The organism is Aggregatibacter segnis ATCC 33393 (assembly GCF_000185305.1).
GTDB lineage: Bacteria > Pseudomonadota > Gammaproteobacteria > Enterobacterales > Pasteurellaceae > Aggregatibacter > Aggregatibacter segnis.
Map to the genome: position 1 here is coordinate 854,258 of NZ_GL622200.1, position 57,671 is coordinate 911,928.

At 41.3% G+C, this 57,671-nt stretch carries 49 protein-coding genes and 2 pseudogenes (2 of these 51 running past the window's edge); 21 read left to right on the plus strand and 30 right to left on the minus strand.

Annotated elements, in window-relative coordinates:
* The 3 genes in view from HMPREF9064_RS05360 to msrB are tightly spaced (at most 15 nt apart) and all read right to left on the minus strand, a layout consistent with a single transcriptional unit that may run on beyond the window.
* Positions 1–319, minus strand: the 5' portion of a protein-coding gene (locus HMPREF9064_RS05360; protein ID WP_006717975.1) for a redoxin family protein. 164 nt of this gene lie to the left of the window's left edge; the window shows 319 of its 483 coding nt (coding positions 1–319); the start codon lies at positions 317–319; its stop codon lies off the left edge, out of view.
* Between the two features lie 15 nt (positions 320–334).
* Positions 335–976 carry a cytochrome c biogenesis protein CcdA gene (locus tag HMPREF9064_RS05355; protein ID WP_006717977.1) on the minus strand — a complete coding sequence of 214 codons (642 nt, stop codon included), beginning with the start codon at positions 974–976 and terminating at the stop codon, positions 335–337.
* A gap of 3 nt (positions 977–979) precedes the next feature.
* On the minus strand, positions 980–2,050 hold the full coding sequence (msrB, locus tag HMPREF9064_RS05350) for a peptide-methionine (R)-S-oxide reductase MsrB (protein ID WP_006717980.1): 1,071 nt from the start codon (positions 2,048–2,050) through the stop codon (positions 980–982).
* 211 nt (positions 2,051–2,261) lie between these two features.
* Here msrB and can point away from each other — a divergent pair, with 211 nt between their 5' ends.
* On the plus strand, positions 2,262–2,954 hold the full coding sequence (can, locus tag HMPREF9064_RS05345; protein ID WP_032997846.1) for a carbonate dehydratase: 693 nt from the start codon (positions 2,262–2,264) through the stop codon (positions 2,952–2,954).
* Positions 2,955–3,048: 94 nt separating this feature from the next.
* Here the strand turns inward: can and dolP are convergent, their stop codons facing one another.
* The 4 genes from dolP to HMPREF9064_RS05325 all read right to left on the minus strand — a co-directional run bounded on the left by dolP (position 3,049) and on the right by HMPREF9064_RS05325 (position 6,379).
* Positions 3,049–3,636: a division/outer membrane stress-associated lipid-binding lipoprotein gene (dolP, locus tag HMPREF9064_RS05340; RefSeq protein WP_032997848.1), complete on the minus strand. Its 588-nt coding sequence runs from the start codon at positions 3,634–3,636 to the stop codon at positions 3,049–3,051.
* A gap of 65 nt (positions 3,637–3,701) precedes the next feature.
* The gene (locus tag HMPREF9064_RS05335) at positions 3,702–4,286 is read right to left on the minus strand and encodes a D-sedoheptulose-7-phosphate isomerase (protein WP_032997851.1); all 585 of its coding nucleotides are present in this window, start codon (positions 4,284–4,286) and stop codon (positions 3,702–3,704) included.
* Between the two features lie 5 nt (positions 4,287–4,291).
* The gene (locus HMPREF9064_RS05330) at positions 4,292–4,651 is read right to left on the minus strand and encodes a YraN family protein (RefSeq protein WP_006717984.1); all 360 of its coding nucleotides are present in this window, start codon (positions 4,649–4,651) and stop codon (positions 4,292–4,294) included.
* A gap of 9 nt (positions 4,652–4,660) precedes the next feature.
* Positions 4,661–6,379, minus strand: a complete 1,719-nt coding sequence (locus HMPREF9064_RS05325) for a penicillin-binding protein activator (RefSeq protein ID WP_006717985.1) — start codon at positions 6,377–6,379, stop codon at positions 4,661–4,663.
* A gap of 76 nt (positions 6,380–6,455) precedes the next feature.
* On the opposite strand from HMPREF9064_RS05325, the gene rsmI reads away from it, so the two are divergent.
* A complete protein-coding gene (rsmI, locus tag HMPREF9064_RS05320; RefSeq protein WP_006717986.1) occupies positions 6,456–7,304 on the plus strand; it encodes a 16S rRNA (cytidine(1402)-2'-O)-methyltransferase in 849 nt (282 codons plus the stop codon).
* A 130-nt stretch (positions 7,305–7,434) separates the two neighbouring features.
* Here rsmI and glpK read toward each other — a convergent pair whose 3' ends face one another.
* Positions 7,435–8,934 (minus strand): glycerol kinase GlpK, encoded by a 1,500-nt coding sequence (glpK, locus tag HMPREF9064_RS05315; RefSeq protein ID WP_006717987.1) that lies wholly within the window; start codon positions 8,932–8,934, stop codon positions 7,435–7,437.
* Between the two features lie 34 nt (positions 8,935–8,968).
* A complete protein-coding gene (locus tag HMPREF9064_RS05310) occupies positions 8,969–9,763 on the minus strand; it encodes an MIP/aquaporin family protein (RefSeq protein ID WP_006717988.1) in 795 nt (264 codons plus the stop codon).
* Positions 9,764–10,081: 318 nt separating this feature from the next.
* Between HMPREF9064_RS05310 and HMPREF9064_RS05305 the strand changes: the two genes are divergently transcribed.
* Together HMPREF9064_RS05305 and HMPREF9064_RS05300 are read left to right on the plus strand one after the other, a co-directional pair.
* Positions 10,082–11,671 (plus strand): glycerol-3-phosphate dehydrogenase/oxidase, encoded by a 1,590-nt coding sequence (locus HMPREF9064_RS05305; RefSeq protein ID WP_006717989.1) that lies wholly within the window; start codon positions 10,082–10,084, stop codon positions 11,669–11,671.
* A 250-nt stretch (positions 11,672–11,921) separates the two neighbouring features.
* Positions 11,922–13,259 carry an NAD(P)/FAD-dependent oxidoreductase gene (locus HMPREF9064_RS05300; protein ID WP_006717990.1) on the plus strand — a complete coding sequence of 446 codons (1,338 nt, stop codon included), beginning with the start codon at positions 11,922–11,924 and terminating at the stop codon, positions 13,257–13,259.
* A gap of 90 nt (positions 13,260–13,349) precedes the next feature.
* On the opposite strand, the pseudogene HMPREF9064_RS05295 reads toward HMPREF9064_RS05300, so the two are convergent.
* The 3 genes and pseudogenes from HMPREF9064_RS05295 to HMPREF9064_RS05285 form a co-directional block, all read right to left on the minus strand.
* Positions 13,350–13,832 (minus strand): annotated as a pseudogene (locus HMPREF9064_RS05295) (NAD(P)H-dependent oxidoreductase); the annotation flags it as partial.
* Positions 13,833–13,954: 122 nt separating this feature from the next.
* Positions 13,955–14,437, minus strand: coding sequence for a hypothetical protein (locus HMPREF9064_RS05290; protein WP_032997852.1), 483 nt, complete (start codon positions 14,435–14,437; stop codon positions 13,955–13,957).
* Positions 14,438–14,465: 28 nt separating this feature from the next.
* The gene (locus HMPREF9064_RS05285; RefSeq protein ID WP_006717993.1) at positions 14,466–15,557 is read right to left on the minus strand and encodes an IS1595 family transposase; all 1,092 of its coding nucleotides are present in this window, start codon (positions 15,555–15,557) and stop codon (positions 14,466–14,468) included.
* Between the two features lie 249 nt (positions 15,558–15,806).
* On the opposite strand from HMPREF9064_RS05285, the gene HMPREF9064_RS09895 reads away from it, so the two are divergent.
* Positions 15,807–15,983: a hypothetical protein gene (locus HMPREF9064_RS09895; protein WP_006717994.1), complete on the plus strand. Its 177-nt coding sequence runs from the start codon at positions 15,807–15,809 to the stop codon at positions 15,981–15,983.
* A gap of 86 nt (positions 15,984–16,069) precedes the next feature.
* On the opposite strand, the gene HMPREF9064_RS05280 is transcribed toward HMPREF9064_RS09895, so the two are convergent.
* From HMPREF9064_RS05280 to HMPREF9064_RS05265, 4 genes are all read right to left on the minus strand, one after another.
* Entirely contained in the window at positions 16,070–16,858 is a 789-nt protein-coding gene (locus tag HMPREF9064_RS05280) for a hypothetical protein (RefSeq protein ID WP_006717995.1), read from the minus strand.
* On the minus strand, positions 16,839–18,269 hold the full coding sequence (locus tag HMPREF9064_RS05275) for a restriction endonuclease subunit S (RefSeq protein WP_155811785.1): 1,431 nt from the start codon (positions 18,267–18,269) through the stop codon (positions 16,839–16,841). The genes HMPREF9064_RS05280 and HMPREF9064_RS05275 overlap by 20 nt, the downstream gene beginning before the upstream one ends.
* 29 nt (positions 18,270–18,298) lie before the next feature.
* A complete protein-coding gene (locus HMPREF9064_RS05270; RefSeq protein ID WP_006717999.1) occupies positions 18,299–20,320 on the minus strand; it encodes an N-6 DNA methylase in 2,022 nt (673 codons plus the stop codon).
* Between the two features lie 139 nt (positions 20,321–20,459).
* The gene (locus HMPREF9064_RS05265; RefSeq protein WP_006718001.1) at positions 20,460–20,795 is read right to left on the minus strand and encodes a helix-turn-helix domain-containing protein; all 336 of its coding nucleotides are present in this window, start codon (positions 20,793–20,795) and stop codon (positions 20,460–20,462) included.
* Between the two features lie 105 nt (positions 20,796–20,900).
* Here HMPREF9064_RS05265 and HMPREF9064_RS05260 point away from each other — a divergent pair, with 105 nt between their 5' ends.
* Together HMPREF9064_RS05260 and HMPREF9064_RS05255 are read left to right on the plus strand one after the other, a co-directional pair.
* Positions 20,901–21,935 carry an IS1595 family transposase gene (locus tag HMPREF9064_RS05260; RefSeq protein ID WP_032997854.1) on the plus strand — a complete coding sequence of 345 codons (1,035 nt, stop codon included), beginning with the start codon at positions 20,901–20,903 and terminating at the stop codon, positions 21,933–21,935.
* On the plus strand, positions 21,935–22,372 hold the full coding sequence (locus tag HMPREF9064_RS05255) for a hypothetical protein (protein ID WP_006718004.1): 438 nt from the start codon (positions 21,935–21,937) through the stop codon (positions 22,370–22,372). Before HMPREF9064_RS05260 ends, HMPREF9064_RS05255 begins: the two co-directional genes overlap by 1 nt.
* Before the next feature lie 28 nt (positions 22,373–22,400).
* Here the strand turns inward: HMPREF9064_RS05255 and HMPREF9064_RS05250 are convergent, their stop codons facing one another.
* Together HMPREF9064_RS05250 and HMPREF9064_RS09765 are read right to left on the minus strand one after the other, a co-directional pair.
* Positions 22,401–22,898, minus strand: a complete 498-nt coding sequence (locus HMPREF9064_RS05250) for a hypothetical protein (protein ID WP_032997855.1) — start codon at positions 22,896–22,898, stop codon at positions 22,401–22,403.
* 83 nt (positions 22,899–22,981) lie between these two features.
* A pseudogene (locus tag HMPREF9064_RS09765) lies at positions 22,982–23,104 on the minus strand (FMN-dependent NADH-azoreductase); the annotation flags it as partial.
* 202 nt (positions 23,105–23,306) lie between these two features.
* Here HMPREF9064_RS09765 and sohB point away from each other — a divergent pair.
* A complete protein-coding gene (gene sohB / locus HMPREF9064_RS05245) occupies positions 23,307–24,365 on the plus strand; it encodes a protease SohB (RefSeq protein ID WP_006718010.1) in 1,059 nt (352 codons plus the stop codon).
* A 59-nt stretch (positions 24,366–24,424) separates the two neighbouring features.
* Here the strand turns inward: sohB and HMPREF9064_RS05240 are convergent, their stop codons facing one another.
* Positions 24,425–25,300, minus strand: a complete 876-nt coding sequence (locus tag HMPREF9064_RS05240) for a fructosamine kinase family protein (protein ID WP_006718012.1) — start codon at positions 25,298–25,300, stop codon at positions 24,425–24,427.
* Positions 25,301–25,539: 239 nt separating this feature from the next.
* Here HMPREF9064_RS05240 and thrS point away from each other — a divergent pair, with 239 nt between their 5' ends.
* Positions 25,540–27,471 carry a threonine--tRNA ligase gene (gene thrS, locus HMPREF9064_RS05235; RefSeq protein ID WP_006718014.1) on the plus strand — a complete coding sequence of 644 codons (1,932 nt, stop codon included), beginning with the start codon at positions 25,540–25,542 and terminating at the stop codon, positions 27,469–27,471.
* A 104-nt stretch (positions 27,472–27,575) separates the two neighbouring features.
* On the opposite strand, the gene HMPREF9064_RS05230 is transcribed toward thrS, so the two are convergent.
* Entirely contained in the window at positions 27,576–28,355 is a 780-nt protein-coding gene (locus HMPREF9064_RS05230; protein WP_006718016.1) for a ferredoxin--NADP reductase, read from the minus strand.
* 349 nt (positions 28,356–28,704) lie between these two features.
* Here HMPREF9064_RS05230 and infC point away from each other — a divergent pair, with 349 nt between their 5' ends.
* From infC to rplT, 3 genes are all read left to right on the plus strand, one after another.
* Complete coding sequence (gene infC / locus HMPREF9064_RS05225) at positions 28,705–29,202, plus strand: translation initiation factor IF-3 (protein ID WP_442542257.1); 498 nt, start codon at positions 28,705–28,707, stop codon at positions 29,200–29,202.
* A 207-nt stretch (positions 29,203–29,409) separates the two neighbouring features.
* A complete protein-coding gene (rpmI, locus tag HMPREF9064_RS05220) occupies positions 29,410–29,607 on the plus strand; it encodes a 50S ribosomal protein L35 (RefSeq protein WP_005542274.1) in 198 nt (65 codons plus the stop codon).
* Between the two features lie 55 nt (positions 29,608–29,662).
* Entirely contained in the window at positions 29,663–30,016 is a 354-nt protein-coding gene (rplT, locus tag HMPREF9064_RS05215; protein ID WP_005596075.1) for a 50S ribosomal protein L20, read from the plus strand.
* Between the two features lie 388 nt (positions 30,017–30,404).
* Here rplT and dxs read toward each other — a convergent pair whose 3' ends face one another.
* The 4 genes from dxs to HMPREF9064_RS05195 form a co-directional block, all read right to left on the minus strand.
* Complete coding sequence (gene dxs, locus HMPREF9064_RS05210; RefSeq protein ID WP_006718085.1) at positions 30,405–32,261, minus strand: 1-deoxy-D-xylulose-5-phosphate synthase; 1,857 nt, start codon at positions 32,259–32,261, stop codon at positions 30,405–30,407.
* Positions 32,262–32,344: 83 nt separating this feature from the next.
* Positions 32,345–33,235, minus strand: coding sequence for a (2E,6E)-farnesyl diphosphate synthase (gene ispA / locus HMPREF9064_RS05205; RefSeq protein WP_006718086.1), 891 nt, complete (start codon positions 33,233–33,235; stop codon positions 32,345–32,347).
* A 10-nt stretch (positions 33,236–33,245) separates the two neighbouring features.
* Entirely contained in the window at positions 33,246–33,491 is a 246-nt protein-coding gene (gene xseB, locus HMPREF9064_RS05200) for an exodeoxyribonuclease VII small subunit (RefSeq protein WP_006718087.1), read from the minus strand.
* Positions 33,492–33,629: 138 nt separating this feature from the next.
* Positions 33,630–34,580 (minus strand): alpha/beta hydrolase, encoded by a 951-nt coding sequence (locus HMPREF9064_RS05195; RefSeq protein ID WP_006718088.1) that lies wholly within the window; start codon positions 34,578–34,580, stop codon positions 33,630–33,632.
* A gap of 196 nt (positions 34,581–34,776) precedes the next feature.
* Here HMPREF9064_RS05195 and accD point away from each other — a divergent pair, with 196 nt between their 5' ends.
* Both accD and folC read left to right on the plus strand, forming a co-directional pair.
* Complete coding sequence (accD, locus tag HMPREF9064_RS05190; protein ID WP_032997856.1) at positions 34,777–35,664, plus strand: acetyl-CoA carboxylase, carboxyltransferase subunit beta; 888 nt, start codon at positions 34,777–34,779, stop codon at positions 35,662–35,664.
* A 2-nt stretch (positions 35,665–35,666) separates the two neighbouring features.
* Positions 35,667–37,013 carry a bifunctional tetrahydrofolate synthase/dihydrofolate synthase gene (gene folC, locus HMPREF9064_RS05185; protein WP_006718090.1) on the plus strand — a complete coding sequence of 449 codons (1,347 nt, stop codon included), beginning with the start codon at positions 35,667–35,669 and terminating at the stop codon, positions 37,011–37,013.
* Between the two features lie 58 nt (positions 37,014–37,071).
* Here folC and HMPREF9064_RS05180 read toward each other — a convergent pair whose 3' ends face one another.
* The 3 genes from HMPREF9064_RS05180 to HMPREF9064_RS05170 are packed head-to-tail and all read right to left on the minus strand — an operon-like array spanning position 37,072 to position 40,151.
* Complete coding sequence (locus HMPREF9064_RS05180; protein ID WP_006718091.1) at positions 37,072–37,713, minus strand: histidine phosphatase family protein; 642 nt, start codon at positions 37,711–37,713, stop codon at positions 37,072–37,074.
* Between the two features lie 58 nt (positions 37,714–37,771).
* Positions 37,772–39,229: a cardiolipin synthase gene (gene cls, locus HMPREF9064_RS05175; RefSeq protein ID WP_006718092.1), complete on the minus strand. Its 1,458-nt coding sequence runs from the start codon at positions 39,227–39,229 to the stop codon at positions 37,772–37,774.
* 13 nt (positions 39,230–39,242) lie between these two features.
* A complete protein-coding gene (locus HMPREF9064_RS05170) occupies positions 39,243–40,151 on the minus strand; it encodes a LysO family transporter (protein ID WP_006718093.1) in 909 nt (302 codons plus the stop codon).
* Between the two features lie 139 nt (positions 40,152–40,290).
* On the opposite strand from HMPREF9064_RS05170, the gene HMPREF9064_RS05165 reads away from it, so the two are divergent.
* From HMPREF9064_RS05165 to HMPREF9064_RS05150, 4 genes are all read left to right on the plus strand, one after another.
* The gene (locus HMPREF9064_RS05165) at positions 40,291–40,971 is read left to right on the plus strand and encodes a TIGR01621 family pseudouridine synthase (protein ID WP_006718094.1); all 681 of its coding nucleotides are present in this window, start codon (positions 40,291–40,293) and stop codon (positions 40,969–40,971) included.
* A 44-nt stretch (positions 40,972–41,015) separates the two neighbouring features.
* Complete coding sequence (locus tag HMPREF9064_RS05160; RefSeq protein ID WP_006718095.1) at positions 41,016–41,897, plus strand: DMT family transporter; 882 nt, start codon at positions 41,016–41,018, stop codon at positions 41,895–41,897.
* Positions 41,898–41,970: 73 nt separating this feature from the next.
* On the plus strand, positions 41,971–42,294 hold the full coding sequence (locus HMPREF9064_RS05155) for a zinc ribbon domain-containing protein YjdM (protein ID WP_032997857.1): 324 nt from the start codon (positions 41,971–41,973) through the stop codon (positions 42,292–42,294).
* 116 nt (positions 42,295–42,410) lie between these two features.
* A complete protein-coding gene (locus HMPREF9064_RS05150; protein WP_006718097.1) occupies positions 42,411–43,952 on the plus strand; it encodes a subtype B tannase in 1,542 nt (513 codons plus the stop codon).
* A 162-nt stretch (positions 43,953–44,114) separates the two neighbouring features.
* Here HMPREF9064_RS05150 and tdeA read toward each other — a convergent pair whose 3' ends face one another.
* From tdeA to HMPREF9064_RS05135, 3 genes are all read right to left on the minus strand, one after another.
* On the minus strand, positions 44,115–45,485 hold the full coding sequence (gene tdeA, locus HMPREF9064_RS05145) for a toxin/drug exporter TdeA (protein ID WP_006718098.1): 1,371 nt from the start codon (positions 45,483–45,485) through the stop codon (positions 44,115–44,117).
* Between the two features lie 87 nt (positions 45,486–45,572).
* Positions 45,573–47,504: a MacB family efflux pump subunit gene (locus HMPREF9064_RS05140; RefSeq protein ID WP_006718099.1), complete on the minus strand. Its 1,932-nt coding sequence runs from the start codon at positions 47,502–47,504 to the stop codon at positions 45,573–45,575.
* A gap of 19 nt (positions 47,505–47,523) precedes the next feature.
* Positions 47,524–48,699, minus strand: coding sequence for an efflux RND transporter periplasmic adaptor subunit (locus tag HMPREF9064_RS05135; protein WP_006718100.1), 1,176 nt, complete (start codon positions 48,697–48,699; stop codon positions 47,524–47,526).
* Between the two features lie 267 nt (positions 48,700–48,966).
* Between HMPREF9064_RS05135 and glnS the strand changes: the two genes are divergently transcribed.
* From glnS to HMPREF9064_RS05120, 3 genes are all read left to right on the plus strand, one after another.
* The gene (gene glnS, locus HMPREF9064_RS05130) at positions 48,967–50,637 is read left to right on the plus strand and encodes a glutamine--tRNA ligase (protein ID WP_006718101.1); all 1,671 of its coding nucleotides are present in this window, start codon (positions 48,967–48,969) and stop codon (positions 50,635–50,637) included.
* Positions 50,638–50,772: 135 nt separating this feature from the next.
* Positions 50,773–52,530: a ShlB/FhaC/HecB family hemolysin secretion/activation protein gene (locus tag HMPREF9064_RS05125; RefSeq protein WP_006718103.1), complete on the plus strand. Its 1,758-nt coding sequence runs from the start codon at positions 50,773–50,775 to the stop codon at positions 52,528–52,530.
* Between the two features lie 42 nt (positions 52,531–52,572).
* Positions 52,573–57,671 carry the 5' portion of a two-partner secretion domain-containing protein gene (locus tag HMPREF9064_RS05120; protein ID WP_006718105.1) on the plus strand. 1,639 nt of this gene lie beyond the right edge of the window, so the window shows 5,099 of its 6,738 coding nt (coding positions 1–5,099); it begins with the start codon at positions 52,573–52,575; its stop codon lies beyond the right edge, outside the window.

Here is a 57,671-nt window from a genome sequence, read left to right on the forward strand (position 1 = left end):
AATCTAACCCTTTGTACCACTCAATAAAATCTTGGGTTTCCTTTTCGCCTTTGGCTCCCGGTGAAACGATCGTGATCACATCAAAGTTTTTGTTTTGATCGGCACTGAGTTCGTTAATTTCCGCCAAACCGGCAAGACAAATCGGACACCAAGACGCCCATGTTTTGACGTAAACCGGTTTACCTTTGGTAGTAACTTTTTCGAGTGTGACCACGTTATTATTTAAGTCCTTAAATTGAACGTCTTTCAATGTGTTTTCTCCTTCTGCAAAGCTATTTATGCTGAATGCCATTAATAATAATGCAATAATTTTTTTCATAGTTGATACTTCCTTTTACTGTAAGTTATTGGTAATGAGTAAAACGCCCATGACGATAATTAATAATCCGCCGACAATTTTGAATTTACCTAAATGCTTATTCAGTGCTTTGGTACGTTTAAGCAGTTCTTGGGAAAACAAGGAGAACAGCACGAATGGCGTCGCCAAGCCGAATACATAAACCATCATCATCGCCGCACCGTATAATGCAGATCCTTCGTCGCCGGAAAGCGCCAACACGGAAGCTAAAATCGGACCGATACAAGGTGTCCAGCCAAGACTAAATGTCAATCCGAGGAAAAATGCTTCAAAGGAGGCACTTTTGCCTTCGGTTTTCACTTCTACCACTTTGGTTCTTTCTAAGAAATTCAACTTGATAATACCTAATTGGTGAATCCCTAAAATAATGACGATAATACCGGCAATGATTCTGACGTTATCATTAAAGAACAAATTGCCGAGAAAACCGAAACTAAATCCAAGGCTCACAAAGGTTAAGGACAAGCCTGCAATAAACAAGAAAGTATTCAGAATCTTTCTGCCGCCTTTCGCCAAAATACCAAAATAAATAGGAATAATGGGGAAGATACAAGGCGACAAAAAGGAGGCAAGACCGGCAAGGAAAACCGTGCCGATTAATAACTGCTGATCAAACATCTTTTACTCCTTCACCGCATTAATCAGGTAGCCATAGTTTTCTTTTGCCATGTTTTCCAATGGAATGAATTTGATGGAGGCACTGTTAATGCAATAGCGTAAACCGCCTTTATCTTTCGGGCCATCGTCAAACACATGACCTAAATGGGCTTTTCCGCTACGGCTGATGACTTCCGTTCTGAGCATATTAAAGCTGTGATCGTCTTGATAAGTTACCACCTCTTTGGCAATTGGTTTGGTAAAACTCGGCCAACCGCAACCGGACTCAAATTTATCTTTCGAGGAGAACAGTGGTTCGCCGGTGGTGACATCCACATAAATACCCGGTTTGAAGTTATCCCAATATTCATTGCTGAAAGAATGTTCGGTATTTTTGTTTTGTGTCACGCTATATTGCAGCAGGGTTAATTTTGCTTTGAGTTCCGCATCGCTTGGTTTTGGGTAATCTTTTTCGTCGATAATGATGTTATTGGCTTGTTCCAAATCGATGTGGCAATAGCCGTTTGGGTTTTTCTTTAAATAATCCTGATGATAGTCTTCCGCTAATACGTAATTGCGTAACGGTTCCACTTCAATTTGAATTTTGTTTTTGTATTTTTCTTGCAGTGTGGCAAGTTCTTTTTCAATCACAGCTTTATCCGCGACGTCTTGATAATAAATACCGGTGCGATATTGTCTGCCGCGGTCATTACCTTGTTTGTTGACACTGGTCGGATCAATAACCTGAAAATAATATTTCAGTAATTTATCTAACGAAATTTTATTGCGATCATAGGTCACTTTTACCGTTTCTGCGTGATCCGTAATACCGATCATTTGATAACTGGTTTTGTCACCTTTGCCGTTAGCATAGCCGGACACGGCATCTTCCACGCCATAAATGCGCTCCATATAAGCTTCAATGCCCCAAAAACAGCCACCGGCTAAATAAATTTCGTGGATATCTTTTGTTGCTTCGGACATGTTGCTTTTCTCCATGGTTGGTTGAACGTGATTTTCTGCCATAACACTTGTCGGGATTGCTGCACAGGATAAAAGTGCGGTCAATATCAGGACTAATTTTGATTTTTTCATAAGGTCTCCTTAGTAACTTGAAAAGAGTGTAATGCCGATTCCTTTGTATTTATTAGACGAAGTGGCTAGAGGTTTCTTACACATTTTTTATGAATTTTAGGCACAATTAAATCATGAATAGAAGAAGAGGGGATAATAAAAAGAAATTTTATCGAAAAAATAATTGGGCTATACTGAGCACCTTTTGATTTTTGAGGAAAGAGGATTAGCGATGAAAAAAATAGAAACCTTGTTTGCCAACAATTATGCGTGGGCAACGCAAATGAAAGAGGAAAACTCCACTTACTTTCAAGAATTGGCCGAGCATCAACAGCCGCATTATTTATGGATTGGTTGCTCAGATAGTCGTGTACCGGCAGAGAAATTGACGAACTTGGAGCCGGGAGAGTTATTTGTTCATCGTAACGTGGCGAACCAAGTGATTCATACGGACTTTAACTGCCTCTCTGTGGTGCAATATGCTGTGGATGTGCTGAATATTGAACACATCATTATTTGTGGCCATACAAATTGTGGCGGTATTCATGCTGCAATGAATGATAAAGATTTGGGCTTAATTAATAACTGGTTATTGCATATCCGAGATATTTGGTTCAAACATGGTCATTTGCTTGGCAATCTTTCACCGGAACGCCGTGCCGATATGTTGACTAAGTTAAATGTGGCGGAGCAGGTATATAATTTGGGACGCACTTCCATTGTGAAAAATGCGTGGAAAAACGGCAAGAAATTATCTCTGCATGGTTGGGTTTATGACGTGAATGATGGTTTCTTGGTTGATCAAGGCGTAATTGCCACCAGTCGTGAAACTCTCGAAATTTCTTATCGCAACGCGATTGCTCGTTTATTGAAATTAAACGAAGAAGAAATGTTGAAAAAAGATCATGAGCGAGAGGCAGAATAATATAAAAAGGGTTGAACGTAAATGTTCAACCCTTTTAGTTTGAATCATGTTTGGTTGAAAAAGTGCGGTCATTTTTGACCGCACTTTTCAGGTATTAATTCAAATAATTAAAGACTTTCACTACTTTAGTCACACCGGAAACATTGCGGGCAATTTCTGCCGCGGCATTGCCTTGGTCATGAGTGACGTTACCCAATAAGAAGACTTCATTGTTTTCGGTGATAACTTTCACATCACTGGTTTTCACTTTAGAATCTACAAGCATTTTGGATTTGATTTGGCTCGTAATCCAAGCATCTTTACTGATTTGAGAAAAACTTACTTTTGGTCCGACGCGCACTTCGTTGTAAACATCATTTACATTTTGTACGCCTTTGGCTAATGATGTCGCGATTTCTCGTAAATTATCGTTAGGTACTTGACCGGTTAATAAAATTCGACCGCTATAGGAGGTGATACTAATGCGCGCTTCGGATTTAATTTGCTGATCTTTATAGATAGCTGATTTTACCCTTTCTTCTAAGGTTTCATCATCAATTTGGGTGCCTACTGTTCTTGGGTCTGTTGCGACTTTGGTGGCACCGGCAACGGCTACTCCACCAATAGCGGCGGCAACACATCCTTGTAATAACATGGCGCCAGCAAAAATGAATGCCAGTTTTTTTAGTGAACTTGGTAACATAGTCATCTCCTTTTTATGTTTAATTATTAGCGTTAGTGTGACTTGAACGCTTACTTTCTGTCAAGTTACGAATGTGAGAATAGTTTGAAATCAATTAGTTCGCAAATGCTGTTAATAATGAATAAATGATTTTCCAAAATTCGACTTTCTTTTGAACTTGGTACGGAAATATGTAAATCCTTTTCCGTTAAAATCCCTTGAATATGATCGTTACTGTTTCCCGTTAAGACAATCACATTGATCTCTTTGTTCACGGCATGTGTGATAATGTTGAGAATATTGCTCTCATTGCCTAATAGCGCAAAGACCACCAAAATATCGCCTTGCTGTGCAATGGCATTGAATTGGTGTTGATAAAGCTTTTCTAGGGTATTGTCGGAAACGAAAGTAGAACCGACCGCACTATCTAAACTTAATAGGACGGAGGGAAAGCTTGGGCGTTTTAACTCATAGCGATTGAGTAAATTTGCTACCAAGCATTGTGCGTTAATGTAAGAACGACCTTCGCCGCAAGCAATAACTTTATTTCCGCGTAAGAGACTGTTGATTAATAGCTGTGTGGCCTCAGCGATTTGTGGGCTAAGCAAGCTTTTTGAGTAAATATGCGTTTTGATATTTTCTTCATATAACGCATTGAGTTTATTTAACATAGTCATCAATCAAGAAAGTTAGGAATCCATTGAATGTCATGCTCGGAATGACCAAAAGCAACCAAATCGAAACGACAATCCGTATCTTCTAAGCTTTGCTTTCGTTGTGCTAACCAAAGCGTTGCCGCATCCATCCAACGTTGCTGTTTTTTCCAATCAACACTTTCTACGGCGGAACCGAAATGATCATTTTTACGTTGGCGTACTTCTACAAACACAATGGTGTCTTGATCTAACATGACGAGATCTAATTCACCGCATTTGAAATTCTGATTGGCTGCAAGAAAAGTTAAGCCTTGAGATTCTAAAAAGAGGCGAGCTTTGTGTTCAAATCTCGCCCCTTGTTGACGTTTTAGAGAGAACATACGTTCAACTTAGTTTAATACTTGGATGCCACCATTTTGGTATTGGAACCAAGTCATATCGCGTTCGATATTACAGTTTGGACCGGCGCTTAATTTACCGGTTAAACCGTCAATTTGATAGCCGGGGACTTGGCGTAATTCATTGAAATGATTGATAAGCAACCAAGCATCTGCGCCCATTGCGTATAAACGCATGAGAGAGTAATCGCCATTCGTATTGTTGGCAATTTTTTGATATTGGGCGGAATCCGTATCTTTAAAGAACGGAATATCGCTGAATTGTAATCCGTTCATCAATAAACGATATTCAGTGCTGTTATTGGAAGAGTTGCTACGTGAGCTGGCATACAATTTGATGTTGCTACCGCTGTTATCAATAACTGTTTTTAAATCAGCCAACTCATCACTTTTAGCCACAACATATAATCCTTGTAGATTTTGACCTTGTAATGCAACGCCGACATCTGCAGATTGATTGTAGTATTTGATATTTGCATCCGTACCAGCCAATTGTTGCCAACGTACGTTAAATGCAGTTGCGGTGCGTTGTCCTAAATCATTTTGTGGTACAGCAACCATCGGTTCACGAATACCGTCTGCCCACATTTTATTGGCTGCAGATTCCGCCTCATCTTCCGGAGATAGACCGTAATAGCACACTTGACCGATTGCACGGGCATTTTGTGTTGCATTTAAGGTTAACACGCTTAGATCTTGAAGTGCGGATGGATTGTTGAGAAGAGTATCAACGTTTTGTTTCAATAACGGACCGATAATCGCACGGGCACCGGCTTGTTTTGCTTGAGCAATGATGTCATTCACCGGTGTTGCCACAGTGTCATAAAATTCTACTTGAACGGAGGTGTCACCGCCTCTTGCCGCATCAAAACCGGATTTGATCGTGTTGCCTAGAATTTGACCATTACCGCTTAAAGGTAAAAGTAAGGCCACTTTGGTTAAAGAAGTTTGTTGGAAATTAAACAAACCTTGTAACTCTGTCGGGAATAGATAAGCTGCAGTGTGATTTGAATAAGAGGCTTTCCAGTTTTGTAATGCTTGGCTTAATTGTGTCGGTTGATTGATATTGTCGTTATACGCACGGGTTAATGCCAACCAGCCGGCTAAAGCAAGGTTGCCTTCATCTTGTGTGTTATTGATGATGCCACGATTTGCACTGCGTAATAACGCCCAAGTGCGGTCGTTATTTTCTTGTTTTCTTTGTACATCGCTAAGCACTTGATCCATTTGAATACGAGCTTTTACTGCTTCAATAATGTCTGCTTTATTTTCTGCAATGCGTGCTTTTACAGCATAATAACGACCGGTTTGAGATGGGCTTAGTTGCGCTAAATTCACGCTTTTTAATACGTTTGCTGCACTGGTATTATCGTTTTTTACTGCCGCGATATGTGCCTCAATAAGAGATTTATCGACAAGTTGATCCGGGGTGAGATCTTTTAATTCATTTAATAAGGCTTGTGCTTGAGGGATTTTATTTTCAGTTATCAAGACACGCGCTGCCAACAATTTATAGGTTTGTTGTTCTTCTACTTTTTGTGTTTGCTCGATTTTGTTCATATAAAAATCGGAACTGGCATTCGCATCCTCTTTTAGCATGTTAGCGGTATTGCCACCAAAAAAACTGGTAGTACAACCCGCTAATAACAGCGTAAAGAAAAAAGGCATTAATCCTTTTTTAAAATTAATGCGTTGTAATAGAATAGGCATAATTACTCCATTTGTTGAAACAATTGGGGCGATCTTACTTATGTCACTCACTAAAAGCAAATAAAAGAAACACGAAATGAGCAATTCAAACGGAATTTTATACATCGTCGCTACGCCGATTGGTAATTTGCAGGACATCACTCAACGGGCATTAGAAATCTTTGAAAAAGTCGATTTAATTGCCGCGGAAGATACTCGCCACAGTGGACTATTGTTAAGCCATTACGGCATTAAAAAGCCGTTTTTTGCTTTGCACGATCATAATGAGCAACAAAAAGCGGGCGCGTTGGTGGAGAAGTTATCACAAGGCACGAATATTGCGTTAATTTCTGATGCGGGCACGCCACTGATCAGCGATCCCGGATTTCATTTAGTGCGTCAATGCCGCCAAGCGGGAATTCAAGTTGTGCCGTTGCCGGGCGCCTGTGCGGCAATTACCGCGTTATGTGCTTCGGGGATTGCTTCTGACCGTTTTTGCTTTGAGGGGTTCTTGCCGGCAAAAAGTAAAGCACGCTTGGACAAACTAAAAAACGTGGAGAATGAAGACCGCACTTTGATTTTCTATGAATCGACTCATCGTATTTTAGACAGCCTTGCGGATATGCAAACCGTGTTTGGCGGCGAGCGTTATGTGGTGCTGGCGCGTGAAATTACGAAAACCTGGGAAACCATTCATGGTGATAATTTGGCGGAGTTGTTGGTTTGGTTACAAGAAGATCCGAATCGCACTAAAGGCGAAATGGTGCTGATTGTTGAGGGAAAAACACAAGAAGAAAACAATGATGAAATTTCTCCGCAAGCGGTAAAAGCCCTTGAATTGATTAGTCAAGAATTGCCATTGAAGAAGGCAGCGGCTATTGTAGCGGAGCTTTATGGCTATAAGAAAAATCAGTTGTATCAATTCGGATTGGAGTTTTTGAGTTAAAAGTGCGGTTGGTTTTTTAAGTATTTTTTATCTTGAAAATCGCGAAATACCATTTCCGTTTTCTTCTATATAAAAAGGCGAGAGGAAAACCCCTCGCCCATATATAAAAGATGTAGGAAGGTTAAATTTTTTATTCCTCTTCCCACGCCAATGCACGCTGAACCGCTTTCTTCCAGCCTTGGTAAAGTGCGGTGCGTTTTTCCGGTGTTTCTTTCGGTTCAAATGTCCGTTCGACAATAGCTTTGCCACGCAATTCTTCCAAGTCTTTCCAGAATCCTACCGCAAGTCCGGCGAGGTAGGCGGCGCCGAGTGCAGTAACTTCACGCACTTTTGGACGCTCAACCTTCACATCAAGAATATCTGCTTGGAATTGCATTAAGAAATTATTGGCAACGGCACCACCGTCCACGCGTAAAGCCGCTAATTTTTCACCACTGTCAGATTGCATCGCATCTAATACTTCACGGGTTTGGTAGGCGATGGCTTCTAGAGTAGCGCGGACGATGTGATTTCGGTTAGCACCACGGGATAAACCGACAATCGCACCACGTGCATACGGATCCCAATATGGCGCACCTAAACCGGTAAAGGCAGGTACCACATAAACGCCATTGGTATCTTTCACTTTGGTCGCGAAATATTCGGAGTCGGCACTGTCGTGAATTAAACGCAATTCGTCACGTAACCATTGGATTGATGCGCCACCCATAAAAATAGAACCTTCTAAGGCATAGCAAGGTTCGCCTTTGGCATTACATGCGATGGTGGTGAGCAATCCGTTTTTAGATTCGACCGCTCTGTCACCCGTATTCATCAACATAAAGCAGCCGGTACCGTAAGTGTTTTTCGCCATACCGGGTTCCACACATAAATGGCCATAAAGCGCGGCTTGTTGGTCTCCAGCGATACCCGCTACCGGAATCCGCACACCGCCTTTACCCCCGATGTTGGTTTGTCCATACACTTCAGAGGAATTGCATACTTTCGGCAACATGGCTTTTGGAATATCTAATAACTCAAGCATTTTGTCATCCCATTGCTTGGTGTGGATATTAAACAGCATAGTACGAGATGCGTTGGTATAGTCGGTGACATGGGCGCGACCTTGGGTCAGTTTCCAAACTAACCAAGTATCCACGGTACCAAACAACAATTCGCCTTTTTTCGCCCGTTCTCTGGCGCCTTCAACATGATCCAAAATCCATTTGATTTTTGTACCGGAAAAGTAAGGGTCAACGACAAGTCCGGTGGTTTTACGAATATAGCTTTCGTGTCCATCGGCTTTTAATTGGGTACAAATATCGGCAGTACGACGACATTGCCAAACAATCGCGTTATAAATCGGTTTGCCCGTTTCTTTTTCCCAGACGATGGTGGTCTCACGTTGGTTCGTGATCCCGATGGCGGCAATTTTATCGGAGGTAATGCCTGCTTTAGCAACGACTTCGTTTAATGTTGAGCTTTGGCTTGCCCAGATTTCCATCGGATTATGTTCAACCCAGCCCGCTTGCGGATAAATTTGGGTAAATTCACGCTGTGCCACTTCGACGATATTGGCATTTTTATCTAATAAAACCGCACGGGAGCTTGTGGTGCCTTGGTCGAGAGCAATAATGTATTCTTGAGTCATGAGTTTCTCCTTATATAGAAATAAAGCGGGTGAACTAGGATTCGCCGCAGTTACACGGTAAATTTTTACCGATAAAACGTTGGTATCCCCAAGCGCCAAGCAAGCCACCGACAATTGGTGCAATTAAAGGGACGAGGACATAAGGAATGGCTAAACCACCAGTGAGCGCAATGTCGCCCCAGCCGGCAAAATAGGCAAATAATTTCGGGCCAAAGTCACGCGCCGGGTTCATGGCAAAGCCGGTTAATGGACCGGTTGCACCACCGATGACGGCAATAAGTAAACCAATCAATAGGGGAGCCATAGGACCTTTAGGTACGCCGTTGCCATCATCGGTTAAGGCTAAGATTAAGCCCATTAAAATGGCGGTAATCACTGTTTCCACTAAAAATGCTTTGTAAAATGTGATGTGTGGATGTGGATAGGTTGAGAATACATTGGCAACACCAACGGTTTCTCCGCGAACGATATTTTGTGCGGCTTCCGTTGCTGCAAAAAGATCTTGATAAAGCAAATAAATCAACGCAGCGGCAACAAATGCACCGGCCATTTGCGCGATGATGTAAGGAATAACTTTTTTGCCGTCAAAGCAAGCAAATTTCCATAAAGCAATGGTTACCGCCGGATTTAAGTGAGCTCCCGATACGCCGGCAGTACAGTATACCGCCATAGCGACTCCGATCCCCCAAACAATGGATATTTCCCAAAGTCCGAAGGCTGCACCTGCTAGTTTTGCTGCTGCGACACAACCGCAACCAAAGAAAATAAGAAGACCTGTACCTAAAAACTCCGCAATACAAGCACCTTTAAGTGTGTGATTTGTAGCCATAAGCTCTCCTTAATAAGAAGGAATTGATAAGAAGCATTTCGTTTTAAAACAGAATGCGGCGTCAAATTAATGAATAAATTTTCGCCAAGCAAACAAAAATAGTTTAATTTGTGAGCAGGATCACAGAATATTTAATCGTTTAAGCAAACGTTTGCGTAAATTTTAGAATGTTTGAGCGTTAATCGTGATCATGATCACAAATTTAGAAATTTATATTTTCTTTTGTTTCCTTTATTTTCGTTTGATGTGATAAAATGAGCATAAACGAACATTTCGTATTAAAAGTAAACAATTCGATATCAATCTTCGAGGTGAAAAATGCAAAGAAATACGCAGCTTGAAAACGTAAAAAATACAGCGCAATGGGATTTTATTGTTGTTGGTGGCGGTGCCAGTGGTTTAGGTATTGCTTTAGACGCAGCATCACGTGGCTATAAAACATTGTTATTGGAAGGCTATGACTTTGCAAAAGGTACATCAAGCCGTAGTACTAAATTAGTACATGGTGGTGTGCGTTATTTAGCTGCAGGCGATGTCGCTTTAGTAAAAGAGGCTTTACGTGAACGTGGTCGTTTAGCAAAAAATGCCTCCCACTTATTTAAAAACCAAAATTTCATCATTCCTAACTACAATTTTATTGATAGCGTGAAGTACCGCATCGGTTTAGGTTTATACGATTATTTATCCGGTAATTTAAGTTTAGGTAAAACCATTGCCATCAGTAAAAACACCACAATGCAACGTTTGCCAACCTTAAACGGTGCAGATTTGAAAAACGGCGTAGTGTATAAAGACGGTCAGTTTGATGACTCCCGTTTAGCGGTGAATATTGCACAAACCGTTGTGGAACAAGGCGGTACCGTGTTGAATTATGCGAAAGTAACCGAATTGCTCAAAGATCAACAAGACAAAGTCAACGGCGTTAAATTTACGGACGAATTAAGTGGCGAACAATATAGCGTACAAGGTACTGCGGTGATTAATGCTACCGGTGTGTTCATGAATGATATTTTATCTATGGATCACGGTACTGATAAAAAATTCGTCGTGCCAAGCCAAGGGGTGCATTTGGTATTGGATAAATCCTTCTTACCAAGTGATGACGCATTGATGATTCCAAAAACCTCTGACGGTCGTGTATTGTTTGCGGTGCCATGGCATGAAAGATTAGTGGTTGGTACAACGGATACGTTGGTTAATGAGCCGTCTTATGAGCCGGTTGCTTTAGAACAAGAAATTCAATTTATTTTAGACACTGCCGGTCAATATTTAACGAGAAAACCAACACGCGATGATGTGTTAAGTATTTTCGCCGGCCTTCGTCCGTTAGCCGCGCCGGAAAAAGCCGGTCAAAGTACCAAAGAAGTGTCTCGTAGCCACAAAGTGGTGGTCAGCGACAGTGGTTTAGTGACCATTACCGGTGGTAAATGGACGACTTATCGTCAAATGTCTGAAGACACTGTAGATGAAGCATTAAACGTACATCCGCAATTAGCGAAAAAACCATGTGTTACAACGAATTTGGCGATTCACGGTAAAATTCCGGCAGAACAAGTGGATTTGAAAAATCACTTGTATATTTACGGTGCTGACATTCCGGCAATTAAAGCATTGGAAGCTGAACATCCGGAAATGGCGGAAAAAATTCATCCGCGTCATCCAAATACTGTTGCTGAAGTGGTTTGGGCGGTGCGTGAAGAAATGGCACAATCTGTTGAAGATGTTCTTGCACGTCGTGTTCGTTTATTGTTCCTCGATGCCCGTGCAGCCATCGACAGTGCGGCAAAAGTGGCAAGCGTCATGGCAAAAGAATTGGGTAAAGATGAACAATGGCAAAAAGAACAAGTAGAAGCGTTCTTAAGCATTGCGAAACATTACTTGCTCGTGGATTACGCGCCACAAAACTAATTTTCATTTTTTTCCTGAAGTTAAGATAAAAGGCAACATCATGTTGCCTTTTTCTTTTTTACTATTGCATGACGGAATATCGAAAGGAAAGTGCGGTGAAAAATAATGTTATTTTTACCGCACTTTTGTTTTCATTTACCTAACAGAAATGAGGTATTTTCTGACTTTTCTAAATCGCGTTTAAGAAAAATGGCAAAACCAGTGTTAAAATATTGTTAATTAATTTTTATTTTTTAGTTTAGAGGTATTTATGAAAAACATCGTCATTGTCGGTGGTGGCGCCGGCGGGCTTGAGCTTGCCACCCATTTAGGCAATAAACTTGGGCGTAAGAAACGTGCCAATGTCACCTTAATTGATCGCAACCAAACTCATTTATGGAAACCGTTGTTACATGAATTAGCGACAGGTGCATTGGATGACGGCGTAGAAGCATTAAGTTACCGCGCCCATGCTCACAATCATTATTTCAACTTTGAGCAAGGTTCCATGGTTGGCTTAAATCGTCAACATAAATATGTGGAACTGGCGCCGGTTTATGGCGACGACGGCGATATGATCGTGGTTTCCCGCCGCATTCCTTATGATTATTTAGTGATTGCCATTGGCAGCAAATCTAATGATTTCAACACAAAGGGGGTTGAAGAAAATTGCATCTTTTTAGATAGTCCGGCACAAGCCATGCGCTTTCAACAAAAAATGTTGGCGCTTTTCCTGAAATTTCGTGAAAACCAAGTATTGGACGATATTGGTGAGACGGAAAGTAAACAGGAGTTAGTACAAGACGGCCACATTCATATTGCGATTGTGGGGGCCGGGGCAACGGGCGTGGAGCTTTCTGCAGAGCTGTATAATGCTGCAGAGCACTTGTCTTCTTATGGTTATGGGCAAATTGATAGTAGCCGTTTAAACGTGACTTTAGTCGAAGCCGGCTCCCGTATTTTACCGGCATTGCCTGAACGCATTTCCAATGATGCCACGGAAGAACTCCGCAAATTGGGCGTGGATGTCAAAACCAATACGATGATTGTTGAAGCGGAGAAAAAACAGTTGGTGACAAAAGACGGACAACATATTCCGGCGGATTTAATCGTATGGTCGGCAGGCATTCGCACTTCAGGCATTACGAAACGTTTTGACGGATTGGAAATCAACCGAATTAACCAATTAGTCGTGAAGAAAACCTTGCAAACCACAAATGACGACACGATTTTTGCCATGGGCGATTGTTGTTTCTTTATGCAAGAGGATGGCAAACCGGTGCCGCCAAAAGCCCAAGCCGCGCACCAAATGGCAAGTCGTTGTGCGAAAAATATCATTGCTTTATTTGATAACAAGCCATTGAAAGATTTTAAATATAACGACAAAGGTTCATTAGTCTCTTTATCTGAATTTACCGCATTTGGCGCTTTAGGTGGCAAGATTACCGGCGGTTCTTCCATGACCATTGAAGGTAAAATCGCACAATGGATGTATGTCTCCCTTTATCGCATGCACCAAGCGGCATTACATGGTTGCTTTAAAACCGGTTTAATTATTGTGGTAGGGCACTTGAATCGTTATTTAAGACCGTCATTAAAACTACATTAATAAAAATGTGGGAAAACATGACCGCACTTTGCGTTAGATTTTAGCTATAAAAAAAGCACCTTTATGATGCTTTTTTGTTTTGAGTGTTATTTAAAGTGCGGTCGCAATTTTATCAATTTCTGCTTTTGCTTGCACTTGTGCTTTTTCGATGGCTTCCGGACCAAATCCAATGCCTTCCACATAAACGAATTGCACATCGGTAATACCGACAAAGCCTAAGATAGCTTTCATGTATGACGTCACCAAATCTGTTGGTTGATTTTGATGAAAACCACCAAATGCCGCTAATACCACGGCTTTTTTACCTTTTAATAAACCTTCCGGGCCTTTTTCAGAATATTGGAAAGTGACACGCGGACGTGCAATAAAATCAAAATAGCTTTTTAGTTGTGTCGGAATATGGAAGTTGTACATCGGCGCGTTAATAATCAACGTGTCTGCCTTTTTGATTTCCGCTACTAATTCATCAGATAACGCCAATAATGCATTTTCTTCCGCGCTTGTTGGTTGGCCGCGCAATGCCGTTGCGGCCGTTGCATCAAAATGCGGTAGTGGATTTGCGGCAAGATCACGGTATTATGTAGCAGTTGCACAAAGACCAAAATTTAACCAAAATCACACGAAAATGCCCTTATTTCGATAAGGGCATTGTTTTTACTATGAGTGTATTTTACAGAATTCTACTCATTTTTCCATTACTCGCTTTTCGGTTTTCTTCTAAACAATTTTTCACGTTGCTCCTCTAATAGCATTTGTTCCATTATCGTAGGATAGGCTTGCTCGCAAAGTGTAATATATTCGGGTTGGGTAAGGTGTTCCCTAATTTTAGTCGGACAACGTAGATAGATTTTATCTTCTGCAAAACTACTAATAATAGAAAGCATCTGATAAGGTTTCCCATCTTCGGTTTCAAACACTTCATCGGTAAATTGCATTTCAAATATTGCCACGACTGCCTGATTATTAGCGATTTCATAGGCTCCATAAAATATCAATGGATTACGGGGTAAAGTACTGACTTCTTTCGCAAGGTCTCGCAAATTGTGATAGAACAACAGATAGTCATCATCTTTTACGTTTGAATACATCTGAGCCAGTTCTCGCATAAAAGTTTTGAATGTTTCATAGTCCATCTTTTTTAAATCCACGTTAAGTGGCGTGTGTGTCATGGTTTCCATCATTGCTCCTTGTGTTGCTTTAAATTGTTTAGGCTACGGCTAAATATTGGTTATCGTTTGAGGCTTCCAAGCACAAACTTTCCAATCCGAATTTTGCCGTAGGTTTCTTATTTCCCTGCCAGTAACCCGTTAAATCTCGCGAAGGTCTGGCTTTCAAACAGCGTTTTAGCACGTTGTCGAATTTGTCTTTATCTGACTGGTAACGAAAATCCTCACGCCATGCGGCTTCATTGGCGTAGTGCATCATATAGTTATTTCCCATCTTATGATAAACGCCCATAATCATTCTTCTAAATCGGGCAAAGAAGGATTCAGCTAGGTTATTGGTGATGCCGTCAATCGAACAATATTCTTGGGAATGATTTACGCGCCATAAATCATAATGAAACGCCAAACCATCATAAGCAGGGTTTTCATCAGCACAAATTGTAGATTTGGGTACGACTAAGCGATGTGTTAAAGCAAATATATCATCAGCATTTTCCTCTTTAACTAACGCAACGAGTGTGCGGTCAGCTCCTTTTATTATTTCCTGATTTGCGGCTTGTTGGCGGAAAACCACAACGCAAGATTTATCTTTACGTTGATGGCATTTCTTGCGTCTATCAATTCGGCGGTGTTTAAAATTCTTTGGGCGAATGTAATGGTTCACATAACAGCCGTCGATATGAACGATACCTGTTAGCGGTGTAAAGTCTTGTGTCTTTTCAATTGCTTCACGAAGTTTATGCAGTAACGCCCATGAGGTTTTATATTGCACATTAAGGTAATGGGAAAGCTCAATCGCGGAAATGCCTTTGCTTTTAATCGCAAAATAGTAAATGGCTTCCAATAACTTTTTTAGGGAAAGTTTGGCATTCTGAAAAATCGTTCCGCTTTTAATTGAAAAGCGATACTGGCAATGTTTGCACTGCCATTGCTTACGAGAAGAAATAAAATAGGCTTTATGCTCAATCTGACAACGAGGACATTGAACAGTATGAAAACAATGAGAATTTCCCCAACGAGCATTTTTAAGAAGAATGAGTATTTCGGTATCAGATAAATCGTAAACAGCGAACGCAGAGAGATTGCGAAGTGCAGAAAGTAAAAGTGGTGGTGTTTTCTTGTTGTTTTTCATTTTTTTGTTCAACGTGCATAATCAACTCTCAACTTATTGTTTTTTTTAGTCAATAAGTCATGTTTCTCTTGTTAAATTGGTTGAACAAAAAATATAAAAATGGGAAATTTCCCGAAAAAGCAAACGAGAAGATTTGCTTAAAAGTCTGAATATTCTAGTTCAAAATTTACTCAGTTTGCAATAAAAAGATGCCCTTTAAAGCTCTTATCGCCATCACTATAACAGCAAGAATATTGATTAATTAAGGTTATGCGCCATGTGAATTTTCTTGTGTTGCAAAGTGTTAGCCAAACGTGGGAAATGAAAAATCGCCCACTTGAGAATCTCAAATCGGCTCAAGGCGTTTGGGTTTTGAATACCTATGAACACCACAAGGAAATCGTGGTAGAAATCAATAAACCGAAAGGTATAATGCTTGCCAGTTAGCCGAGTAATTGGCTTAGTGATTTACTGGGGCTTACTAAAAGTATTGAGCAAGACTATTATAAATGTATTCACACAACAATCTTATATTAAAGTCCAATAACTAATTGTCTCATTACTCTATACGCTGCTTCGTAAACTTTATTTGTATCTTTATCAGGGGCAATTTCCCCGTGAAATAAAGCATTCCTTAAATTATAAATTATTTCTAAAGTAGCTTTATAAATTAAATCTTCATTATCAACAAACTGATATTCTCCAATCTTTAAATAAGGTTCAGATTTTGTTAATAATGAAATCTTTTTTCTTGGATTAGCTTCTTCAAAAATTCCATTGATCTTACGTTTCTGAGAATCACTTAAATATTTAAATCTTTTGTCATGATTAAAATGCGCTAAATCATACTCGTTGTGAGTGTAGCATAATAAAGTTTTACTTGAATTTTTCACTGTAACAGTGACTCTTTTTATACCAACTCTTTCTAATTCAATATGAACGTAATATGAAATATTTCTATTAGAATAGTTTTGTGTTAAATTGCTTTTGTCTAGCTCCACCATGAATTCTTCAAAATATAGTCTATCTCCGCCATATACTATATGATTATTTAATAAACAATAATGGAAGTGGGCGAGATTATTTTTAAAGTACGAGCTATCTTCATTATTTCCATTTAGTAAACTTAAAAATCTCTTCCTAAATAAGCATTGTGGAGATGATTTTATTTCATTAATGGCTTCTCTATCTGTTTTTAAGTTAGGATAAGAATTTTTATACCAAGCATTAAATGAAATCCAACTTTTAACAAAATATGTGAAGTAATCTATATCAGATAATGACTTCCATTTTTCTATATTATCAGTGTACATTGCAGTCATTAGTTTGTTTTCCTTTTATAAAATCTAAAGCTGATTCTTGATCTTTTTCAATTGCTAACTCAACAGCTTTCTTAGCTTTTTCTAACAATCCTTTACTCTTAATACGTAAGTAATTAGATTGTCGGATTAAATCGGCGATTTGGGTTTGGATATTTGCATCAACTAAAGGTAAGGGAATGTTCAAAAATTCGTCTTTATTGATAGCCGTCAAAATTGTACCTGAGCAACCTTGTTTTAAAAGCTGCTGTATAGACTCGGATTTAAACAATATCAGCAAAGTTTCCGAATTAATTTTTTCAGACGACACCACATAAAAGCCAGTTGAACATAACGCCTGATGGTATTGTTCCGAGACGATGGCACAACTGGCAAGCGAGCCTTCAACACTTGAAACAATCACGTCGTTTTTACTGACTTTCCGTCTTGCCCTGCTTGGCAAATTGCATCCTAAATCCAAGCTTGCCCCTGTAATTTCCCCTAAATTTCCAATATTGGATAATTCAATATATTGGTATGTCTGATTATCTTTAGGCGTGTAATTCGCATCCTTCAATTTACAAGCCGTTCTTATCGGTTCGCAACCGTACGGATAAGCCTGAATCTTTTTCAGGTAACCTTCATACTTTTCCTGATAAAACTCCGCATCCAGCCTACCCGATCTACCAAAACTGTCGGAAAAGGATTTAACATTGACTGCTTGAGCGGGCGGATTAAAATCTTTTAAGCCTAAATGGTCTAAAAGCAAGTTTTGGGCTGCTTGGTACGTCTCTTTGGATTTTTGCAGTTTTTCAAATGCTGACGAAACAAGGGATTCAATTTCATCTTGAAATTCTGACGAGACTATTGGGATTTTTATTTTTCTAATACGCTCTATTGATAGTTTTGGTTGAGCAGTTCCTACTTTATTTCTTTCAATGTAATTTTGACCAAATTTGCTTTCTAAAAAAGAAAACAAATATTCGGGCTTAATTTTTTTAGTAATTAAGCGAACAGCATTTTCTGTTAAATTACAAATATCCAAATTAAATTTTACTATACCTATATCTCCAATAGAGTTTCCAACAATAGTCATCAATACATCATTATATTCTGTTTGATAAGCTTTTATTTCTCTATGAGTCAATAGTGAAATAGTTGGAGAGTTAGTGTAATCAACAAAACCATTTTTTATATCTTCTGCCCGTATATATGGTATTCCGCTTTTATTATTTAGAAAATCATGTCCTTCTGGCAATCGCTTCCCACCTTTTACGACAATAATATTTTTAGCTTCTTCAAAACCAAGTCTCGCAATTATTTTTTCTTCTTCTAAATAGATTTTTTTAAAGAACTCTGCATCAATACGGTAAGTAAAGTTATCTTCCAAAACTTCAGAGTAATTCAACACTTTTACTTCCAGCCCCTCCAACAATCGCTGATATTTCGCAACATCAAAGGGGCTTAGGACTTTCCCACAAAAGACAATTTTTCTTTTTTAGCAAATTCTAAAAAGGCTTCAGCTATCCCATCTTGAGTTTTGCCGTCGTGGTTAAACAGGTCGTGCTTAACGATTAAATGCCCGTGACTATCCAGCACGGGTGAACCATTTTCATTACGGACAAAGATTTTATCGCCGCTGTTGTCTTTACTCGGTTCTTGCATGGTAGCAAAGAAAATTGGATAGTCCTCCACTTTTGGACAAAGAGTGTCATGCCATTTTTGTACGAATAAAACGCTGGTTTTGGTGCCAGTATGTGGTTTAAATACGTTCCCATGCAAACCAACTACTGCAAGGATACGACAACGTTCTGCAATAAATTCGCGAATGGCTTTGTCAGAGCTGTTATTGAAACGTCCTTGCGGTAATACTATCGCCATGCGTCCGCCGTCTTTTAAAAAGTCCAAATTGCGTTCGATAAAAAGAATATCGCGTCCGACTTTAGTTTGCGTTTTGCCGTTCGGTTTCTTGCCTAATTCATATTTAGCTAAAATACGGCTTTCTTTTATATCGCCAGCAAATGGAGGATTAGCCATTAAAATATCGAACTTGAAATCCCTATTACTTTCATTACTTACTCGAAGCTGTCTAATTTTTTTCCAGCCTTCACCATAAGTATCTAGCCATTCTGTATCTCCTACAATTTCTTTTTTTGTATTACCTGTTTTTTCATCCCAACGTTCCCAATCTAAAGTATTTAGATGGAGAACATTCGTCTGTCCATCACCAGCAATGAGATTTAACGTTCTTGCAACACGTACTGCTTTTTCATCAAAATCTATTGCAAAGACTTTAGTGGTTACATAATCTGTACACTCAATAGGTTTTTCTTTACTGGTAAATAAATGGCTCTTATGTAATCCTTCCTCTTTAAGGATTTGTTCCCATACATGGAAAATGGTATGTACAGGGAAGCCACAACTACCAGATGCAGTATCAATTATGCTTTCATCCTTTGTAGGATTAAGCATTTTTACACACATATCAATGATATAACGAGGAGTAAAATACTGTCCTTTCTCGCCCTTGCTTGATTTACTTATTAGATATTCGAAAGCTTCATCGACTACATCTAAGTTAGAATTGAATAATTTCACATCTTGAAGTGATGACACACAAACCGATAAATGTGATGGCGTAAGTTGAATTTTTGCATCTTTAGAAAATACACCTTCCCATTTTTCATTCGCTTTTTTAAATAAAGATTGAATTTTATTTTTTAATTCAATTTCTGTATTACCATTATTTCTGAACTCTAAATATCGTTTTTCATTTCTTCCACTTTGCATTTCATCATAAAGTTTTGTGAAGATAAGTTTAAATACTTCTTCGAATACATCTATTCCTGCATTCGCTAGAACTTCATCCTCCATTTCTAGAATAAGATCTTTTAAAGATTTTCTTTCATTTACCAATTTATCATGTTTAATTAGGTCATGAATAGTATATTTTTCATTCAATATATCTGATAATTTTTCATTCACGTTAGGAATGTTAGATATATCTTCAAAATAGTTTGGATCTTTACGATGATAGAATGAAATAGATTCACCATTAGTCCAAACTCCCATAGGTGAACCCGTGGCATTACAATAAGATTTTAATTGCTCTTTACCATCTTTTATTTTTGGTTTTTTAAGTTCTACTATAATATAGGCTGATGTAATGTTATCTTTATCCCATATAATAATATCTGCACGTTTCTCTTCTCTACCAAAATTTACTGCACTTTCCACGCTTATTCTATCTATTGGATAACGGTATTTATTAATAAGAGTAGATAAATATAGCTGTCTAATAACCTCTTCAGGAGTTAGTTTGATTTCTTTTTTTCGGATAAGACAAGTGACAAAATAGACTGTTTTTTCTTTTTGTTCTTTTAAAATTATTTTTTCTTCTAATTCCCTAATTTGATCTTGCGTAAATTGGGTTAATTTATATTGACTATCTTTAAGGATGGTTTCTAATTTAATAGTGTTAGTCATTAGAAACCTCTCATAAGTTTTGAAAGGTTGGTATAATTAGGCTTGTAGGCTTGTAGGCTTGTAGGCTTGTAGGCTTGTAGGCTTGTAGGCTTGTAGGGACATTTTTTGTTCCTTATTGAGTTAATATCAAGTTAAATATTTATTGTTTATTGGAAATTTCTTTGAAAGAAATTGAGAAAGCATCTTTTAGGTTTTCAGGCATTGAGCGGTAGTCTGCAATCAATTTTTCTTCTTGTGCTGAAATCGAACTTTCTTGAGTTGCTGCTTGAAACATTGATCCATTTCCTGTGAGCAGCCAAGTTATACTGATTTCTAACCCCTTATGAATTTTCACTAGAGCATCTACATTTGGATCGCGTCCCTCATTCAAGTAATTCATTGCCGAACGATATGAGATTCCCGTTACATTAGAAAATTCAGTAACGGTCATATTTTTGGCTTCTAAGATCTGCTTTAAACGTTCAGATATGCACATTGTTTCATATTCCTATTGTAAAAAGTGAATGAATGTGATATATTGTACACAAACAATATGAATGATGTTTCATATTTTAGTTTAAGTAAGGTGTGATCTCAATATATGCCTCAACATTTTTCCCTTTCATGTAAGTCACGCAAGTTTTCGCCTGTCAAGATGGCACAGCTATCTGATAGCGAAGCGCGGACATTGCTATGCCAAATTCGTTGGGGGAGTGAGGAGAATGTGGTATGTCCGAAATGTAGCGTACAACATATTGCTTATCGCATTGCCAGTCGCCATCAATGGCGGTGTAAACATTGTCATCATACCTTTAGCGTCACATCAGGCACGATTTTTGCCGACCGTAAGTTATCTATTCAGACCTACCTTTACGCGATAGCCTTATTTGTTAATGCCGCTAAAGGCTTGTCTGCTTGCCAACTCTCGCGTGATTTGAATGTTCAGTACAAAACAGCTTTTACGCTTGCTCACAAAATCCGTGAAAGTTTACAAATTCAGAAACAGTTATTTCCGCTTTCAGGTGAAATCCATATTGACGGCACTTATGTTCATTCTGCTTCACGTCCTAAAAATAAGAAAAGTGAACGCGTGGACAGACGGTTGAAAGAAAATGCCAATCCTAATAAACGGTCAATTTTGGTGATGCGAAGCCGTTATACCGAAGAAGAAACCGTAGAAAACCCGTATTTAGTGGGCGCAAAGAAAACTTTAACCTTTCCGATTTTATCGGAAAATAGCCAAGTCGTGAATAAACTGGCAACAAGCTATATCAAGGCAGGCAGTCGTATTCATGCAGACGAAAATTCAGCTTATGACGAATTGATGATTCACTACGATTTACGCCGTGTGAACCATCAAAAAGAATACCGTAGCGATGAAGGTATAACAAACAACCTTGCAGAAAGCTATTTCAGTCGCTTTAAGCGTATGATTATTGGCACACATCATAAAATCAGCAATAAGTATCTTGATAACTATGCCAACGAATGTGCTTATCGAGAAGATAATCGCCGCGTGGATAATTTAAGCCTATTTAACAGCACGCTTGAGCAATGTCTTGCTACCGACAATACAACAGACTGGCAAGGCTATTGGCAGGGTAATCATAGACAAGCAGAAAGGTTAATAATGTAATGGGAAATAAAATCTACTTTAGCCAAATTCAGGCAAAAATCGATCGCTTGCAACGTGAACGAACACAGGTGCTAGAGCATCTCGAATTAGTCGAAAGAAAAATCCAAAAGCTCAACGATGCCCTTGAAGTGATGGAAGGTGAAGCTTTAACCGATGAATATGATACAGAGGTTTATTCATATCGAACCTACAAACATAGATTCCGTGGAAAATTAAGACCAATGGTCTTAGCGGTACTCAAAGCCCAACCCGACCATTATTTCACGGTCAATGAAATTACTGAGATTGTCTTAATAAAAGACAGACAAAACCCTATCGTTCGTCCGAAGCATACGGTTTCGGTGCGTGGTGCGTTAAAACATTGGCTGACAAAAGGTGTCGTAGAACGACTAGAAAGAGGCGTGACTGATGTCAAATGGCGACTAAAACAAAAATAGCGGTATTTCTACCGCTACTTATCCATTTTTACTCAAGAGGTTTTAATCGCCATTCAGAACGTCTGAAAAATCCTCGCTTTATTGTCCGTTTATGTAATTCAACTTCTCTCCGTTCAATAATTCCTTTCTTATACAGTTCTTTCAATACGCGAGCAACGGCTAATTCATGCTCTCTTTTAGGTGAAAAATAATCTTTGCCACTATCTAATGCCAAAGCCTCATTTGCAATCGAGTATAATGTTTTCCAACGTTCACTTTGCTTTAATACCCTTGCGACCAACAATTGAAGATTTTGTTTAAACAAACGAGGTTTTATTAGCCTTGACGCATTAAATTGTGTTTTGATTTGCCTTAAATCGAAATTGGGTTCGAGGTACATCAAAGTATTCTCAAAACAGAGTATTTTATCTTCTAAATCTGATTTCTGTTGTTCTAACTGAGTAAGCTGATGTTCAAGAATTGCTTTTTCTTTATAGCTGCTTTCAATTAATTTGCTAAATTGAGAAATAAGGTGGGATTCCGCCATAATAAAAATCTCCATTGAGTTAAACTTTCAATGGAGATTTTAGTATTTTCAATCGGTTAGGTCTTTGTGCAACTGCTACATAATACCGCAAGATCACGGATAACCACATTTTTGCCGGCAAGTTTGCTGACGAAATAATCGGATAATTGGTTGGTTTGTGAATTGTCTGTCAGAATGCTGGATTTTAAGACAAGAACATTGTTCATGTTATTTCCTTTTTGAAATCATTAAGTGAAAAGTGCGGTCATTTTAACGGGTATTTAAGAAAGATAAATAGGACTTTTTGAAAAGCATTATTAATGTTGGGTTAATAATCCTTTATTTTTCAGCTGGCCGCGAAGGTGGCATTGAGATAAGCGATACTTTATAATCCTCGACCTTATTTATTCTTACTAAGGAACAATTATTATGTGGTCTGATATTTTTGTCGGTTATGGCGTGTTTATTTTAGAAGTGATCACCTTGTTATTGGTGGTTGCGGCAGTGGTTGCCATGATCATTGCTATGAAACAAAAAAAAGCGCATTTACACGGTGAATTGGTGATTACCGATTTATCAAAAGAATTTGAGGAAAACAGCAAAATATTGAGCAACTTTCACCTCAGCGAAGATGAATTAAAAGAAGCGGAAAAAGCAGAGAAAAAGGCAGAAAAGGCGAAAGCAAAAGCCTTAAAAGCACAACGTAAAAAAGGTGAAGATACGGAATCCGAACGTAAACCAAGCCTTTATGTATTACATTTTAAAGGCGATATTTCTGCTTCAGAAACAGCGGCATTGCGGGAAGAAATCAGCGCCATTGTTCAGGTGGCGAAGCCAAATGATGAAGTGTTACTGTGCTTGGAAAGCCCCGGCGGTGTGGTTCATGGTTATGGGTTAGCCGCATCGCAATTAATGCGTTTGAAACAGCATAATATCAAGTTGACGGTTGCTGTGGATAAAGTGGCAGCAAGCGGTGGTTATATGATGGCCTGCGTTGCCGATAAAATTGTATCCGCGCCTTTTGCGATTATTGGCTCTATTGGGGTCGTTGCTCAGATTCCAAACATTCATCGTTTATTGAAAAAACATGATGTAGACGTGGATGTAATGACAGCAGGTGAATACAAACGTACCGTGACCATGTTGGGTGAAAATACCGAAAAAGGAAAACAAAAATTCCAACAAGAGTTAGAAGAAACCCACCAATTATTCAAACAATTTGTTTCGCAAAATCGACCGCACTTGGATGTAGAGCAAGTGGCAACCGGTGAGCACTGGTTTGGTCAACAGGCATTAAATTTGAATCTCGTGGATGAGATTATGACCAGCGATGATTTATTGCTACAAGCGATGAAAGAAAAACAACTTATTGGCGTGAAATATGTGGTGAAAAAATCGTTGCTACAGAAAGTAGGAAAGCAAGCAGAGGAGAGTGTTGATAATATCGCGTTGCGTTGGCTGAAGAAAAATGAGAGAACGCTGATGTAAGGTTGTGTCATACAAACAATAAGAAAGGGCATAGAGCCCTTTCTTTTTTTGTGTCGCCTTTAGCGATTTTCGTAACGTTGTAACACATCATGTACAAGCTTATTGGCAAGTGCCACATAGTTGCCATGGAAACGGCTACTGAAATTAAGCAGATGATAAAGCTGATAAATGATTTTCCGCTCTTGATAACCTTCATCTAACGGGAAAGTGCGGTGGTAATTTTCATAGAATTCATGTGGGAACGGCTCGAATAATTCGGTAAAGGCCAAATCACATTCCCGATCGCCCCAATAGCATGCCGGATCATAAGTCACGGTATGCCCATCAATATTCGCACAGTTTTCAATCCATAAGTTGCCGTGTAAGAGCGATGGTTTAGGTTGATGTTTGGCTAACAAGGTTGCTACGGCTTTTATGATTTCTTCTTTATCACCGAAATACAGATTCTTTTCCGCACAGAGCTGTAATTGCCAACCAATGCGTTGTTCACTGAAGAATGTTGCCCAACGAGAACCCCATTCATTCGGTTGATATTGCGGCCCGAGCCAGGTATCAAAAGATAAACCGTAATTTTCCGAACCTTGATATTGGTGTAGCCGAGCCAATTGGTTACCAAATTCCGCCATATTTTGTGGCGTATTAGGCTGCATTGCTAATCCTTCTAACAACAGAAAACTATGATTTTGCGAACAACCGACGCCATAGACTTCCGGCACACGAACGGTATTGGTTTTTGCCAGCATGATTAACTGATCCGCTTCGGCACGGAACATGGAGCGGTAGGACTTTTCATTCATTTTTACAAAGACAGGCTGAATGCCGTCATCAATGATCCAAGATTCATGCATTTCGCCGGTGTGAATTTTGGTTTTATTTTTGATGGAATAATACGCCCCGAATTGATCAGCTAAAACTTGAGAAATCGACTTCCACATACTCTGTTCCTTCTTTTCAGTTAATCATGTTTCTAGTGTAAAAGATTAAGAAAAAATTACTGTGACTCAAGTCAAAATTTAGGCATTTGGTTGTCATCCTAAAATATGCTAGAATTGCGCGCCGCACTTGGCTTGTCCGTTTGTAAGGATGATAAAAGTGCGGTGCTTTTTTAAAACGTTTTTTAACTAAATGAAACAAGCCACCTTGCGTATGGGTGACCACTGTATAAGGATGCATTATGCCAGTTATTACTTTACCTGACGGTTCACAACGTCAATTCGATAAACCTGTTACTGTATTAGAAGTTGCGCAAAATATTGGCGCAGGCCTTGCCAAAGCGACCATTGCCGGTCGTGTCAACGGCGAACGTAAAGATGCCTGTGATCTGATTACCGAAGATAGCACATTAGAAATTATTACTGCCAAAGACGAAGATGGTTTAGAAATTATTCGTCACTCCACAGCACATTTACTCGGTCATGCGATTAAACAATTATTCCCGGATGTCAAAATGGCCATCGGCCCGACGATTGACAACGGTTTCTATTATGACGTGGATTTAGACCGCTCTTTAACCCAAGAAGATATTGATGCCCTTGAAAAACGCATGTTGGAATTGGCCAAAACCAATTACGATGTGATTAAAACGCCGGTCAGTTGGCAAGAAGCAAGAGATACGTTTGAAAAACGTGGCGAGCCGTACAAAATGGCGATCCTAGATGAAAACATCGAACGTACTGCAACGCCTGCGCTTTATCATCATCAAGAATATATTGATATGTGTCGTGGCCCGCATGTGCCGAATATGCGTTTTTGCCATCATTTCAAATTACAAAAAATTGCCGGTGCCTACTGGCGCGGTGACAGCAAAAATAAAATGTTGCAACGTATTTACGGCACGGCGTGGGCAGATAAAAAACAACTGGATGCCTATTTGCAACGCTTGGAAGAAGCAGCAAAACGTGACCACCGTAAAATCGGTAAAGCGTTAGATTTATATCACATGCAAGAAGAAGCACCGGGCATGGTGTTCTGGCACAACGACGGTTGGACGATTTTCCGCGAATTGGAAACCTTCGTACGTACCAAATTAAAACAATACGATTATCAAGAAGTAAAAGGCCCGTTCATGATGGATCGCGTATTGTGGGAAAAAACCGGTCACTGGCAAAACTACGGCGATTTGATGTTTACCACACAATCGGAAAACCGCGAATACGCTATCAAACCGATGAACTGCCCAGGACACGTTCAAATCTTTAACCAAGGTTTGAAATCTTATCGTGATTTACCAATCCGTATGGCGGAATTCGGTTCTTGCCACCGTAATGAGCCTTCCGGTTCCTTACACGGTTTAATGCGTGTACGCGGTTTCACCCAAGACGATGCCCATATTTTCTGTACTGAAGATCAAATTGAAAGCGAAGTGACGAGCTGTATCCGCATGGTTTACGATATTTACAGCACCTTTGGCTTTACTAATATCTTCGTTAAACTTTCAACCCGTCCGGAAAAACGTATCGGTGCCGATGAGATGTGGGATCGCGCGGAGGAAGGTTTAGCCAACGCGTTGAAACACAATGGCCTTGAATATGAAATTCAAGAAGGCGAAGGCGCGTTCTACGGCCCGAAAATTGAGTTTGCTTTACGCGACTGTTTAGATCGTGAATGGCAGTGCGGTACTATCCAATTAGACTTTGCACTACCGGGTCGTTTAAATGCGTCTTATGTGGCGGAAGACAACGATCGCCGTACACCGGTTATGATTCACCGTGCGATTTTAGGTTCGATTGAACGTTTCATCGGTATCATCACCGAAGAATATGCAGGTTTCTTCCCGGCATGGTTGGCGCCAACGCAAGCGGTTGTGATGAACATCACCGATTCTCAATCTGAGTATGTACAACAGGTTGCGAAACAGTTATCTGATGCAGGTTTACGCGTGAAAACCGATTTACGTAACGAAAAAGTCGGTTTCAAAATCCGCGAACATACTTTACGCCGCGTGCCTTATATGCTGGTTTGTGGTGATAAGGAAATCGAAGCCGGCAAAGTGGCAGTGCGTACCCGTAAAGGTCAAGATCTCGGCACATTCACGGTGGAAGAATTCTTAGAGATTCTGAAAAAACAAGTGAGAAATCGTGACTTGAAATTGTTGGGTGAAGAGTAGTAACTCAAGGAATTTAATAAAAGAGGACAGAATATAACCAGTCCTCTTTTATAAAGAAGATAAGAGACAGAATTTGCAATAAAAAACGACCGCACTTTTAACGCTTAAAAGGCGTTTTCCATCATAATTTCACCGTCTTTATGTACCCGATGAAGTGCGAAGCCTTTGGCTTTTAATTTCTCGTAACTTTCTTTTACCATATTCGGGTTGCCACAAATTAAGAAACGGGTATCGGCTTTAGTAAAGGTGATATTTAACGCGTTTTCTAGTTCGCTGTTTTCTAATAATTGCGGAATTCTTTGGTTTAATGCGCCGGCAATTTTCTCTCGGGTAATGACCGGTTGATAGATGAATTTGTTGGCATATTTTCCCACAATAGCGTGGTCTTTTAAGTCGGCTAAATACTGTTCAAATACCAAATCATCTACATAAGAAACGGAATGCACTAAGACGACTTTATCGGCTTTTTGCCATAATGTTTCGTTTTCTAACATTGACAAAAACGGCGCAATGCCTGAACCGGTGGCGAGTAAAACAAGTTCTTTCCCCTGAGGAATACGGCTAACGGTAAAGAACCCGATAGGTTTTTTCTCTAATAATAAGCTGTCGCCTGCTTGCATTTGGTTAAAATGCCCTGACATGATGCCGTCTTCAATGAGGATGGCGTAAAAATCCAGATGATCCGTATTTTCGGCAGAAATCATGGAGTAGGCACGGGAAATGTATTCATCTCCTTGCATAAACCCTAATTTGGCAAACTGACCGGCAATAAAATCAAAGTCCTTTGGGCGAGTGATACTGAAAGAAAGTAGCTTGGGTGTGTGTTTTTTAACCCAACGCACTTTCTGTTCGGTAAAAGAATATTCTTTTTTGTGCTCGTTCATAAATAGCTCCTGATTCCTGAATTAAAAAATAAAAGTAAAACGGCAAAAGCGCCAATCGTTAGGTAGGTGATATTTTATACGACTTGGACAAATCTTGTTATGCTTTTTCGGAGTAGGTAATTGATTGTCGTAAAAGGTTTTAAAATCAATTTTCCTCAGCATTCGACTATTGCTTAACAAGGTAAAATTCTGTAGAATACGCCCCGTTTTTGCTCATTATTAGAGCAATTAAATATGAATCTAACTTCTGTTCTTGGCAACAAGAACAATAGTTTTTTGACTTAATTAATAGAGGAATATCATTATTAAAACCGTAAAAAAAGCACCTGCAGTAAATCGCCCGAATCGTATTAATGACGAAATTAGAGTAAAAGAAGTCCGCTTGATTGATCAGGACGGGGAGCAAGTTGGGGTTGTTGCGATTCAACAAGCATTAGAAATGGCGGAAGCCGCAGCTTTAGATCTTGTAGAAATCAGTCCAAATGCGGAACCACCTGTGTGTCGTATTATGAACTACGGTAAATTCCTCTACGAAAAGAGCAAAACAGCTAAAGAGCAGAAGAAAAAACAAAAAGTGGTGCAAGTGAAGGAAATTAAATTCCGTCCGGGCACAGATGAAGGTGACTACCAAGTTAAGTTACGTAGCCTAATCCGCTTTTTGGAAGATGGCGATAAAGCCAAGATTACTGTACGTTTCCGCGGTCGTGAAATGGCTCACCAAGACATCGGTTTTGATGTATTGGAGCGTGTGAAAAATGATTTAGCCGATATTTCTGTGGTTGAATCTGCGCCGGGGAAATTAGAAGGTCGCCAAGCAGTTATGGTGTTGGCACCTAAGAAAAAATAATTTTTTGTTCAGATTTCATCTGGATAACGGAATTTTCACTTCGGTGAAGATACAACGGTACATTGGGCACACTACGCAGCCTAATGACGTTTGAAAAGGGCAATTTGATTGCCTTGGTTGGAAATAATCAGTGCCTACAAGTAATCGCCTTAAAACGATTCGCCTGGTTATGTTGTTTAAACTTAAAAAATGCGGAGTTATTTAACAATGCCTAAAATTAAAACAGTACGCGGTGCTGCTAAGCGTTTCAAAAAAACTGCTTCTGGTGGTTTCAAGCGTAAACAATCTCACTTACGTCATATTTTGACTAAGAAAACAACAAAACGTAAACGTCACCTACGCCATAAATCCATGGTTGCTAAGTCCGACTTAGTATTAGTAGTAGCGTGCTTGCCATACGCATAAGCACAAACGTACGTCAGTTCATTTTAGTTAAAAATATTACATAGGAGATTAAATAATGGCTCGTGTAAAACGTGGTGTTATTGCAAGAGCACGCCATAAGAAAGTTCTTAAGGCTGCTAAAGGTTATTATGGTGCACGTTCACGCGTGTATCGCGTTGCTTTCCAAGCGGTGATCAAAGCTGGTCAATACGCATATCGTGACCGCCGTCAACGTAAACGTCAATTCCGTCAATTATGGATTGCACGTATCAACGCAGCGGCTCGTCAAAATGGTTTATCTTACAGCAAATTCATCAATGGTTTGAAAAAAGCGTCTGTTGAAATCGACCGTAAGATCCTTGCTGATATCGCAGTATTCGACAAAGTGGCATTTGCTGCATTAGTTGAAAAAGCAAAATCTGCACTTTAATTCGTTAAAGTTTAGGTAAAAAATTAGGACGCTTTAGGGCGTCCTTTTTTATGCGTATTTTTTAGATTTTATTGTTTTCGGCGTAATAGAAATAGAATCAGATTTTAATTCACTCTTTTAAAACTCACCTAAAATAGACCGCACTTTTTCCTTTTTCCAAAAAAGAAAAAACCGCTATCCAATTTCTGAATAGCGGGGAGGTCTTAAATATAAGAAAACTTTAAAAGACAACTGCATTTGCAGTGCACTAGCAATTGTTAAGACTAGGTATCTTTAAAATAGTTCAAATAAAAAAGAAAAATTTATTTTATTTTTTAGAAAATGAGATGAATCGCAAAAAGAAAAACGACAGATGCTGAATCACCTGTCGTTTTTTATGGCTGTAGGATTATTTCTCAGCAAGAAAATCCACGATTTGTTGTTCAATCCCAGCGGCATCTAATTTTAAATCAGTCAGCGTTTCTGCTTGCGATCCTTGAGGGATAAAGAAATCCGGTAAACCTAATTGCAATAATTTCACCTGGTGTTGATGCTGATTCAATACTTCCGCCACCGCACTTCCTGCGCCGCCTTGAATCGCATTTTCTTCTAATGTCACAAGGAGTTCATGGCTGTTGGCAATCTCGTTAATACGGGTGACATCCAACGGTTTTACAAAACGCATATCAATCACGGTTGCATCCAGTTTTTCCGCGGCAATCAAGGCATTTGGTAAAAGCGTACCAAAATTTAAAATGGCTACTTTTTTACCTTCACGAATATGCTTTGATTTACCCAATTCCAATGGTTGTAAAGGTTCTAAGGTGACACCCATGGCATTTCCGCGTGGATAACGCACGGCAGCAGGCTTACCGTAATGATAGCCGGTATAAAGCATTTGGCGGCATTCATTTTCATTGCTTGGCGTCATGATGATAAGGTTTGGAATACAGCGCATGAAACTGATATCGAATGCACCTTGGTGAGTTTGTCCATCTGCGCCGACAATGCCTGCACGGTCAATGGCGAAGAGAACCGGCAGATCTTGAATGGCGACATCATGAATGAGTTGGTCATAAGCACGTTGCAAGAAAGTTGAATAAATAGCAACCACAGGCTTGTATCCACCAATCGCCAAACCGGCTGCAAATGTCACTGCGTGTTGTTCAGCAATCGCCACATCAAAATACTGTTGAGGGAAACGTTGAGAAAATTCCACCATGCCGGAACCTTCGCGCATTGCCGGGGTGATCCCGATAAGTTTTGGATCTCGTTCTGCCATTTCACACAACCAATCGCCGAAAATTTTGGAATAGGTTGGGGTGGCATTAGATTTAGGTAACTGACCGCTTAAATGGTCGAATTTTGGGACGCCATGGAAACCGATAGGATCGTTTTCTGCCGGTGTATAGCCTTTGCCTTTCTTGGTTTTTATGTGAAGTAATTGAGGGCCTTTTAGATCGCGCATATTGCTCAATGTCGCGATTAATTCATCAATATTGTGCCCGTCGATAGGGCCAATATAGTTGAAACCCAACTCTTCAAATAAGGTACTTTCCGGTGAGAACATCACGCCTTTCATGTGTTCTTCGGTTTTTTTCATAAAGTTTTTCACCGTCGGCACTTTATCGAGAATTTTTTTGCTACCGTCACGCACGGTAGAGTAGAACGAACCGGAGAAAATTCGGGCAAGATGGTTGTTTAATGCGCCGACATTTTCCGAAATAGACATTTCGTTATCATTTAAAATCACCAACATATTGGTGTGCAACGCGCCGGCATGATTTAATGCCTCAAATGCCATACCTGCCGTAATGGCGCCGTCACCGATGACACAAACCGTTTGTCTTCCGGCATTTTCTCGTTCTGCGGCAATGGCAATGCCTAACCCTGCGCTGATCGATGTAGAGGAGTGCCCTACGCTTAACACATCAAATTCGCTTTCACCACGCCAAGGGAAGGGATGTAACCCGCCTTTTTGGCGAATGGTGGACATTTGGTCACGACGACCGGTTAAGATTTTATGAGGATAGGCTTGATGACCCACATCCCAAATTAACTGATCGAAAGGCGTTTTAAAGACATAATGCAGCGCAACGGTCAGTTCCACTGTGCCTAAACCGGAAGCTAAATGTCCGCTACTTTGACTCACCGATTCTAGCAAATATTCGCGTAGCTCTCGACACACTTGAGGGAGTTGTTCTTTGTTTAACAAGCGTAAATCTTCAGGCGAATTAATCAATGATAAAAGGGGGTAGTTTTGCATAAGGGTTAATCAATTCCAACGTTAAAATTTATATATCACAACGCTAAAAACAGCGCTAATTTCCACCGCGCTTTGGGGGCGCATTAGTTTTTTCGTTTAATGATAAATTCCGCCAACGCATAAAGTGCGGTGGTATCAAAAGGTAAATCTTTGAGTTCGGCTAATGCCATTTCGTAAAGCTCTTGGGCTTTTTGTTTGGCACCTTCCAGCCCCAATAATTTCGGATACGTGCTTTTATCTGCTGTTAAATCGGAGCCGACTGTTTTGCCGATGGTTTCGCTATCGCCTTCAATGTCTAAAATATCATCTTGCACTTGGAAGGCGAGGCCAATTGCCGTGGCGTAGCGTTCCAACTGTTGTGCTAAAGCCTTCTCTGCAAAATGAGGCGAGCAAATAAAGCCCATCATGAGCGCTGCAGTGAGCAAGGCACCGGTTTTATTTAAATGGATGTGTTCTAATTCTTGCAGGCTGATGACTTTGTGTTCTGATATTAAATCCAGACTTTGTCCCAAACACATGCCCTTGACACCGGAGGCGGCACTTAAGGTTTTAATGAGTGCCAGTTTTTGTTCCGCCGATAGCGTTGGAATATCCGTTAAAATCTCAAAGGCAAAGGCTTGCAACGCATCACCGGCTAAAATTGCGGTGGCTTCGTCAAACGCAATGTGACAAGTTTTGTGGCCACGACGTAATTCGTCGTCGTCCATGGCAGGCAAATCATCATGAATCAATGAATAAGCATGAATGGCTTCAATGGCGGCTGCCGCATAATCAAGCTGCGCTAAATCGGCGCCGAGCATTCTGCCGGTGGCATAAACTAAAAAGGGGCGAATGCGTTTTCCACCCAACAATAAGCCATATTTCATGGCGTCAGCTAAAGGCGCGGGCGCGCTATCAAGGTGGGCAAATTGCTCTGCTAAAAAGTGATTAATTCGCTGCTGAACGTGCTGTAAATCTTCTGAGAACTGATACATTACCGCCCCGTTATTCTTCCGCTTGATAATCGCTAAGTTTGGCACTTTCGTTTTTTTGTAACAAAATTTGGATGTGCTGTTCCGCTTGCTGTAAGCGTTCTTGCCCTAACTGAGCCAGCTTGATGCCTTGTTCAAAATCTTTTAATGCCTCTTCAAGAGAAAGATTGTTATTTTCCAAACGGGAGACGATTTCTTCCAGTTGTTTTAAGGTATTTTCAAAATCCGGTTCATTTTTCTCAGCCGGTTTACGCGCCATGGTCTTATCCTTTTTTGCAGCAAAATAGAATTGCCGTATTGTACTTGATTTTTATCGCTATTGTTAGGGCGAATTTAGGGTATTTCCGGTGAATAATCTCTTCTAAAAAAACAACTGAAAAAGACACCGCACTTTGGGTTAATGTTCACAATTTTGTTGTGTTTTACAGCGAGAAAAAAGCCATTTCAAACCATCTAATAAAGCCGGCATGACACTGGTCATATGGGTTTCTTCAGGATAAATTTTACTCACAACCGCTAGCTTATCATTAGGCAGCCCATTCAGTTTTTCCGCTACATTTTTGACTTGCGTCACCATGGCGCGCTGATCTAACTGCTTTTGTCGTTCGGTATCTTGTTTCATATAAGGCGCCAATTTTTGTTCATATTCTCCAACGGTGAAACGCACGCCAATTTTCTCTTTTATTTTTTGTAGGTGTTCGGGAAATGCAGGTAAATCTTGCAAAATCCGTTGCTGATTCCACCATACTGAAGGGCTGGCGATAAGATAGTTGCGGAATCCATTTGGGTGATTAAACAAACTATATAAACTAAATAGACCACCATAAGAATGCCCGAAAATGTTTTGTTGAGCCGTGTTAATTGAAAAACGGTGATGCAAATCTGGTGAGAGTTCTTCCTGAATAAAGCGATAAAAATTTTCTGCACCGCCAAATTTTTTATTGGTTTTATCGCCGGTATCATCGTAACTTTCTGATGGCGGCGTATAATCTTGCGCGCGTTCTGCCGGATTAAGAAGTTGAGTATTCGGGTAGCCGATGCCGACGATTAAAAATGGTACGGCATTGGTTTCTTGTGAGCGCGCCATCATGTTTTGTGCCATGCTGGCAGCCGCGGGGAAAAGGGCATCGCCGTCCAACACGTAGAGAACGGAATAGCCGATATGCTTTACTTCTCCAACAGGCATCACCTGAATACGATAATCTTTTTTCGTAAATTGGCTGTGAAGCACATATTCTTGTGCATTAGGGAGAATTGCCGGTTTTAAATTGCCCATTGAAGTTGCTTGATGCCCCTCGGCAAGATTAAAGAATACGCCACAAGAGAGAGCCAATAATAACGGTTTCATACATGTTCCTATGTGAGTTTTTGCGCTAGCGTAGCAAAGTGCGGCCAGTTTTTCTAACGTTTTTATCAGATAAAAATACCTGAAAAAATGACCGCACTTGATGACTAATCAGATCAGTATAAATTGCTATAAAATTTTTCAAAATTATGGTCTAATAGCGCGTAATTTTTTGTTAATCAAGAGAAAAAGGTTAAATATGAGCTGGATTGATAGAATTTTTAGTAAAAATACCTCGTCTTCTTCCCGCAAAGCCAATGTGCCTGAAGGCGTGTGGACAAAATGTACCTCATGCGAACAGGTGCTATATCGTGAAGAATTAAAACGTCATTTGGAAGTTTGCCCAAAATGCGGACACCATATGCGTATTGATGCGCGCGAGCGTTTATTGGGCTTATTGGATCAAGACAGCGTACAAGAATTAGCGGCAGAGTTAGAACCGAAAGATATCTTGAAATTCAAAGACTTGAAGAAATATAAAGATCGTATTACCGCCGCTCAGAAAGATACCGGCGAAAAAGATGCCTTAATTGCATTTTACGGTACGTTATACAATATGCCGATCGTGGCGGCAGCCTCTAACTTTAGCTTCATGGGCGGTTCCATGGGATCTGTGGTGGGGGCGAAATTTGTCAAAGCCGCAGAAAAAGCCATGGAAGAAAATTGCCCGTTTGTCTGTTTCTCCGCCAGTGGTGGCGCACGTATGCAGGAAGCCTTGTTTTCCCTCATGCAAATGGCAAAAACCAGCGCCGTGTTGGCTAAAATGCGTGAAAAAGGCGTGCCATTCATTTCCGTATTAACGGATCCAACGCTAGGTGGTGTTTCTGCCAGTTTCGCAATGTTGGGCGATATCAACATTGCCGAACCAAAAGCATTAATCGGTTTTGCCGGTCCACGTGTTATTGAACAAACCGTGCGTGAAAAATTGCCGGAAGGTTTCCAACGCAGTGAATTTTTATTGGAAAAAGGCGCAATCGACATGATCGTAAAACGTGCAGATATGCGTAATACCTTGGCGAGTTTGGTCAGCAAATTGATGAATAAGCCATCTCCTTTTGTGGAAAGCGAATTAATCACAGAAGAATAAATATGAACACAATGTTAAAAGCCACTTCGCCACTCAACGAGTGGCTTTCTTATTTGGAAAACAGTCATTTTAAAGCGATTGATTTAGGGCTGGAACGCATCAAATCTGTTGCACAGGAATTGGATTTGCTCACGCCGGCACCTTTCGTGATTACCGTAGGTGGTACAAATGGCAAAGGTACCACTTGCCGTTTGTTAGAAACCATTTTATTGAATGCGGGCTATCGTGTCGGCGTGTATTCTTCACCGCATTTGTTACGTTATAACGAACGTGTTCGCATTCAGAATCAAGAGTTGGATGATGCACAGCACACGGCGTCTTTTGCGTATATTGAGCAAAACAAAACGCAATCATTAACATATTTTGAATTCAGCACGCTGTCTGCGTTACATTTGTTTAAACAGGCAAGATTGGATGTAGTGATTTTAGAAGTGGGGCTGGGTGGTCGCTTGGATGCCACGAATATCGTGGACAATGACATGGCGGTGATTACCAGCATTGATATTGATCACACGGATTTCCTCGGTTCTACGCGCGAGGAAATCGGTTTTGAAAAAGCGGGAATTTTCCGTGCTAATAAACCGGCGATTATTGGCGAACCCAATATTCCGCAAACCATGTTGATGCATGCCGAAATATTAGGTAGCCAATTATTTTGTCGTCACCTTGATTGGAATTTTTGCCAGCAGGAACAAAGTTGGACATGGCAAACCACGCGTGAAGATGAAAAAGTGCGGTGGAATTTGCTCGCGGATTTACCGCTTTGCCACATTCCGTTAGCCAATGCGGCAACTGCGCTTGCGGCAGTACAAAAATTGCCGTTTGAGATTTCTCTTGAAACCGTGAAAAAATCCTTGCTTGAGGTGGAACTCACCGGGCGTTTTCAAACCATGAAGCCGGAAAGCTTAACGCATTTGGCGAAAATGGTTGAGCGTGAAGTGGAAGCCCTACCGCGTATGATTGTTGATGTGGGGCACAATCCGCACGCAGCACGTTATTTAGCAGAAAAACTGACCGCACTTAAAGCCCAATCACAAGGAAAACTGATCGCGGTTTGTGGGATTTTAAAAGATAAAGATGCGGCTGGTGTATTGACACCGTTACTTCCGCTGGTTGACGAATGGCGTTGTGTCACATTAGGCGGTTATCGCGGTCAACAGGGTAAAGATTTGTTTGTGACGTTGCAACAGATTGCAACTCAACAGCATTTGAATGCACAAGGTAGCTATGCCGATTCCGTCGCAGAAGGTGTGAAAAGTGCGGTGGAAATGGCCAATGAAAATGATACCGTGCTGGTGTTTGGATCTTTTCATACCGTGGGCGAGTTTCTGACATTAATCCAAACCTAAAGACGTTAGCTTCATCAAAAAAACAAAAGTGCCGAGGAACAACCCTTGGCGCTTTCTTTTAACGTAAATGTCCCGCTTCATTTATGCTTTCAATGGTAAATTTTCCGTCGGTCCCATTGCTTTGTTTATAGTGCACGATGTTAATCGCACAATTTAACAAAGATTGGCTCTTGCCTTCATGACGATGTTCTTGCCAGCTTGTTCCGGCAAGTAAAGCAAGCAATAAACGCAATGTGTGTCCGTGTGAAACAATCAAAATATTGCCTTGTTCATGTACTTGAATAATGTCTTGAAGTGCTTTCATTGCCCGTTTGGCAAGTTGTTCAAAGGTTTCTCCACCATTGCTTTGCGCTTTGTAGTTTGCGGCATCTTTGAGCATTTGGTTAAACTCATCTAAAGAACGCAATTTCTCCACCGGTAAACCTTCCCAAGACCCGAAATATTGCTCGTTTAACCCTTTATGTTGAAAAAGTGGCACATCGCGCTCGTCTAAAATATGTTGTGCTGTGTAGATAGTACGTTGTAAACAGCTGGAATAGGCGGCAACAAAAGGAATGTGCTGCAGTGCTGCTCCGGTTTGTTTGGCGCCTTTAACACCAAGCTCCGTTAAGTCGGAGTTGCCGAATCCTTGTAATAGTCCTTGCTCGTTCCAAAGAGTACGTCCGTGGCGGACTAAGTAGAACGTGAGATGTTTATTCATGAATTATCCTGTTAAATCTTGTTGAGATAAAAACGCAGAAAAAAACGACCGCACTTTTTTATAAGAGCGGGCTGAAAAGGAAAAACAGTTTTTCGATAATGCGTTGATAAACGGAACGATTTGCCCATTCGTCGTAGTTCAGCAGTTCGGCGTTTTTGATGTAGCTTTCATGCAACAGGGAAATTTCGTTCGCGAATGCCGCATCTTCCACCACCATGGTCACTTCAAAATTCAATAAAAAGCTGCGCATATCCATGTTTACAGTGCCGACCAACGCCAATTTATTATCAATCAGCATGCTCTTAGTGTGCAGTAACCCTTTATTGAAATGATAAATTTTTACACCGGCGGCGAGTAAATCGTCAAAAAATGTACGGCTTGCCCAATGTACCATCATCGAATCATTTTTTTTTGGCAGAATGATAGAGACATCCACACCTCGTAGGGCGGCTGTGCGTAATGCTTCGGCAATATTATGGCTTGGCACAAAGTAAGGAGAGGTGATGACAATGCTTTTCCGTGCAGAAAAAATTGCGATAGCGAGAGATTGCGCCATTAAATCATCCGGAAAACTCGGGCCGGTGGCAAGAATTTGCACTGCGTGAGAATTGTTTTGTTCTAAAGGCAATAACGGGCAATCAGGAATATGTAATGGTACGGATTGTCCTGTTTCAATTTCCCAGTCCCACGCATGCAAACCGTTGAGAACGGCAGACACAGGGCCATTGATACGCACCATGACATCAATCCATTCGCCTACATTGCTGTCTTTTTTGAAGAACTTTGGATCCACCATGTTCATGCTGCCGGTGTAAGCAATTTGGTTATCGATCACAATAATTTTGCGATGTTGACGTAAATCGATTCGACTGAAAAACATGCGGAATAAATTCACATGTAAGGTTTCAACAATTTCAATCCCTTGGGCTTGCATCTCGCGACAATCCGCACTTTTTAAAAACGGACGACTGCCCACGGAATCCAATAAAATGCGTACTTTTACCCCACGTTGACAGGCTGCGATAAGCGCTTCTTTGACGTCGTTCACCAAACCATAGGGAGACCAAATATAAAACACCATATTGATGGATTTTTCTGCGCATTTGATGTCTTCAATGATGCTGTGCATGATGTTTTCCGGGGTGTCCAGAATATGCAGTTCATTTCCTAAAACACAAGGAATGCCAAGACGTTGCTTGGCTAAGTCGAAAATTGAACGATAGAGTAGATTGGTTTTCGTATTCACCAAATTATCGCATTTCGATAGCTTGTCGAACCATGCCATAAATTGGGGTTTGAGCTGGTTGAATAGTGTTGCGCGGCGCTTCCCGAGATTAATTTCGCCGAAAATCAAATAGGCTACAATGCCGACAATAGGGAAGATATAAATCACCATCAACCAAGATAGCATGGCGGCGACAGATTGCTTTTTCATGACCAAACGAATGGTAATAGCAATGGTGAGAACCCAGATAAGTGCAGGAATAATGTAGGCGATAATTTGTTCGATATTCATAAAAATGACCGCGTTATAAAGGTGTAGAGGTAAAAAGCATTAACAAAATTGGCGGTGTAATGTTTGTGATAAACCCAAAACTAAAAGCAAGCGGCAAAACTTCTACGCCGCCGGCTTTTTGAATAATGGGTAAGGTGACATCAAGGGCGGTTGCTCCCGGAAAACCCACCGCTGTTGAACGGTAGTTTTGCATGAATAGCGGAATAATAAATAAGCTAATCAATTCACGCGATAAATCATTAAAAAACGCAATACTGCCCCAAATCGGCCCCCAAGCATTACTGAGGGTTACGCTGGACAATGAATACCAGCCAAAACCGGAGGACACAGCTAAACCTTGTATCACCGGCACTGACAACACGAAAGCCGCAATAATGCCGCCAAGTAATGAGGTGAACATGAAAATCACGCCCATTGCTAATCCGCGTTTATTGAAAAATACCGCGCGCATGGAAATGCCATTGTTGCGCAATTGCACGCCCACACAAAAAATCATAACAACCAGCACATAAGTGGTAGCGTCGTGGGGCAAAGCAAAATGACCTTTGAACAGCCAACCAACCACGAAACCAATGAGCACCACCGTGCATAATTTCAATGAATCCAACATGATATGCCAACGCGAGGCAATTTTTTCTGCAACGTGTTTTAGTGGCTGCGGGTGGAATTTGTCGTAAAGAAATAAGCCGATGAAATTTAGGCATTGAATAAACAAAATAAAGGTGAGGGCATAAACGCCGATTTGCGGTAATTGTTGTGCTAAATCATCCAGTTGTCCGAGTGAAAAACCCATGGTGAAGAGAATCATGTACAGCAAAATCATGGTCACGCGACCGAAAGATTGCAAAATGGCGTGATTTTTCACTTTCACCATGTACCCGATAAACATCGGCACTAAAATAATGAGTAATCCTTCGTACACTGTTGCCACCTTCAAATGCTATATGGTGGCAGAGTATAGCACTTTTCCCTATTTTCGCCTATCGGTGAGGCTTAACACTAAAGCCAATGTCATTGATTGTGCTATACTTTCGGGCATTATTTTTCTCTAGTATTTCCCTATGACATTCCAAATTGTATTTCGACACTCTGATTTTATTGTGATCAATAAGCCTAATGGCATTAGCGTCCATAAAGATGACGCGGATGTGGGGTTAACTCAATTAGTGGCGCAGCAACTTGGCGTACCGAAAGTTTGGCTGGTGCATCGGCTGGACAAAGTCACTTCAGGTTTGTTGATTCTTGCCTTAAACGAACGTGCGGCTGTGACGTTGTCGCAGAAATTTGCGCAGCATCAAATTCAGAAAACATATATTGCATTAGCAACGCATAAACCGAAGAAAAAACAGGGCAGAATCAGTGGAGATATGCAAAAGGCTAGACGAGGCACGTGGAAACTTTGCCAAAGCAAAGAAAACCCCGCGGTGACAGATTTTGTTTCACACAGTTTGGCACCCAATTTGCGTTTATTTATCTTACAACCGAAAACCGGTAAAACCCATCAACTTCGTGTTGCAATGAAAAGTTTAGGCAGCCCGATTTTAGGGGATGAACTATATGGTGGGGATAAGGCTGAACGCACCTATTTGCATGCCTACCAATTATCGTTTGACTATTTCGGGTTGAAGGTTCAAATTAAGGGAACACCGATTAATGAGAGCGAAAAGTGCGGTGAAATTTTTCAACGTTTTTGGCAGGCCATTGAAAAATATCTTCATGGTGAAAATGAAAAAACACCTTAAAAACTGACCGCACTTTTTTCGCTGCGAAGCAAGGAACGTTGCCAATGCCGAATAAGATCATAACCAGTTCATACCATAAAGCCATTATTTGCATGGTGCTTGCCTATATCAGTATCGCCTTGATGGGCGTGTTCGTAAAATATGCCTCGGATGAATTACCAGCAAGTGAAATTTTGTTTTCTCGCTTTCTGATTGGTTTTGTTTTCTTGTTACCTTTTATGATTCGCGATGGTGATTTCCGAGTCGAAATGCGCCAGTGGCCGTTTTTGGTGATTCGCAACCTTGCCGGCATCGGCAGTATGTTATGTACTTTTTATGCCATCAAATATTTGCCACTTTCCATTTCTATTTTGCTATTGAATACCTCTGCGTTATTCGTGCCGGTTTTGCTCTTTCTTTTGCGTACTCGCACGCCGCTGAAAGTCATTGCCTGCAGTGTGCTGGGATTTATTGGCGTGGCGATTATTTTGCTCACTGATCACCATGGTGAGGTGGAACCTTATTATATTTTTGTCGCATTGGGCGGTGCGACTTTAGCGGCAATGGCGTTTATCAGTTTGCAGGAATTAAATAAGCATAATTCACCGAAAAATATCGTTTTCTATTTCCATTTACTTGGGGCGATTTTATTACCGTTATTTTTTATGGCGCAATGGACGCTCCCGACAGCGCATGGCTTATTTATGCTTTTATTGGTGGGCGGATTCGGCTTAATTTTCCAGCTTTTGCTGACTCGTGCGTTTAAATACGCTCCGGCAAATGTCATCACGCCTTTTGCGTTTACCGGTGTGATTTTTTCCAGCATCTGTGACTGGTTGTTTTGGCAGAATGTGCCGACAGTGCATTTTTGGCTCGGCTCTCTCGTGATCATTGTGTCTGTCAGTTTATTGGCAAGATTGCGCGGCCAAGGGAAAACGAAAGCATAATTTATTCCCCAAAAACAGTTGTTTTTCCGCTACAATAGCGCACTTTAAAATGACATTGAAAACGAGGAAATCCATGGAATATCCAATTTGTCCATCTTGCAAAGGCGAAAACACCTATCACGATTCTATCCAATTTGTTTGCCCGGATTGTGGCCACGAATGGACCGGCGACGAAGTCGAAGAACATGACGATGATGCGTTTATTGTCAAAGATAGCAACGGCAATTTGCTGGCTGATGGCGACGACGTGCTACTCATCAAAGATTTAAAACTTAAAGGCTCTTCCGAAGTATTGAAAAAAGGCACAAAATTTAAAGGCATCCGCCTTGCTCGCGGCGATCACAACGTGGATTGCGGCAAAATCATGCTGAAATCGGAGTTTTTGAAGAAGGCGTAGGTGAAAAAAGCCATCTGTCGTAAGCAGGTGGCTTTTGTCATTTTATTTTCTTCCGCCGAACTTATTTACAATACGTCTACCTAACCAACAGTATATCTTTGATACAGGAGAACTTTATGCAAGCAAAAACATGGTTGGCTTCGTTGGTAGGGTTGGCTGTTTCCGGTATGGCTATGGCGAACCCACCGCAAGGGAATGATCCGTTGGCGGATGCGCCGTATTTCAATAAAACGGACAGTGGCTATGATCTAAAATTCTCACCGAAAACTTACCGCACTTTAGAGGCGAAAGTGAATGGTGAGACGGTGAAATTCCGTGCGTTTGAAAAGATTGTGTATGTGCAAAACCCGGTTGAGCCGGATTATCAGACACTGAACATTTATGTGCCGGAAGCCTATTTTAATAATGGCAAAATCAATGGCTTTAATGCCAAGAGCGCGCCGATTTTCCTGCCGAATGCGGTGGGCGGTTATATGCCGGCAAAAGCGGCAACCTATGATGCAAAAGGCTTCGGCAGTGGTGATAAATCTAACGCAATTTTGACCGCACTTTCCAAGGGTTATGTGGTGGCAAGTGTGGGTGCGCGTGGACGGACGTTGGAGAAAGACGGCAAATATACCGGCAAAGCACCGGCAGCAATTATTGATTTGAAATCGGCGGTGCGTTATTTGCATTTTAACGATGAAGCAATGCCGGGTGATGCCAATAAGATCATTTCTAACGGCACCAGCGCAGGCGGAGCATTGTCCGCTTTGTTAGGCGCAAGCGGTGACAGCATGGATTATGTTGAGTATTTAAAACAAGTCGGCGCGGCAGAGGCGAGTGATGTCATTTTTGCGGTGTCCGCCTATTGCCCGATTACCAATTTGGAACACGCCGACAGCGCTTATGAGTGGGAATTTAACGGCTTGAACGATTATCGCCGAATGGACATGAGCCGTTTGAATGCACAAAGTTTTAATGATCGTTCGCAAGCTGCGGCAAAAGCCACGATTGAGGGTACGTTGACGGCAGCGGAAATTCAGATGTCCGATCAGCTAAAAGCCGAGTTTCCATCTTATTTAAATAGTCTGAAATTAGAAGATGAGAAAGGTAATGCCTTAACGTTAGATGGGCAAGGTAACGGTTCTTTTAAAGATTATATGAAAAATGTCATTGTGCGCTCGGCGGATAAGGCCCGTAAAAGTGGCGTGACCTTTGAAGATAAACCTTGGGTGAAACTGAACAAGGAAGGCGTCAGCGACATTGATTGGGAGGGCTATATTCACTCAGAAAAACGCATGAAATCACCACCTGCCTTTGATGCGCTGAATTTGAGTTCCGGCGAAAATAACTTATTCGGTACGGAAAGCGTGAATAATCAGCATTTTACAGACTATTCCATGCAACATAGTAGCGAGAAAGGGAAAATGGCAGATAAGCACGTCATTCAGTTAATGAACGCGATGAATTATGTGGATCATGGCAAAACCGCATATTGGCGCATTCGTGCAGGTACTTCTGATCGTGATACCTCGCACGCCATCAGTGCGATACTTGCAATAAAACTGCGTATGGCAGGCAAACAGGTGGATTATGAAACTCCGTGGGGCGTGCCGCATTCGGGGGATTATGATCTGGACGAGCTGTTCCAATGGATGGATAGTATCAGTAAATAATTGGTAATAGCCATAAAAGTGCGGTTAGTTTTGGTGACGTTTTATCTGAAAAACAGTCTGAAAACCGACCTCACTTTTCTCTCAAAAAAAACGGCGCTTTGTTAATCAAGCGCCGTTTTTGTTTTTTAGAGAAAGTGCGGTGGTTTTTCACCGCATTTTTACTTAACGAGAGTAGTAACCCGCCATGGAGCTGTAAACGGCATTTTCTGCCTGAATCACGTTGAATTTGGCTTGCAAAATGGAAAGCTGGGAGGCTTTTTCCGTATTGGCCGCCGTCAACCATTCGCGCAATTCAGACACGCCCGCGTTGTAGCGGTTGCGGTAATATTGTGTAATGCGTTGGTTGTAATTGTACGTTTGTTGCGCGTTGCTAAAGTGGCTTTGTGCTTGAGTAAACGCGAAGTAGTTGGTATCCACGTCATTTAACGCCGTGGTGATACTTTTTTCATAGTTTAAACGGGCTGTTTCGTAATCCGCTTCAGAGATTTTCACGTTCCATTTTACGGTGTTCCAATTTAAGAACGGCAATGTAATACCAACGTTGCCGGCGCCAATAGAGGAGAATGTAGTCGCGCCGGTTTGATTGGTGGCGTTACGGCTTAAGCTGCCGCCCAAGGTAATTTCCGGGAACCAGCTTTTTTCGGTGGCTTTGGCATTTTTGAATGCACTGCTTAAACGGGCTTGATAGCCTTTGACATCAGGACGGTTGGCGATCACGGAAACCGGCACGTTTAAATTCACGCCCACAGTTTTTACGCTCAAAATATGCGGGAAGTTGATGTTTAATGTGTCATCCGGTTTTAAGTTCAGCAAATTGCGTAAGGTCTTTTCTGCGTTTTTGCGGTTGGTTTGCAACGTAATTAAATTATTACGCGCCGTTAATACTGCTTGTTGAGCCTGATCTACGCTAGCACTGTCTGCGACACCTTGCGCCAAACGATTTTTCATGATGTTGCTGATGTCGGTGTAATATTTGATGCTTTCTTGAGTAGTGCTAATAGCATCGTTTAAATAGGCAATTTGGTAGTAGGTTGTTACCACCGAGTTGATTAAAGAAAGACGGGTAGATTCCATGTCTTCAATGGTGGCTTTATGAGACCATTCTGCTGCATCGGCTACGTCTGCTAAACGACGCCACAAATCCAATGTATAAGACACATTTAATGCGCCGGTGTGTGTGATCGCGGAATTGCCACCACGATTAATATCTTTTTGAGCAGAAGATTTTGCTGCACCACTAAAGGCCGGAATCAAGTTTGCTCCAGCAAGGTTGGCGCTATACAGTGCACGGTTCACGGAAACTGCCGCCTTGGCTAGATCTTTATTATTTGCTAAAGCTTGTTCGACTACGCGGTTGAGTTGTGCATCGTTATAAAGCGCCCACCAGTTGTCTTTAATGTTGTATTGCTTGGTGATGTCTTCATATTGTTTGTAATTATCGAGGCTGGCTTGATAAGAATCGCCGATATTGGCACAGCCGGCGAGAGTTGTTGCCATCACCACTGCAAGGGCTAATTTTTTCATTTTTAACATTTTTTATCCTTCTTTAAGGTTCAAGGGGGCTATTTTATGCCTCAAAAGTGCGGTCGATTTTAACCGCATTTTTAGGTTTTACAAAATCTATTCACGGGCTAATGCCGTAATCGGATCTAATTGTGCAGCACGTTTTGCCGGCGTGTAGCCGAACACTACACCGATTAAGCTCGAAAAAGCGACGGCGGCAATAATCGAACCGCCGGAAAATGCCATGGTGAAATCGGTCATAAAGGTGTTAAACAGCACTCCAATCGCACCGGAAAGCAAAATGCCGGTGACGCCGCCGATAAGACAAATCAACACGGCTTCAATTAAAAATTGTTGCAGGATATTAGACTGCCTTGCACCGATTGCCATGCGCACACCGATTTCTTTGGTGCGTTCTGTTACTGACACCAACATAATATTCATCACACCAATACCGCCGACGATTAAGGAAATAAAGGCAATCGAGGAGATAAGCAGTTTCATCGTGCCGGTGGTGCTTTCGATGGTTTGTTTAATGGTGTCGCTGTTCATGATGAAAAAGTCTTTTTTGCCGTGGCGTAGTGTCAGCAATTCCGTAATGCCTTTTTCTGCTGCCGTTGTGTTCACATCTTCTGCGACTTTCACCGTAATCGAACCGATTTTTTTGCTACCTGAAATGCGGTTCATCACAGTAGTGTAGGGCGCGTAAAGATTCAGTGAACTGCTCGCGCCGCCCATTTGTCGATCGGACACAACACCAATAATACGCAACGGACGTTTGTTAAATATCACCACTTTGCCAAGGGGATTTTCATAGGGGAAAATGGCTTTTTTGGCACTTTCATCAATTAACGCCACTTGTGCGTTTTCTGCGACATCTTGTGCTGAGAGTAGACGACCTTGTTTTAATTTTAAACCTTCCACATCAAAAGATTCTTCGCTCACGCCTTTTAAGGACGTCGTCGAAAAGGCTTTATTCGCATAAATCAAGGTGCCGCTCGACGCGCTATTCGGCGTAACGCTTTGCACATAGGTTTGTTGGCGTAGCGCGTTAGCATCATTAACCGTGAGATTCTGCATTTGTTCCGCTCGGCGATCACCAAAGCCGGTGCCGTTAAAAATGGTGATGGTGTTTGTGCCGATGCCGCGAATATTTTCCAGAATTTTTTGTTGCGATCCATTGCCTAACGCTACTACAGACACCACGGAAGTAATCCCAATAATAATGCCAAGCATGGTGAGTAGGGAACGCATTTTATGTGCCACAATGGCGCTAACAGACATCCGAAAGGCTTCCATCAGCTGATCTTTGCTAAAGCCAAAACGTCCTTTAAAAACATTTGAATTTTTGACCGCACTTTTCACCGGCTGGGTTTGCGTGTCACTGATAATTTCGCCGTCTTTGATTTCAATCATCCGATTGGCGCTGGCAGCGATATGCTTGTCGTGGGTGACCATAATAATGGTATGCCCTTCTTGGTGCAGTTGGCGCAAAATTTCCAACACGTTTTCACCGCTTTGCGAATCCAATGCACCGGTGGGTTCATCGGCTAAAATGATTTCACCGCCGTTCATCAAAGCGCGAGCAATACTCACGCGTTGCTGTTGCCCGCCGGAGAGTTGATTAGGCTTATTCTGCCATTTGTCGCTTAATCCCAGTTTTTCCAATAATTGTTTGGCGCGTTCCAAACGTTGGTTGTGGGGCATACCTGCATAAATTGCCGGTAATGCCACGTTTTCTGCGGCGGTAAGGCTGCTCAATAAATTGTAACGTTGGAAAATAAAACCGAATTTTTGGCTGCGTAAATCGGAGAGCTGATCGGCGGTTAATTCGATGGTTTCTTTCTCATCGATTTTGTACGAACCACTGGTTGCCGTATCAAGGCAACCGATAATGTTCATCAACGTGGATTTGCCCGAACCCGATTGCCCGATAATGGCAACGAAATCGCCTTTTTCGATATTTAATGAAATGTCTTTCAGAATATGAACACGATTTTCGCCGGCACCAAAGTAGCGGTTGATGTTTTTCATTTCAATAATATTCATTGGAAATTTCCACCGCACTTTAGAAAATTCGTGGTCCGCGCATATTGCCGACAGCTTCGCCGGCAGCCACTTGTGACACAATGACTTTTTCGCCTTCAGCAACGCCGGATTTAATTTCTGTTTGGTAATCGTTTTGTACGCCGATTTCTACTTCGCGTTGTTCCGGTTGGTTGTTGCTGTTTAATACCTTCACAAAGGTTTTGCCGTTTTGCGTTTGAATTGCCATATTCGGCACGGATAGCACATTTTTCGCGTTGGCAATTTTGATGTTGTTTTCTGTGGTCATGCCGATGCGCAAAATCTGGTTGGGATTTTCCACGATAATGTTGGCGTAGTAATAAACTGCGCTGTTACTGGTGCTTGACGTTGAACTTGTGGTACTGGACGTGGAGCTATTGCTAATCGTCGTTGTCGCCGGATCAACGGATTCAATTTTGGCGTGATAAAGGGTTTTGCTGTCGGATAAAATACTGAAAGTGACCTCTTGTCCGGCTTTCACTTTCGTAATATCGCCTTCAGAAATTTCCGGTTTAATGCGCATTTTGCTTAAATCTGCCACTTTGACAATGGTCGGTGTGGTTTGATTAGAGTTTACTGTTTGACCTTCAGAAACCGGTGTAGCAATCACTGTGCCGTCAATCGGTGAGGTGATTTTGGTATAACTCACATTGGTTTCCGCAGTATTTACTTCAATTTCTGCTTGTTTGATGTTTTCCTGCACCACATTCATTTCTGCTTTGGCATTATCTAAGGTCGCTTTTGCGCTATTTAAGCTGTCCAAGGAGGTACCTTTTTGCGCATACAATTTGGTTAAACGATGGTAATTAGAAAGCGCCACATCATAGGCGGTTTTACGCGCGACAAACTGGGCTTGGTAACTTGCAAGCGCCGCTTTTCGGGTGTTTAGCGTATTGATTTGTGTGGTGGAATCAATTTCCGCAATCAAATCGCCTTTTTTCACTTGTTGACCCAAAGCCACATAGAGTTTGGTGACTTTGCCAGAAACCTGCACGCCCACATCAACGGTGTTGACACTTTCAATTGAGCCGGTCGCCACCACATTTTTTTCAATGTCGCCACGTTGCACGCTTTCCGTTAAATAAGTGGTTTTAGGCGTGGAATCGCCCATAAAAAAATAACCGCCGGTGACTACCGCGGCAGCCAAAGCGGCCATTATCCAATGTTTTTTCGTCATATTTTCTCAAGGGTTAGAAGAAACAGTGAAAATAGAATACAGGAGAAAGATTAAGGAAATCTTAATTATTAATGAATGAACGTTCATTTAGTGGCGCATTTTAATGGGAAATTAAATTTTTTGCACGAGAAATTTCAAAAGTCCACGCAAGATTTTGCCTTGTGCTGAAACAAATAACACTGCGATTCCTTAGATAAATTTCAGCTTTCAAGGAAAAATGTGTAGAATAGTGCGGTTATTTTTTTATGCGTTTTAATTGAGAAAATTATGAGTACAGAAACTATCTTAGAAACGACGGAAAATGCCCGTCCACACAATTTTATTACCCAAATTATTGATGAAGATTTAGCGTCCGGTAAACACCAACGCGTTCATACCCGTTTTCCGCCTGAGCCAAACGGCTATTTGCACATTGGTCATGCCAAATCTATCTGTTTAAACTTCGGTTTAGCAAAAGAATATAACGGTTTATGTAACCTCCGTTTTGATGACACCAACCCGGTGAAAGAAGATGTGGAATATGTAGATTCTATCAAAGCCGATGTGGAATGGTTAGGTTTCAAATGGGAAGGGGAGCCGCGTTATGCTTCCGATTATTTTGATGCACTTTATGGCTATGCCATTGAATTGATCAAAAAAGGATTGGCGTATGTGGACGAACTTTCACCGGAAGAAATGCGCGAATATCGCGGCACGTTAACCGAGCCGGGGAAAAACAGCCCGTATCGTGATCGTAGCGTAGAAGAAAACCTCGCGTTATTCGAGCGAATGAAAAATGGTGAATTTGCAGAAGGCACGTTGAGTTTGCGTGCGAAAATTGACATGGCGTCGCCGTTTATGGTGATGCGCGACCCGGTGATTTATCGCATTAAATTTGCCACCCACCACCAAACCGGTGACAAATGGTGCATTTATCCAATGTACGATTTCACCCACTGTATTTCCGATGCCATCGAACGCATTACACACTCATTATGTACTCTTGAGTTCCAAGACAACCGCCGTTTATACGACTGGGTGTTGGAAAATATCAGCATTGAGCGCCCATTGCCGCACCAATATGAATTCTCTCGTTTAAATTTAGAAGGCACGCTCACTTCTAAACGTAAATTGTTGAAATTAGTCAATGAAGGCATTGTAGATGGCTGGAACGATCCGCGTATGCCAACCATTTCAGGTTTACGTCGTCGCGGTTATACGCCGGCGTCATTGCGTGAATTCTGCCGTCGTATTGGCGTGACAAAACAAGACAACGTGGTGGAATACAGCGCATTAGAATCTTGCATTCGTGATGATTTAAACCAAAATGCGCCGCGAGCCATGGCGGTGATCGATCCTGTTCGTGTGGTGATTGAAAATTTTGAAGGCGAAGAAATGTTAACTGCGCCGAATCACCCGAATCGTCCGGAATTAGGCGAACGCCAATTGCCATTCACCAAAGAAATTTACATCGACCGTGCAGATTTCCGTGAAGAAGCCAACAAACAATATAAACGTTTAGTGTTAGGCAAAGAAGTGCGTTTGCGCAACGCTTACGTGATTAAAGCCGAACGTGTGGAAAAAGATGTCAACGGTGAAATCACCACTATTTTCTGTACCTATGATCCGGAAACCTTAGGTAAAAACCCGGCGGACGGTCGCAAAGTGAAAGGCGTAATCCACTGGGTTTCCGCCACGCACAATCACCCGGCAGAATTCCGTTTATACGAACGCCTTTTCACCGTGCCAAACCCGGGCGCAGAAGAAAATATCGAAAGCGTGCTAAATCCAACGTCCTTAGTGGTGAAACACGGTTTTGTCGAACAAAGCCTTGGCAATACGGAAGCAGAAAAAGGCTACCAATTTGAACGTGAAGGCTATTTCTGTGCTGACAGCAAAGACAGCCACCCGGAACATTTGGTGTTTAACTTAACGGTGAGCTTGAAAGAAGGTTTTTAACCCCATCACCGATTAAAAAGTGCGGTCGTTTTTCGTGGTGAATTTCGATCGCACTTTTTTAACTGTTAATGCCAATAGTGATTGGCGTTTAGAAGGAATAGTATTTTTATTCATTATATATGGAACCAATAAAACATGAGATTTGCCTATTTTACTGCTTTTAGTCTTTCTACAGCTATGTTACCTGCGTTTGCTGAACCTAGTTCAATACAGAATGCTACCCAGCAGGCAGTCGATACACGCCAACAACAGCAACAAAATATTTTAAATGCCGAAATTCAATCCCAACAAGTAAAAGCTCCAACGGTTCGCTTGGAAAGTGAAAAGGTACATGCACTTGGATTTCCAAAAAATGAAGAACTCTGTTTTCCTATTCATCAGCTTGTTCTTACCGATTATCAACACACCGTTTCAGAATCTACCTCTTTTTCTCCCAGCTCATTTTCCTGGGCAAAAAGTGCGGTCTATTCTGAGGGCGATTTTGCATTACCGGCCTGTGTTGGTGCTCAAGGAATTAACGTGTTATTACGCCGGATTCAAAATTATTTGATTGAGCAGGGATATGTGACTACACGGGTGGTTGCGGAACCGCAAGATTTACGTACAGGTGTATTGAGATTAACGGTGATTCCGGGCAAAGTGGGGCATATCCAATTACAAGATCAAAGTGCTGTTCCTTTTGCGACAAGAAGTATGCTTTGGTTTGCTATGCCTATGGCTGTTGGGGATTTATTGAATGTGCGGGAAATTGAGCAAGGCCTAGAAAACCTTAAGAGAGTACCAAGTGCTGACGCTAATATTGAGCTTCAGCCCGGAGAGACTTTGGGTGAGACAGATATTGTAGTGGCATATAAACACCGCATTCCATTTCATTTAACCTTAGGATTGGATGATTCGGGCTCCAAATCGACAGGACGTTTACAGGGCGCCGCTACTTTTTCTTGGGATAACCCGCTTCGCTTAAATGATATGTTTTATGTTAGCGGTACGCGTAGTTTTAAACGACATAGTGATGCGGCAGAGGGAGATTATGGCAGTCATAATCTGAGCTTGTATTATTCCATTCCGTGGAAAAACTATTTGCTGACGCTTTCAGGCTCCCGTTATACCTATTATCAAACGGTTGCAGGTGCTTTTGAGTCTTATGTGTATTCTGGCGAAAGTAAACAAATGAAGCTCAATTTAAGTCGTCTATTGAGCCGTGGCGCACAACATAAAACTTACACGAATATTGCCTTATGGGCGAAAAAGTCCCACAACTATATCAATGATACGGAAGTTGAGGTTCAACGTCGTCGTACAGCCGGATGGGAGCTAGGTCTTACGCACACGCACTATGTAGGCGTAGCGACATTTTCTATTTCCGCTAATTACAAACGGGGGACCGGTGCGAATAATGCCCTTCGTGCACCGGAAGAACGATTTAATGAAGGCACCTCAAGAATGCGGATTTTGACCGCCTCTCTTGATTTTAGTTATCCGTTCAACATTGGAAAACAACCTTGGCGCTTTAATACCTATTGGCAAGCGCAATGGAATAAATCACCGCTCGTGCAACAAGACAAATTCAGCATTGGCGGCCGCTATACGGTACGTGGGTTTGACGGTGAACTTACTCTTTCCGGAGAGCGCGGTTGGCTTTGGCGCAACGAACTGGCATGGAATGTGATGAACAAAGGACATGAGATTTATCTCGGACTCGACCGAGGTATTGTCCGTTCAAGCAATGAGGAATTACAAGTAGGCAATAGTTTAACCGGTGGTGCATTGGGGATGCGCGGTAATCTTTGGGGACTAAATTATGAATATTTTGTTGGCACACCAATTCAAAAACCGCAAGGTTTCAGAACAAGTCATGTAACAACAGGGTTTAACCTCAGCTATCGTTTTTAAGTATTTTTTAAAATAAGCAGATTTTATTATTAAGGAAACATCATGAATAAAAAACATTACAAAGTTATTTTCAGCCAAGTATTAAATCAACTTGTGGTTGTATCGGAACTTGCCAAATCAAAAGGCAAAGCCACGAGCGAAGATGTTGAAAGTGCAGAGATAAAAACAACGTTAAAAGCTACCGCACTTTCTACTTTATTCGGCACTCTCACACCGGTTCATTTCAGCATTATGTTAGCGTTGGGGTTTGTTTTCGTTTCTCCTACTGCTTTGGCAAATGCGGATATGGCGATTCGCGCAGACAAATCAGCACCGGGTAATCAACAACCAACGGTGTTACAGACGGCGAATGGCTTGCCACAAGTCAACATTCAAACACCAAGTGCAGGTGGCGTGTCGCGTAATCAATACTCGCAATTTGATGTGGCGGAAAAAGGCGCCGTATTAAACAACGCTCGTAAGGCGGTACAAACCCAAACGGCCGGTTGGGTACAAGGCAACCCCAATTTAGCCGCAGGTGAAGCGAAGGTGATTTTAAATGAAGTCAATTCATCCGCTCCGAGTCGGTTAAAGGGCTATGTAGAAGTGGCCGGACAAAAGGCCGATGTTGTTATTGCGAACCCGAGTGGTATCCATTGCGATGGTTGTGGTGTCATTAACGCAGGACGCGCCACCATGACCACGGGGAAAGCTCAATTAGAAAATGGTGAGCTCAAAGGCTATGAGGTCAACGGCGGCAAAGTTAAGGTGACCGGCAAGGGCATGGATAACCGCCAGGCGGATTATACCGATATCATTGCAGAAAACGCGCAAATTGATGGCGGTGTGTGGTCGAAAAAAGCCATTAAAGTCACCACTGGTAAAAACAAAGTTGATCGCACGAATGATTCGGTGGTTTATGTAGGCGATAAAAACACTGTGGAAAGCGACCGCACTTTAGAAACCCCACAAACTTACAGCGTGGATGTGAGCCAATTGGGCGGTATGTATGCCGAGAAAATTCATTTGGTGGATAACGGCCAAGGCCTCGGTGTACGCAACGCCGGCCACATCGGTGCCTCTGCCGGTGAGGTAAAAATTGATAGTCAAGGTAAGATTGTGAATGAAGGCTTTGTTGGTGGTAGTGAAAATGCCCAACTCAATGCGAAAAAGAATATTGAGAACCGTGGCACCGTTTATGCTAAAGCTCAGACACAACTTAATGCTCAAAACATTGATAACAAACAGGGTGTTATTGCAGGTAAACAAGTTCAGCTTAACGCGAATAACGTGGATAACCGCAAGCAATCGGATAAAGGCTCTTTAATTGTTGCAACAGAGAAAGTGATCATTAAAGCCAAGCATGTAGATAACCACGGGACGAAAGCTAGCGACAAAACGGAACAAGGTATCCGTGGTGTTCAAGTGGCTATTACGGCTGAAAATCTTTCTAACCAACAAGGGGGTATCTACGCTGATGAGCATGCCAACCTTGATGTAGCGAAAACAATTGATAATCAAGCTGGTGAGATTGAAGCAAGTAAATCAATTGAGTTAAAAGCGAAGGCTTTAGCCAATGAAGGTAATATTAAAACCAAAGGGAATTTAATGGTTCGTTTACAAGACAGTTTAACCTTAAATAATGCTTTCCAAGTTGGTGGTAATTTAGATTTTAAAACCGAAGGAGATTTTAAAAACAATAGCCAATTACGTGTAGGTAATAAGGCGGATGTTAAAGCGGCTAATGTTGAAAACACTAAAGATGGTGAAATTAGCGGTAATGAAACACGCATTAATGCAAATACTTTAACTAACCGAGGCTTAATTGATGGTTCATTGACTGTTGCAAAAGCAGTGACCATCAATAACTTAGGTACCGGTCGTATTTATGGTGACCATGTGGCTTTACAAGGAGAGAGTTTAAATAACCTTGAGGAAGGGGACAAATCCACTGTGATTGCTGCGCGTAAGCGTTTAGATATGGGCGTGGATAAAATTTTAAACCGTAATGAAAGTACCTTTTTAAGTATGGGTAAGATTTATGTGGGCAAAGCGCTGGATGAAAACAACCAGGCTACAGGTGAATCTGCGTATGTTCACAACTACAATGGTGTGATTGAGGCGTTAAATCTCTACGATAATGCGAAAAGCAAGGCGATTACCTTTAATACTGGGGCGGTAGAGAATAGACACTTTTTCCTTGAAACAGAAAATATAGATACTTCGTCTACACCAGTTTTCGAGTATCGAATTGGGAATGATTCGACTATCTACGGTAAAGGCTCTGGGGTTTATAAAGTTAAACAAGATGATAAGAATAGTCGTGGTGGTTTGGATAAAAAAGTAAAAAATCTTTATCATATTTTTTCACCGGACGGCAAAATCGAAAGTGATAATTGGCATGAGTATGATTATACCCGCACAGTGAATGAAACCATGGTACTTAAACCAAAATACCAAGAAGGTAAGATTTTAAGTGGTGGTGGAATAGATTTTAATGATGCGCGTGTAGACAACCAAGATAGTAAAGTGATCGCTGGTGGGCTGATTCAAATTGCGGATGGACAATTAAATCAGAAAGAGTTTAAAGGTCGTACTATTGTGACGGATGCAGGTCATGTAACTGCGTTTTATAAAGGGCGGGCGTGTGGTAAAAAAGTATTTGGTAAATGTATTGATCATTACAATACCACTAAAAGTGATACCGGTATTTATTACAAACAAAATGAAAGAGTGAAAGATTTAGGGGTATTTGCCTATAAAGAAAATATGTCCCCTGAATTTGCTAATAATGGTGTAGCGAATAAAGGTGATGTGGGGGATGTGGTGTTAAATCGTCTGACACAATCGCTAGATAAATCCTCGCTTTATAATGTGAATCCTAATGCACCAAAAGGCTATGTGATTGAAACTGCCCCACGTTTTGCGAATAAGCAAAAATGGTTGAGTTCGGATTATATGTTTAATGCTCTACGCTATGATCCAAATAATATGTTGAAACGTTTGGGGGATGGTTTTTATGAGTTGCGTTTAGTGAATGAACAAATCAACCAGTTAACCGGTCGTCGTTATCTTGATGGATATCAAAATGCCTTAGAGCAATATCAAGGTTTGATGAACAATGGTATACGTTATGCCAAACAATTTAATTTAGTGCCGGGGGTTGGTTTAACCAAAGAACAAATGTCGGAGCTGACCACTGACTTAGTGTGGATGGTGAACCAAGAAATCACTTTACCAAGTGGTAAAAAACTCAATGTGTTAACACCAAAAATTTACTTGGCTTCTAATCGTACTCAAGTTACCCCAACAGGCTCTGTGATTTCGGGGGATAGCATTGTAGGTTCGGTGACCAATATGACCAATGAAGGGACGGTGCTTGCGGCGAACCTAGTGAACCTACACGGTCAAAATTTAGAGAATAAAGGCCTAGTTTTTGCTAATAACGTTAATCTTAATGCTGAGCAAAAACTCGTGAACCTTGGCGGTAAGATTATGGCGGCTGACAGTGTATCGCTTTATGGTGGTAAATCCGTAGAACTTGGTGCAACGACGGCGGAAACACAAAGCCAATTAGCTCTTACCGAAACCGGCAATAAGATTGTCGATCGCCAAAGTGAAGTAATGGTGACAGGAAAAGATGGAAAGATTTCTATTCAAAGTAATGGCGATATCACAGTGAAGGCCGCCAATGTGAAATCGACAGGCACCATTGATGTGAACGCCAAAGGCAAACTTTTAGTGGGTACAGAGAAGCAAAGTAGCAAAGAGCATTATGACTTTAGCGATAACCATCATTATCACTTAGATAAAGAAGGTGAAGTTGGCTCTGTTATTGGCGGCAAGGACGGAGTGCGCTTAGTTGGTCAAACAGAAGCCACACTTCGTCAAGCTGAAGTAACGAGTGCTAATGGAAAAGTAATGGTTGCCTCTAAAGGAGATGTTCGAATTGAAGAAGGGCGATATATTGAACATTTAGATACCCGTAATAAGCAAAAATCTAGAGGTGCGTTTACAAGCGTTACTGAAGAATATAAACATAAGCATAATTACGATTTGAGTAAAGGTAGTGAAATTGATGGAAATAGCGTTGTGATTTACTCTCAAGATGGTAATGTCACGGTGCAAGGCTCAAATGTGGTGGGAGAAAACGGCTTAACGGTGAAGGCGAAAACCATCGACATCAAAGAAGCGGAAAACAAAGTTTATTCTGATGATTTTCACAGCAAGAAAAAATCAGGCGTGTTGGGCGGAGGCATAGGGGTTACGTTTGGTGCCCAAAAGCAAACGATAGAAAGCGATAAAACGAAGTTTTATGCACAGGGCAGCCAAGTGGGTAGCTTAAATGGCAATACTACCCTCATCGCAGAGAATGATTACACACAAACGGCAAGTCATGTGAGTGCGGTGAACGGAGATGTCAATATTCAGGCGAAAAAAGTCGACATTAAAGCGGCAGATGATAAATATGAAATGCACACCAAACAAACCTTTGAGCAAAAAGGGGTAACCCTTGCCGTCACCTCTCCGATACTGTCCGCCCTACAAGCCGTGCAAGGGACGGTGAAATCTGTTGAGCGCGTCGGTCAAAGCAAAAATGACCGAGTCAATGCCATGGCGGCGGCGAACTCGGCGATGGATGCCTATCGAGCCGGACAAGCGGTGGGACAGGCAGGAAAAGCGATGCAAGAGGCGATGGAAAATGGAAATATGGATTCCGTCGTGGGGGTACAAATCACTTACGGCCAACAAAAGAGCGAATCACGTACGCATACTGAAGGAAAAACCGCGGCCAAATCTCAAGTGAATGCCGGAGGCAAAGTAAATATTGTTGCCACAGGGGCAGGCAAAGCATCCAACATCACCATTAACGGTTCGGATGTGTCCGGTAAACAAGGAACCTTCTTGGGGGCAGAGAACGACATCAACATCACGGCTGCCGAACAAACGCACAAAGAGCGCAGCACCAATAAATCGAGCGGCTTTAATGCGGGGGTGGCGATAAAAGTGAGCAATGGCGTTGCAGCGGGGATTACTGTTGGGGGCAATTACGGCAAAGGTTACGGCAACGGTGATGAAACCACTTATGTGGCAAGCCATGTGGGTGACGCCAACAGCCAAACCACAATACAAAGCGGTGGTGATACAAACCTTATTGGGAG

Excerpts from the sequence above, each read along its gene's own strand:
- HMPREF9064_RS05140 (WP_006718099.1), bottom strand. The coding sequence starts at position 47,504 with ATGAATATTATTGAAATGAAAAACATCAACCGCTACTTTGGTGCCGGC.
- HMPREF9064_RS05335 (WP_032997851.1), bottom strand. The coding sequence starts at position 4,286 with ATGTTAAATAAACTCAATGCGTTATATGAAGAAAATATCAAAACGCAT.
- HMPREF9064_RS05260 (WP_032997854.1), top strand. The coding sequence starts at position 20,901 with ATGCCTCAACATTTTTCCCTTTCATGTAAGTCACGCAAGTTTTCGCCT.
- can (WP_032997846.1), top strand. The coding sequence starts at position 2,262 with ATGAAAAAAATAGAAACCTTGTTTGCCAACAATTATGCGTGGGCAACG.
- HMPREF9064_RS05125 (WP_006718103.1), top strand. The coding sequence starts at position 50,773 with ATGAGATTTGCCTATTTTACTGCTTTTAGTCTTTCTACAGCTATGTTA.
- HMPREF9064_RS05255 (WP_006718004.1), top strand. The coding sequence starts at position 21,935 with ATGGGAAATAAAATCTACTTTAGCCAAATTCAGGCAAAAATCGATCGC.
- HMPREF9064_RS05290 (WP_032997852.1), bottom strand. The coding sequence starts at position 14,437 with ATGGAAACCATGACACACACGCCACTTAACGTGGATTTAAAAAAGATG.
- HMPREF9064_RS05270 (WP_006717999.1), bottom strand. The coding sequence starts at position 20,320 with ATGACTAACACTATTAAATTAGAAACCATCCTTAAAGATAGTCAATAT.
- cls (WP_006718092.1), bottom strand. The coding sequence starts at position 39,229 with ATGAATATCGAACAAATTATCGCCTACATTATTCCTGCACTTATCTGG.
- thrS (WP_006718014.1), top strand. The coding sequence starts at position 25,540 with ATGCCAGTTATTACTTTACCTGACGGTTCACAACGTCAATTCGATAAA.
- dolP (WP_032997848.1), bottom strand. The coding sequence starts at position 3,636 with ATGTTACCAAGTTCACTAAAAAAACTGGCATTCATTTTTGCTGGCGCC.
- HMPREF9064_RS05150 (WP_006718097.1), top strand. The coding sequence starts at position 42,411 with ATGCAAGCAAAAACATGGTTGGCTTCGTTGGTAGGGTTGGCTGTTTCC.
- sohB (WP_006718010.1), top strand. The coding sequence starts at position 23,307 with ATGTGGTCTGATATTTTTGTCGGTTATGGCGTGTTTATTTTAGAAGTG.
- HMPREF9064_RS05180 (WP_006718091.1), bottom strand. The coding sequence starts at position 37,713 with ATGAATAAACATCTCACGTTCTACTTAGTCCGCCACGGACGTACTCTT.
- rpmI (WP_005542274.1), top strand. The coding sequence starts at position 29,410 with ATGCCTAAAATTAAAACAGTACGCGGTGCTGCTAAGCGTTTCAAAAAA.
- ispA (WP_006718086.1), bottom strand. The coding sequence starts at position 33,235 with ATGTATCAGTTCTCAGAAGATTTACAGCACGTTCAGCAGCGAATTAAT.
- HMPREF9064_RS05325 (WP_006717985.1), bottom strand. The coding sequence starts at position 6,379 with ATGCCTATTCTATTACAACGCATTAATTTTAAAAAAGGATTAATGCCT.
- HMPREF9064_RS05285 (WP_006717993.1), bottom strand. The coding sequence starts at position 15,557 with ATGAAAAACAACAAGAAAACACCACCACTTTTACTTTCTGCACTTCGC.
- HMPREF9064_RS05280 (WP_006717995.1), bottom strand. The coding sequence starts at position 16,858 with ATGACTGCAATGTACACTGATAATATAGAAAAATGGAAGTCATTATCT.
- HMPREF9064_RS05165 (WP_006718094.1), top strand. The coding sequence starts at position 40,291 with ATGACATTCCAAATTGTATTTCGACACTCTGATTTTATTGTGATCAAT.
- HMPREF9064_RS05330 (WP_006717984.1), bottom strand. The coding sequence starts at position 4,651 with ATGTTCTCTCTAAAACGTCAACAAGGGGCGAGATTTGAACACAAAGCT.
- xseB (WP_006718087.1), bottom strand. The coding sequence starts at position 33,491 with ATGGCGCGTAAACCGGCTGAGAAAAATGAACCGGATTTTGAAAATACC.
- dxs (WP_006718085.1), bottom strand. The coding sequence starts at position 32,261 with ATGCAAAACTACCCCCTTTTATCATTGATTAATTCGCCTGAAGATTTA.
- HMPREF9064_RS05230 (WP_006718016.1), bottom strand. The coding sequence starts at position 28,355 with ATGAACGAGCACAAAAAAGAATATTCTTTTACCGAACAGAAAGTGCGT.
- HMPREF9064_RS05240 (WP_006718012.1), bottom strand. The coding sequence starts at position 25,300 with ATGTGGAAGTCGATTTCTCAAGTTTTAGCTGATCAATTCGGGGCGTAT.
- folC (WP_006718090.1), top strand. The coding sequence starts at position 35,667 with ATGAACACAATGTTAAAAGCCACTTCGCCACTCAACGAGTGGCTTTCT.
- HMPREF9064_RS05160 (WP_006718095.1), top strand. The coding sequence starts at position 41,016 with ATGCCGAATAAGATCATAACCAGTTCATACCATAAAGCCATTATTTGC.
- HMPREF9064_RS09895 (WP_006717994.1), top strand. The coding sequence starts at position 15,807 with ATGCGCCATGTGAATTTTCTTGTGTTGCAAAGTGTTAGCCAAACGTGG.
- msrB (WP_006717980.1), bottom strand. The coding sequence starts at position 2,050 with ATGAAAAAATCAAAATTAGTCCTGATATTGACCGCACTTTTATCCTGT.
- glnS (WP_006718101.1), top strand. The coding sequence starts at position 48,967 with ATGAGTACAGAAACTATCTTAGAAACGACGGAAAATGCCCGTCCACAC.
- HMPREF9064_RS05265 (WP_006718001.1), bottom strand. The coding sequence starts at position 20,795 with ATGTGCATATCTGAACGTTTAAAGCAGATCTTAGAAGCCAAAAATATG.
- HMPREF9064_RS05155 (WP_032997857.1), top strand. The coding sequence starts at position 41,971 with ATGGAATATCCAATTTGTCCATCTTGCAAAGGCGAAAACACCTATCAC.
- glpK (WP_006717987.1), bottom strand. The coding sequence starts at position 8,934 with ATGACTCAAGAATACATTATTGCTCTCGACCAAGGCACCACAAGCTCC.
- HMPREF9064_RS05250 (WP_032997855.1), bottom strand. The coding sequence starts at position 22,898 with ATGGCGGAATCCCACCTTATTTCTCAATTTAGCAAATTAATTGAAAGC.
- HMPREF9064_RS05310 (WP_006717988.1), bottom strand. The coding sequence starts at position 9,763 with ATGGCTACAAATCACACACTTAAAGGTGCTTGTATTGCGGAGTTTTTA.
- HMPREF9064_RS05305 (WP_006717989.1), top strand. The coding sequence starts at position 10,082 with ATGCAAAGAAATACGCAGCTTGAAAACGTAAAAAATACAGCGCAATGG.
- HMPREF9064_RS05195 (WP_006718088.1), bottom strand. The coding sequence starts at position 34,580 with ATGAAACCGTTATTATTGGCTCTCTCTTGTGGCGTATTCTTTAATCTT.
- rsmI (WP_006717986.1), top strand. The coding sequence starts at position 6,456 with ATGAGCAATTCAAACGGAATTTTATACATCGTCGCTACGCCGATTGGT.
- tdeA (WP_006718098.1), bottom strand. The coding sequence starts at position 45,485 with ATGTTAAAAATGAAAAAATTAGCCCTTGCAGTGGTGATGGCAACAACT.
- HMPREF9064_RS05300 (WP_006717990.1), top strand. The coding sequence starts at position 11,922 with ATGAAAAACATCGTCATTGTCGGTGGTGGCGCCGGCGGGCTTGAGCTT.
- accD (WP_032997856.1), top strand. The coding sequence starts at position 34,777 with ATGAGCTGGATTGATAGAATTTTTAGTAAAAATACCTCGTCTTCTTCC.
- rplT (WP_005596075.1), top strand. The coding sequence starts at position 29,663 with ATGGCTCGTGTAAAACGTGGTGTTATTGCAAGAGCACGCCATAAGAAA.
- HMPREF9064_RS05135 (WP_006718100.1), bottom strand. The coding sequence starts at position 48,699 with ATGACGAAAAAACATTGGATAATGGCCGCTTTGGCTGCCGCGGTAGTC.
- HMPREF9064_RS05355 (WP_006717977.1), bottom strand. The coding sequence starts at position 976 with ATGTTTGATCAGCAGTTATTAATCGGCACGGTTTTCCTTGCCGGTCTT.